This is a genomic window from Vagococcus vulneris (assembly GCF_003950515.1).
GTDB lineage: Bacteria > Bacillota > Bacilli > Lactobacillales > Vagococcaceae > Vagococcus > Vagococcus vulneris.
Map to the genome: position 1 here is coordinate 1 of NZ_NGJS01000008.1, position 57,671 is coordinate 57,671.

56 protein-coding genes and 1 tRNA gene (1 of these 57 running past the window's edge) are annotated in these 57,671 nt (G+C 34.9%); 38 read left to right on the forward strand and 19 right to left on the reverse strand.

Annotated features, from left to right (window positions below):
- Nucleotides 1-181: 181 nt before the first annotated feature.
- From fni to CBF37_RS06535, 6 genes are read right to left on the reverse strand one after another with little or no spacing between them, the layout of a single operon-like run.
- Nucleotides 182-1,225, reverse strand: a complete 1,044-nt coding sequence (fni, locus tag CBF37_RS06510; RefSeq protein WP_125983919.1) for a type 2 isopentenyl-diphosphate Delta-isomerase — start codon at nt 1,223-1,225, stop codon at nt 182-184.
- Nucleotides 1,222-2,340 (reverse strand): phosphomevalonate kinase, encoded by a 1,119-nt coding sequence (locus tag CBF37_RS06515; RefSeq protein ID WP_125983920.1) that lies wholly within the window; start codon nt 2,338-2,340, stop codon nt 1,222-1,224. Before CBF37_RS06515 ends, fni begins: the two co-directional genes overlap by 4 nt.
- Nucleotides 2,341-2,354: 14 nt before the next feature.
- Nucleotides 2,355-3,353: a diphosphomevalonate decarboxylase gene (gene mvaD / locus CBF37_RS06520; RefSeq protein WP_125983921.1), complete on the reverse strand. Its 999-nt coding sequence runs from the start codon at nt 3,351-3,353 to the stop codon at nt 2,355-2,357.
- Nucleotides 3,346-4,299 (reverse strand): mevalonate kinase, encoded by a 954-nt coding sequence (gene mvk, locus CBF37_RS06525; protein WP_125983922.1) that lies wholly within the window; start codon nt 4,297-4,299, stop codon nt 3,346-3,348. Before mvk ends, mvaD begins: the two co-directional genes overlap by 8 nt.
- Nucleotides 4,300-4,320: 21 nt before the next feature.
- Nucleotides 4,321-5,679: a tripartite tricarboxylate transporter permease gene (locus tag CBF37_RS06530; protein WP_125983923.1), complete on the reverse strand. Its 1,359-nt coding sequence runs from the start codon at nt 5,677-5,679 to the stop codon at nt 4,321-4,323.
- Nucleotides 5,672-5,920 carry a hypothetical protein gene (locus tag CBF37_RS06535; protein WP_125983924.1) on the reverse strand — a complete coding sequence of 83 codons (249 nt, stop codon included), beginning with the start codon at nt 5,918-5,920 and terminating at the stop codon, nt 5,672-5,674. The genes CBF37_RS06530 and CBF37_RS06535 overlap by 8 nt, the downstream gene beginning before the upstream one ends.
- Before the next feature lie 219 nt (nt 5,921-6,139).
- Here CBF37_RS06535 and CBF37_RS06540 point away from each other — a divergent pair, with 219 nt between their 5' ends.
- A complete protein-coding gene (locus tag CBF37_RS06540; RefSeq protein WP_125983925.1) occupies nt 6,140-7,162 on the forward strand; it encodes a branched-chain amino acid aminotransferase in 1,023 nt (340 codons plus the stop codon).
- 42 nt (nt 7,163-7,204) lie between these two features.
- Here the strand turns inward: CBF37_RS06540 and CBF37_RS06545 are convergent, their stop codons facing one another.
- On the reverse strand, nt 7,205-7,972 hold the full coding sequence (locus CBF37_RS06545; RefSeq protein WP_125983926.1) for a peptidylprolyl isomerase: 768 nt from the start codon (nt 7,970-7,972) through the stop codon (nt 7,205-7,207).
- Nucleotides 7,973-8,182: 210 nt separating this feature from the next.
- Here CBF37_RS06545 and obgE point away from each other — a divergent pair, with 210 nt between their 5' ends.
- From obgE to CBF37_RS06585, 8 genes are all read left to right on the forward strand, one after another.
- Nucleotides 8,183-9,496 (forward strand): GTPase ObgE, encoded by a 1,314-nt coding sequence (obgE, locus tag CBF37_RS06550; RefSeq protein WP_125983928.1) that lies wholly within the window; start codon nt 8,183-8,185, stop codon nt 9,494-9,496.
- A 158-nt stretch (nt 9,497-9,654) separates the two neighbouring features.
- Nucleotides 9,655-10,395 carry a metal ABC transporter ATP-binding protein gene (locus CBF37_RS06555; protein ID WP_125983929.1) on the forward strand — a complete coding sequence of 247 codons (741 nt, stop codon included), beginning with the start codon at nt 9,655-9,657 and terminating at the stop codon, nt 10,393-10,395.
- Complete coding sequence (locus tag CBF37_RS06560) at nt 10,392-11,249, forward strand: metal ABC transporter permease (RefSeq protein WP_125983931.1); 858 nt, start codon at nt 10,392-10,394, stop codon at nt 11,247-11,249. The genes CBF37_RS06555 and CBF37_RS06560 overlap by 4 nt, the downstream gene beginning before the upstream one ends.
- A complete protein-coding gene (efaA, locus tag CBF37_RS06565; protein WP_125984056.1) occupies nt 11,239-12,183 on the forward strand; it encodes an Mn/Fe ABC transporter substrate-binding lipoprotein EfaA in 945 nt (314 codons plus the stop codon). Before CBF37_RS06560 ends, efaA begins: the two co-directional genes overlap by 11 nt.
- A gap of 206 nt (nt 12,184-12,389) precedes the next feature.
- Nucleotides 12,390-13,319 carry a ribonuclease Z gene (gene rnz, locus CBF37_RS06570; protein WP_125983932.1) on the forward strand — a complete coding sequence of 310 codons (930 nt, stop codon included), beginning with the start codon at nt 12,390-12,392 and terminating at the stop codon, nt 13,317-13,319.
- 15 nt (nt 13,320-13,334) lie between these two features.
- A complete protein-coding gene (locus CBF37_RS06575; protein ID WP_125983934.1) occupies nt 13,335-14,138 on the forward strand; it encodes an SDR family NAD(P)-dependent oxidoreductase in 804 nt (267 codons plus the stop codon).
- Between the two features lie 12 nt (nt 14,139-14,150).
- The gene (locus tag CBF37_RS06580; protein ID WP_125983935.1) at nt 14,151-14,552 is read left to right on the forward strand and encodes a LapA family protein; all 402 of its coding nucleotides are present in this window, start codon (nt 14,151-14,153) and stop codon (nt 14,550-14,552) included.
- Between the two features lie 30 nt (nt 14,553-14,582).
- Nucleotides 14,583-15,770, forward strand: coding sequence for an FtsW/RodA/SpoVE family cell cycle protein (locus CBF37_RS06585; RefSeq protein ID WP_125983936.1), 1,188 nt, complete (start codon nt 14,583-14,585; stop codon nt 15,768-15,770).
- 35 nt (nt 15,771-15,805) lie between these two features.
- Here CBF37_RS06585 and CBF37_RS06590 read toward each other — a convergent pair whose 3' ends face one another.
- The 6 genes from CBF37_RS06590 to lexA form a co-directional block, all read right to left on the reverse strand.
- Nucleotides 15,806-17,089 carry a hydroxymethylglutaryl-CoA reductase, degradative gene (locus CBF37_RS06590; protein ID WP_125983938.1) on the reverse strand — a complete coding sequence of 428 codons (1,284 nt, stop codon included), beginning with the start codon at nt 17,087-17,089 and terminating at the stop codon, nt 15,806-15,808.
- Nucleotides 17,090-17,108: 19 nt separating this feature from the next.
- Nucleotides 17,109-18,272 (reverse strand): hydroxymethylglutaryl-CoA synthase, encoded by a 1,164-nt coding sequence (locus tag CBF37_RS06595; protein WP_125983939.1) that lies wholly within the window; start codon nt 18,270-18,272, stop codon nt 17,109-17,111.
- Between the two features lie 151 nt (nt 18,273-18,423).
- Nucleotides 18,424-19,047, reverse strand: coding sequence for a 50S ribosomal protein L25/general stress protein Ctc (locus CBF37_RS06600; protein ID WP_125983941.1), 624 nt, complete (start codon nt 19,045-19,047; stop codon nt 18,424-18,426).
- Between the two features lie 352 nt (nt 19,048-19,399).
- On the reverse strand, nt 19,400-20,437 hold the full coding sequence (locus tag CBF37_RS06605; protein ID WP_125983943.1) for a M42 family metallopeptidase: 1,038 nt from the start codon (nt 20,435-20,437) through the stop codon (nt 19,400-19,402).
- A 63-nt stretch (nt 20,438-20,500) separates the two neighbouring features.
- Nucleotides 20,501-20,677 (reverse strand): hypothetical protein, encoded by a 177-nt coding sequence (locus CBF37_RS11625; RefSeq protein WP_165866656.1) that lies wholly within the window; start codon nt 20,675-20,677, stop codon nt 20,501-20,503.
- A gap of 89 nt (nt 20,678-20,766) precedes the next feature.
- Nucleotides 20,767-21,387, reverse strand: coding sequence for a transcriptional repressor LexA (gene lexA / locus CBF37_RS06610; protein WP_125983944.1), 621 nt, complete (start codon nt 21,385-21,387; stop codon nt 20,767-20,769).
- 166 nt (nt 21,388-21,553) lie between these two features.
- Between lexA and CBF37_RS06615 the strand changes: the two genes are divergently transcribed.
- The 3 genes from CBF37_RS06615 to CBF37_RS06625 all read left to right on the forward strand — a co-directional run bounded on the left by CBF37_RS06615 (nt 21,554) and on the right by CBF37_RS06625 (nt 25,269).
- On the forward strand, nt 21,554-21,796 hold the full coding sequence (locus CBF37_RS06615) for a DUF896 family protein (RefSeq protein WP_125983945.1): 243 nt from the start codon (nt 21,554-21,556) through the stop codon (nt 21,794-21,796).
- Between the two features lie 85 nt (nt 21,797-21,881).
- On the forward strand, nt 21,882-23,876 hold the full coding sequence (gene tkt / locus CBF37_RS06620; RefSeq protein ID WP_125983947.1) for a transketolase: 1,995 nt from the start codon (nt 21,882-21,884) through the stop codon (nt 23,874-23,876).
- Nucleotides 23,877-24,054: 178 nt separating this feature from the next.
- The gene (locus CBF37_RS06625; protein ID WP_125983948.1) at nt 24,055-25,269 is read left to right on the forward strand and encodes a pyridoxal phosphate-dependent aminotransferase; all 1,215 of its coding nucleotides are present in this window, start codon (nt 24,055-24,057) and stop codon (nt 25,267-25,269) included.
- A 34-nt stretch (nt 25,270-25,303) separates the two neighbouring features.
- Here CBF37_RS06625 and CBF37_RS06630 read toward each other — a convergent pair whose 3' ends face one another.
- Nucleotides 25,304-25,483, reverse strand: a complete 180-nt coding sequence (locus CBF37_RS06630) for a DUF2187 domain-containing protein (protein ID WP_420824168.1) — start codon at nt 25,481-25,483, stop codon at nt 25,304-25,306.
- A 239-nt stretch (nt 25,484-25,722) separates the two neighbouring features.
- Here CBF37_RS06630 and nagA point away from each other — a divergent pair, with 239 nt between their 5' ends.
- The 5 genes from nagA to CBF37_RS11770 all read left to right on the forward strand — a co-directional run bounded on the left by nagA (nt 25,723) and on the right by CBF37_RS11770 (nt 31,674).
- Nucleotides 25,723-26,871, forward strand: a complete 1,149-nt coding sequence (gene nagA, locus CBF37_RS06635; RefSeq protein ID WP_125983951.1) for an N-acetylglucosamine-6-phosphate deacetylase — start codon at nt 25,723-25,725, stop codon at nt 26,869-26,871.
- A 63-nt stretch (nt 26,872-26,934) separates the two neighbouring features.
- Entirely contained in the window at nt 26,935-28,026 is a 1,092-nt protein-coding gene (locus CBF37_RS06640) for a M24 family metallopeptidase (RefSeq protein ID WP_125983953.1), read from the forward strand.
- A gap of 179 nt (nt 28,027-28,205) precedes the next feature.
- Nucleotides 28,206-28,907, forward strand: coding sequence for an ABC transporter ATP-binding protein (locus CBF37_RS06645; protein ID WP_125983955.1), 702 nt, complete (start codon nt 28,206-28,208; stop codon nt 28,905-28,907).
- A complete protein-coding gene (locus CBF37_RS06650) occupies nt 28,901-31,387 on the forward strand; it encodes an FtsX-like permease family protein (protein WP_240626676.1) in 2,487 nt (828 codons plus the stop codon). The genes CBF37_RS06645 and CBF37_RS06650 overlap by 7 nt, the downstream gene beginning before the upstream one ends.
- Nucleotides 31,388-31,419: 32 nt before the next feature.
- Nucleotides 31,420-31,674, forward strand: a complete 255-nt coding sequence (locus tag CBF37_RS11770; RefSeq protein ID WP_240626677.1) for an ABC transporter permease family protein — start codon at nt 31,420-31,422, stop codon at nt 31,672-31,674.
- A gap of 52 nt (nt 31,675-31,726) precedes the next feature.
- Here the strand turns inward: CBF37_RS11770 and CBF37_RS06655 are convergent, their stop codons facing one another.
- Entirely contained in the window at nt 31,727-32,326 is a 600-nt protein-coding gene (locus CBF37_RS06655) for an FUSC family protein (protein WP_125983957.1), read from the reverse strand.
- Between the two features lie 22 nt (nt 32,327-32,348).
- Nucleotides 32,349-32,978, reverse strand: a complete 630-nt coding sequence (locus tag CBF37_RS06660; RefSeq protein WP_125983958.1) for an LptM family lipoprotein — start codon at nt 32,976-32,978, stop codon at nt 32,349-32,351.
- A gap of 128 nt (nt 32,979-33,106) precedes the next feature.
- Between CBF37_RS06660 and CBF37_RS06665 the strand changes: the two genes are divergently transcribed.
- The 12 genes from CBF37_RS06665 (at nt 33,107) to CBF37_RS06720 (ending at nt 44,659) form a co-directional block, all read left to right on the forward strand.
- Nucleotides 33,107-34,072: an aromatic acid exporter family protein gene (locus CBF37_RS06665; protein ID WP_125983960.1), complete on the forward strand. Its 966-nt coding sequence runs from the start codon at nt 33,107-33,109 to the stop codon at nt 34,070-34,072.
- Nucleotides 34,073-34,166: 94 nt separating this feature from the next.
- A complete protein-coding gene (locus CBF37_RS06670) occupies nt 34,167-34,712 on the forward strand; it encodes a hypothetical protein (RefSeq protein WP_125983961.1) in 546 nt (181 codons plus the stop codon).
- Between the two features lie 14 nt (nt 34,713-34,726).
- Nucleotides 34,727-35,482 carry a M15 family metallopeptidase gene (locus CBF37_RS06675; protein ID WP_125983963.1) on the forward strand — a complete coding sequence of 252 codons (756 nt, stop codon included), beginning with the start codon at nt 34,727-34,729 and terminating at the stop codon, nt 35,480-35,482.
- Nucleotides 35,483-35,490: 8 nt separating this feature from the next.
- Nucleotides 35,491-36,111 carry a glycoside hydrolase family 73 protein gene (locus CBF37_RS06680; protein WP_125983965.1) on the forward strand — a complete coding sequence of 207 codons (621 nt, stop codon included), beginning with the start codon at nt 35,491-35,493 and terminating at the stop codon, nt 36,109-36,111.
- Nucleotides 36,112-36,181: 70 nt separating this feature from the next.
- Nucleotides 36,182-36,874: a beta/alpha barrel domain-containing protein gene (locus CBF37_RS06685; RefSeq protein ID WP_125983967.1), complete on the forward strand. Its 693-nt coding sequence runs from the start codon at nt 36,182-36,184 to the stop codon at nt 36,872-36,874.
- A gap of 78 nt (nt 36,875-36,952) precedes the next feature.
- Nucleotides 36,953-37,738 carry a hydroxymethylpyrimidine/phosphomethylpyrimidine kinase gene (locus CBF37_RS06690; protein ID WP_125983969.1) on the forward strand — a complete coding sequence of 262 codons (786 nt, stop codon included), beginning with the start codon at nt 36,953-36,955 and terminating at the stop codon, nt 37,736-37,738.
- 96 nt (nt 37,739-37,834) lie between these two features.
- On the forward strand, nt 37,835-38,218 hold the full coding sequence (locus CBF37_RS06695) for a DUF1149 family protein (protein ID WP_125983970.1): 384 nt from the start codon (nt 37,835-37,837) through the stop codon (nt 38,216-38,218).
- Between the two features lie 85 nt (nt 38,219-38,303).
- Complete coding sequence (locus CBF37_RS06700) at nt 38,304-40,523, forward strand: hypothetical protein (RefSeq protein WP_125983972.1); 2,220 nt, start codon at nt 38,304-38,306, stop codon at nt 40,521-40,523.
- Nucleotides 40,524-40,528: 5 nt separating this feature from the next.
- The gene (locus CBF37_RS06705; RefSeq protein WP_125983973.1) at nt 40,529-42,703 is read left to right on the forward strand and encodes a Tex family protein; all 2,175 of its coding nucleotides are present in this window, start codon (nt 40,529-40,531) and stop codon (nt 42,701-42,703) included.
- A gap of 22 nt (nt 42,704-42,725) precedes the next feature.
- Nucleotides 42,726-43,166 carry a SprT family protein gene (locus CBF37_RS06710; RefSeq protein WP_125984057.1) on the forward strand — a complete coding sequence of 147 codons (441 nt, stop codon included), beginning with the start codon at nt 42,726-42,728 and terminating at the stop codon, nt 43,164-43,166.
- Between the two features lie 6 nt (nt 43,167-43,172).
- Nucleotides 43,173-43,255, forward strand: a tRNA-Leu gene (locus CBF37_RS06715).
- 273 nt (nt 43,256-43,528) lie between these two features.
- Nucleotides 43,529-44,659 carry a serine hydrolase domain-containing protein gene (locus CBF37_RS06720; protein WP_125983975.1) on the forward strand — a complete coding sequence of 377 codons (1,131 nt, stop codon included), beginning with the start codon at nt 43,529-43,531 and terminating at the stop codon, nt 44,657-44,659.
- Nucleotides 44,660-44,712: 53 nt separating this feature from the next.
- Here CBF37_RS06720 and CBF37_RS06725 read toward each other — a convergent pair whose 3' ends face one another.
- Nucleotides 44,713-45,402 carry a YoaK family protein gene (locus tag CBF37_RS06725; RefSeq protein ID WP_125983977.1) on the reverse strand — a complete coding sequence of 230 codons (690 nt, stop codon included), beginning with the start codon at nt 45,400-45,402 and terminating at the stop codon, nt 44,713-44,715.
- 260 nt (nt 45,403-45,662) lie between these two features.
- On the opposite strand from CBF37_RS06725, the gene liaX reads away from it, so the two are divergent.
- The 9 genes from liaX (at nt 45,663) to CBF37_RS06770 (ending at nt 55,743) form a co-directional block, all read left to right on the forward strand.
- Complete coding sequence (gene liaX / locus CBF37_RS06730; RefSeq protein ID WP_125983979.1) at nt 45,663-47,150, forward strand: daptomycin-sensing surface protein LiaX; 1,488 nt, start codon at nt 45,663-45,665, stop codon at nt 47,148-47,150.
- A 33-nt stretch (nt 47,151-47,183) separates the two neighbouring features.
- Nucleotides 47,184-47,474 carry a PspC domain-containing protein gene (locus CBF37_RS06735; RefSeq protein ID WP_125983980.1) on the forward strand — a complete coding sequence of 97 codons (291 nt, stop codon included), beginning with the start codon at nt 47,184-47,186 and terminating at the stop codon, nt 47,472-47,474.
- Nucleotides 47,474-47,833 carry a phage holin family protein gene (locus tag CBF37_RS06740; protein WP_125983982.1) on the forward strand — a complete coding sequence of 120 codons (360 nt, stop codon included), beginning with the start codon at nt 47,474-47,476 and terminating at the stop codon, nt 47,831-47,833. Before CBF37_RS06735 ends, CBF37_RS06740 begins: the two co-directional genes overlap by 1 nt.
- Nucleotides 47,834-47,990: 157 nt before the next feature.
- Nucleotides 47,991-48,953, forward strand: coding sequence for an HPr(Ser) kinase/phosphatase (gene hprK / locus CBF37_RS06745; RefSeq protein WP_125983984.1), 963 nt, complete (start codon nt 47,991-47,993; stop codon nt 48,951-48,953).
- A 2-nt stretch (nt 48,954-48,955) separates the two neighbouring features.
- Nucleotides 48,956-49,768, forward strand: a complete 813-nt coding sequence (gene lgt / locus CBF37_RS06750) for a prolipoprotein diacylglyceryl transferase (protein ID WP_125983986.1) — start codon at nt 48,956-48,958, stop codon at nt 49,766-49,768.
- Between the two features lie 69 nt (nt 49,769-49,837).
- Nucleotides 49,838-50,869, forward strand: a complete 1,032-nt coding sequence (locus CBF37_RS06755) for an NAD(P)H-dependent glycerol-3-phosphate dehydrogenase (protein WP_125983988.1) — start codon at nt 49,838-49,840, stop codon at nt 50,867-50,869.
- Nucleotides 50,862-51,794 carry a UTP--glucose-1-phosphate uridylyltransferase GalU gene (galU, locus tag CBF37_RS06760; RefSeq protein ID WP_125983990.1) on the forward strand — a complete coding sequence of 311 codons (933 nt, stop codon included), beginning with the start codon at nt 50,862-50,864 and terminating at the stop codon, nt 51,792-51,794. The genes CBF37_RS06755 and galU overlap by 8 nt, the downstream gene beginning before the upstream one ends.
- A gap of 41 nt (nt 51,795-51,835) precedes the next feature.
- Entirely contained in the window at nt 51,836-52,828 is a 993-nt protein-coding gene (locus CBF37_RS06765; RefSeq protein ID WP_125983992.1) for a nucleoid-associated protein, read from the forward strand.
- Nucleotides 52,829-53,094: 266 nt separating this feature from the next.
- Entirely contained in the window at nt 53,095-55,743 is a 2,649-nt protein-coding gene (locus CBF37_RS06770; protein WP_125983994.1) for a cation-translocating P-type ATPase, read from the forward strand.
- Between the two features lie 481 nt (nt 55,744-56,224).
- Here CBF37_RS06770 and CBF37_RS06775 read toward each other — a convergent pair whose 3' ends face one another.
- Both CBF37_RS06775 and CBF37_RS06780 read right to left on the reverse strand, forming a co-directional pair.
- Nucleotides 56,225-57,019: a TPM domain-containing protein gene (locus tag CBF37_RS06775; protein WP_165866657.1), complete on the reverse strand. Its 795-nt coding sequence runs from the start codon at nt 57,017-57,019 to the stop codon at nt 56,225-56,227.
- 38 nt (nt 57,020-57,057) lie between these two features.
- Nucleotides 57,058-57,671: the 3' portion of a CpXC domain-containing protein gene (locus CBF37_RS06780; protein ID WP_125983998.1), read on the reverse strand. 436 nt of this gene lie beyond the right edge of the window; 614 of the gene's 1,050 nt are visible here — the last part of the coding sequence; the start codon falls outside the window, past its right edge; it ends in the stop codon at nt 57,058-57,060.

Genomic DNA, 57,671 nt, shown 5'->3' on the forward strand with positions numbered 1-57,671 from the left:
CTTCTTCTTTTACTTCTACTGGATAAGCAATCCTTTTAACCATAAAAAACACACCTCCGTTAAATTCATTTTACATGAATTCAACAGGGGTGTTTTTATATTTGTCTCATCTTTTGGGGTCAGTTCCACAGTTTAATAACTGATTTTATTGGGTTTTTATGTCATTGATTTGATAATTTTTTTAAATAAGAGAAATTGGAATATTTCGTTGTTGGCACCAACTTAGCAAATTTGGTGACAAAATAATTTCAGCTTTTCGAATATCGCTTAATCGCGAAACTTCTAATAAGGTTAGCAATCCCTTTAACTCTTGATTCCAACTATTAATTTTAGCCAATGATAAATCATTCGAATTTGTTAATACCATATGTAAAAACTCTCCTGAAATTCCAATAGCTGAAGCACCTAAACGAATGGCTTTAACCATATGCAAGGGATTCTTGATACCACCTGAAGCAATGAAATCTGCTTGGTGGGCAAAAGACGAGGCTTCTAATAAAGATTCTACTGTTGATTGTCCCCACTCGTAGAGATAGTTATACTCTTGGGCTTTGCGACGTTCATTTTCGATTTGAATAAAATTAGTACCACCGCGACCGCTGACATCGATGATTGTCACTCCGACATTTAGTAATTGCTGAATGGTTTTTTGTGACATTCCAAAACCTACTTCCTTAACAATTACGGGTACAGAAAGCTCTTTAGTTATTTTTTCAACATTTTTTAACCAGCCGCTAAAATCCCGATCTCCTTCCGGCATAACAATTTCTTGAGGAATATTCAGATGAATTTGTAGCGCATCAGCCTCTAACAGAGTAACAACTCTTTTCGCATTTTCTACGGAATGATGTGCTCCTAGATTTGCAAATATTAGCCCGTTAGGATTTGTCTGACGAACAATTTTAAAACTGTCTTCAAGTGTTGAATCAGCAATAGCAGCACTGACTGAACCGACTGCCATTGCTAAATCAGCATCTCTTGCTAAAATAGCTAAGTTCTGATTAATTTGTTTTGTTTTAGGGCTTCCGCCAGTCATAGCATTAATGAAAAAAGGCGATGACAAATGAAAAGGACCTAACTTCGTTGTTAAGTCCACATCAGCAACAGCCATATTCGAGAAAGAATGATGGACGAAACGAATGTCATTAAAATCGGCATGGCCTAAATCAGTACGCTGCATTTCAGCAAGGTGAACATGTTGGTCTTTACGATTCCATTGTGTCATTTTGATTCATCCTCCCAAATAATCGGTGGGTGATTATTATTTTCATTCCGATATACTTGCAGCGGTAAATTGATAATATCGTTATTTCGCCACTCGGCTATCATTGGCAATATCTCATCTTGTTGATTAAACAAAACAATTCCGCAGTCCCCCCCGCCAGCACCAGAAGATTTAGCAGCACCATTCACTTTTTCAGCACTACTGCATAAATTTGTGAGCGTTTCGGTTTCGATGTCGACACCGCTTGACGCAGCTAAAGATTGAAGTAAGCGACGATTTATACGAATGCAATCTTGAATCTTTTTAATATTGTTGTCCTTAAAAGCAGTAATTAATGCATTTACACACTCACGGCTGTCTGTTAAAAATTGACGATAAAAGCCATTCATTTCACTTTGTTCATCATTGATTTGATCAACTAGAAAAGTGGTAGAAGCGGGGGAACCTGTCCATCCGATTAACAGCCGTAAATCAGTTGGTGCTGATAATTGTTGAATCATCAGCTGCGGCCACTTTTCTTGCAGCATAGCAGAAATGGAAAAATCAGGATGAGTCATGTAATTCAATGCCCATTCACGATTAAAACAAGAATATGCCACCCAACCTTCATAAGAACTTGCAGCTAAATCACCAAATGACCCGTTACTATTCAATGAAAGATGTGTAATTGCTGCTAATTTATAAAGTAATTCCGCAGTATAGTTAATTTCATAAAAACTTAAAATAGCTTTTATCGTCGCAATTGTGACGGCACCGCTTGAACCTAATCCGTATTTCCGACCGTCTTTATTATCGAGTTCACTTTCGATAATTAAATCAAAATATTTTAAATCATAATCTAATTCTTGGAGATATTGTTCAACGATAGTTACAGATTTAGTAATATAAGTAAATGGGTTTTCACGTTCATCAATAAAGAACTTACCATTTTTTCTTGTCCAAGGTATGGAGATACCATTTGAATAACTAGAACAAATACTGCCTTGTTTTTTTGCTTCTTTTAATGTTACTGTGATAAATTGATCCAATGCCACAATCAATGCAGGATGTCCAGGCTCTAAGACAGCATATTCACCTGCAATATAGAGTTTCCCAGGAGCACTCGCTTGTATCAATTTGATTTCCTCCTTTAATTCGGCCACTCGGCTTCACTTAATTCAATAATTCCTGACCCGACTCTTGAGCTAATCAATTGTTCAGGTTTAAATTCGGTTAATAATAAATCTCTTATTTTTTCAATATATGTCTGACGGCACAATACTTTGACGTTTGGCCCAGCGTCCATTGTAACATAGCATGGAATGCCCATGTCACGAATGTCTTTAACTTTTTGAATAGCCTTAACACTGTCGGGTTCCCAATAAGAAATGGGAGGAACAGCGCCGAGCATTGTTCCGTGCATCTTCATCCCATTGGCTTCAGTAATTTCGCCCATTGCAATAAAATCTTTATCGGCAATTGCTTTCTTGATAGCTGTAAGATCATTCTTAGCACATTTGACCCAAGCAGGATAAAAAGGAGATGTATCAACTGTTTGCTGCATGCCGATTCGACTAGATAATTTTTTCTGTTGTTTATTGATGGCGATAACGAGCATGCCTATATTCCAATCTGCATTGTCTACTGGAATAGCAAAGCTTGAATCAGATACATCATTGTATCCCATTGTCCATTCAACAAGACCTCCGTAGATACTGCGTGTTGCACTGCCGCTACCCCTTCTTGCAAAGGTTGAAAGTGTCTGCTTATCTAAGTTTAAACCAGCTGCAATATTCATTGCACCAGCTAGTGCAGCAAAAGCTGAAGCTGATGAGGCTAATCCTGCAGCTGTCGGTACATGATTATAACTCTCAATTTTAGCTTTTGTCTTGATATTTGCTGCTTCTCGGAATAAATTTAAAAAATTCGTAATCTTTTCTGTTTCATTCGCATCTTGTTTAACATTGTCTAAATAGAAACTATCTTTATCATATGTATCACTTAAAGTAACTTTCGTATCTGTGTAAAAAGCGTCTAATGTTAATGAAAGGCTGCTGTTCATGGGCAGAAAGAGCTTATTGTTTCGTTTTCCCCAATATTTAATTAGCGCAATATTAGTATGAGCGCGTACGATTCCAATATTATTCATTTGTATCTCCATTCATTTGGTACAACCAGGTTTTTTTTGCTCCTTCTTGATGAAGTGCTTGAGCAATGGTTTCAGCCTGATATTTAGTCCTTGCTAATGCTATCATACAACCGCCACGACCGCCACCAGTTAATTTAGCACCGAGTGCCTGATGTTTAAGAGCTGTTGCCACAAGATGATCTAATTGATTATTTGAGACGTCTAATTCTCTTAAAAGTGAATGAACTGATGTCATCAACTTGCCTAGTAAAGATGCTTTATTAGTTTCTAGTGCTGTTCGTCCTTGCTCAGCAAGATGACCAAGCTCATCGATTTTCTGTTGGTACAGCGCCTGATTAGATGAATTAAGCTTCTCAGCAATACTTGCTACAGCTTCACGTGTTTGACCAGTGATACCTGTATCAGCCACAATAAGGAATGCATCTAGATTTAAATTAATCGGTTCAAATGGTTGCCCTTTAATAAAATAATAAGGTATCGAACTGCTAGTCATTAAGGCATCTAAACCACTTGGGTTGCCGTGGGCGATTTTCTCTGAAATATCAACAATTTCTAGTAAGTTTTCCTGAGTCAAGTCAGTTTGATAGAAGTGATAGAGAGCTCGAGTTGTTGCAACCGCAACCGCAGCACTTGACCCCATACCGCGTTCAGCCGGTATGTGACTGTCGATAGTAATTGATAGCTGGTTATCAGTTTTATTAAGGCGACTCAAGCATGTTTTAACAGTTGCTTTAAGACTTTCTAATAATTCTGGCATGTCATCAAGTAAACCATGATAGAAGTCACAATGAATAGTAGTAGGTTCTTTTTGATAAATCACGGTTACATGTATTTTTGCTGCTGGAAATGGAATGGCTATGGACGGTTTATTATATACAACTGAATGTTCCCCTAACAAAATAATTTTACCGTTAGCTTCACCAATTCCTCGATGGTTTTTTTCCATAGTTTGTAAACCCCTTTTTCGTTACTTGGTTAATAAAGTCATGATAAACGGTGCAGCATAAAGAGACATAAACTGTACGCCGTAGCCGACACCCAACCGATTAAGTGTACCACAAATGACCCCTATTAATAAAATACCAAATACGTTAATTAACCCAGCATCTATATAGCTTAATAAAATAACTAAAGAAATGAATAATGCTAACATAGCCTCATGTGGTATTTTTGTTAAGACAAAGAGTGTTAGCCGTTCGGCAAATGTCGTTGCTAATAAATAAACTAATCCAATAGCCAATAAACTACCAATAACGAAGGCTGTCATTAGCATAGGTGCTGAATACATGTCAGTAATCGTACTACCGATACTAAAGACAGGTGGCGATTCGAAAAAAGCTGCGCCAGGTCCAATTGCTGAAGGAGCAATCGGCACACCTAATGCGATGATTGAGATCATGATACCTGATAAATATGTTGCTTGTGCTAAAGAACTCATAACAGTAATTTTTAATTCAGCTTGTTTCAATTCGTCAGTTTCTTTTTTTGACATTGTTTCTCCGAATAAAACAATGAGACCCACAGGGCTTAATACAAATAAGAAGTTAGCTAAGAAGGCAGATAAGCTTGTACTGGCAAATTCTTTTTTTGTAAGTGCTTTAAATGGATTGTTCAATGACCAATTATTCTTTTGATCAAGTGGTATGTTCATCGTATTAAATGTTTGTGTCTCCATCTTTTTTCTTTCCTTTGTGTTTAACAATGAGAAAAGCGATAGTAAAAGCGGAGCTACAGTAATTCCTAGAAAAAATGATGTCGTAACTGTCTTATCAGCTGGAACAGCTCCGGTTTGCCAGTATAAGGCACGGAGACCTTGAAAGAGAATAGCAAATGGAATGATGCTGATGAGCGACAGCAGCTTAGCTTGGCTGATTAAAGAAAGGAAAATCGCGCCGGCAATAAATATCCAACTGGCATACTGACTAATATGGTCGGTAAAAGGTGAAATTAATTTAGCAATGAGTAGGCTGCTAACAAGAGCAATGACAACACCGATTAGACTGCCAACAGCAGCTTTTTTAAGCATGATCGATGTTCTGCCATGTTTTTTGACAATAAGAGACGCTTCAATCATAGGCGTTGATAATACACCTCCTGGCAGATTAGCGATTAAAGCCGGCATTAAATTCATCAAGCCTAATGTCACAAAAGCAGAAACAAAAAATGATAAGACAACAATCGGCTGAATTCCTCCCAAAATAAGGGCTAGAGATACCGGCATTAGCACACTGGTTTCATCGGTTCCTGGAATAAAGCCGATTAATGAATATAAAACAGTTGCAGATAAACTAGCAATTATCATCTGAAGCAGCAGGTGACTATCCATCAATTGACCCTCCTGCTCGATTAGTGACAGTGATTTTCCGTTTTGGTTTAATCATAATCGTATTAATAATAAAACCGATTACGGAGCCTCCAAGTCCGAAAAAAAGCTGCAGAGTCTGATTATCGTGCGGTGCGATGGAATAACCGCCCATTGTAAAAAGAATGCTTACACTTATAGACAGAATTAAATCTTTGAGACCAACAACATCTCCCCAAATAGATAAAAATAATTGCTTTTTCATAATTATCCTCCAATGATGTTTTTTATTCAGTTTTCCACACTATCATACGCAACTAATAATGAAATCAACATATGGTTTAAGTTGATTTAAACAAAATTTATAGTCTTTTCATTTTAAATGAACAAATGATTAAAAAACAATTAAAATAATAATGGAAATTTATGATGAATGTGTTAAAATAAACAAACTAAGAGGATTAATGAAGGGATGGAGAATTTTATGGTAAATATAGATTGGAAAAATTTAGGTTTTTCATATATTAAAACACCATATCGATATATTGCACGTTGGAAAGACGGGGAATGGTTAGATAGTGAGATGACAGAGGACAATACTCTTCATATCAGCGAAGGCTCACCTGCACTGCATTATGGTCAACAATGTTTTGAAGGATTAAAAGCATATCGCTGCAAAGATAATACCATTAACTTGTTTCGTATCGGTGATAATGCCAAACGATTTCAAACAAGTGCCCAACGTTTGATGATGCCTCTGATACCAGAAGAGATGTTCATTGATGCAGTTAAGCAAGTCGTTGATTGTAATGAAGCATATGTTCCTCCATACGGGACAGGAGCGACGTTATATATTAGACCATTGTTAATTGGTGTTGGTGACTCGATTGGTGTTAACCCGGCTCCTGAATATATTTTCACGGTATTTTGTATGCCAGTTGGCGCCTATTTTAAAGGTGGCTTAAAGCCTACTAATTTTATTGTGTCAGATTATGATCGCGCAGCTCCGGAGGGAACGGGAGCGGTTAAAGTTGGAGGCAATTATGCAGCAAGTTTGCTTCCTGGAAAAGAGGCAAAGTCTCGTAAATTTTCAGATTGTATTTATTTAGATCCAGCAACACATACTAAAATTGAAGAAGTTGGTGCAGCTAATTTCTTTGGAATCACTAAGGATAATAAGTTTATCACTCCCAAATCACCGTCAATTCTACCAAGTATTACAAAATATTCATTGTTAGAATTGGCAAAAGATCGGTTAGGTATGGAAGCGATAGAAGGCGACGTTTATCTAAAAGATTTAGATAAATTTACTGAGGCTGGTGCTTGTGGAACGGCGGCTGTTATCTCGCCTATTGGAGGGATTCAATTAAAAGATAAGTTTCAAGTATTTTATTCTGAAACAGAGGTCGGGCCTGTTACTAAGAGACTGTATGATGAGTTGACGGGTATTCAATTTGGTGACATAGAAGGCCCAGAAGGTTGGATAATGAAGCTAATCGTTGAATAAAAGAATAAGTCCATAAGACTAAGCAGTTTTATGGACTTATTCTTATTTGGCTTCTTGCAATACTTTAATTGTTTTGATTTTAATATCTTTTTTAGGTTTATCATTTTCACCAGTCTCGGTTGCGGCAATTTTATCAACAACATCTTGTCCTTCGATGACTTGTCCGAATACAGTGTACTGTTCATCAAGAGCCGGCGTTCCACCTTGTTTGTAGGTTTCAATAATTTTCTTTGGATATTTTGAAGACAAAAGACCATCCGATTGATCATCATGATTTGACACAATATAAAATTGGCTACCTTGTGTTTTTTCACTAACATCACCGTTTGTACGAGCAACTGCTAGAGCGCCGTTTATGTGATATAACTGATTAGATATATCAGGAGCAAATTCTTCTTTCCAAATACTTTCTCCACCCGTACCATCGCCTTTAGGATCACCACTTTGGATCATGAAATCCTTGATGACACGGTGAAATGATACATCATTATAATAACCTTCTTTAGAATGCGTCACAAAGTTTTCAACGGCTTTTGGAGCAATTTTAGGAAATAATTTAATTTTGATATTGCCATCAGTTGTTTCCATTTCGATTAAATCCTCATCGGTAGCAACTTCTTTACTTAGTTGAGGTAATTCTAGAGAATCTAAATCAACTTTTTTTTCTGCATTTTTTTTTGAACTGCTGGTTGCTGTTTGCTTACTGTTATTCTTCTTGCTGTCATCAGTATTTGTTGATCCGCAAGCGCTTAGCAGCAACATGGCTGAGGCAGCTGTTGTTAAAGCAATAAATAATTTCCGTTTTTTCATATAGTGATTTCCTCTTTTCTATGGTATCTTCCTGTTCAATACTAACAAATATCGAACAGAAAACCAATACGAAGTGATATAATTCAAGAAAAGATTAAAAATTCTTCATTTTTGCGTTATCTAATCAGTATAGACGTATCATTGATAGACAAAAGTGGAAGTAACGGCTACAATGAGTTGAAAAGAAACTTTTTATAAGGAGGACATCATATGTCCATGTTTTTAGATCAAGTAACCATCGACGTTCAGGCTGGTAAAGGTGGCGATGGAATGGTTGCATTCAGAAGAGAGAAATATGTTCCAGACGGCGGTCCTGCTGGCGGTGATGGCGGAAACGGTGGCAGCATAATTCTAATAGTTGATGAAGGCTTGCGTACGCTAATGGATTTTCGATATAATCGACGTTTTAAAGCAACACCAGGTGAAAATGGTATGAGTAAGGGAATGCATGGTCGCGGATCGGAAGATACATTTGTTAAAGTTCCACCAGGTACAACAGTAAAAGACCATGAAACTGGTCAAATTTTAGGTGATTTGATTATCAATGGGCAGACTTTAAAGGTGGCGCAAGGCGGTCGTGGCGGTCGTGGAAATTGTAGATTTGCAACACCGCGTAATCCTGCACCGGAAATAGCTGAAAATGGCGAACCCGGTCAAGAACGAACTTTAGACTTGGAATTAAAAGTTTTAGCAGATGTTGGTTTAGTAGGTTTTCCGTCTGTCGGGAAATCAACGTTATTATCAATTGTTTCTAAAGCTCGTCCAAAAATTGGTGCATATCATTTCACGACACTCGTACCGAATTTGGGAATGGTAACAACTAATGATGGTCGAAGCTTTGTTATGGCTGATCTTCCTGGATTAATTGAGGGTGCTTCTCAAGGAGTCGGACTAGGTACACAATTTTTACGTCACATTGAAAGAACCCGTGTCATTCTCCATGTAATAGATATGAGTAGTATGGAAGGTCGGGATCCTTTTGAAGATTATCTTTTGATCAACAAAGAGCTTGAATCTTATGATTTACGTTTGATGGAACGGCCACAGATTATCGTGGCTAACAAGATGGATATGCCAGATTCTGAAGAAAACCTAAAAATCTTTAAAGGAAAAATTGAGTCTTTAAAAGAAGATGAATTTGCGGATAGCATTCCAATTTTCCCTATTTCAGGGATTTCAAATCGCGGAATTGATCCGTTATTAAGTGCAACCGCTGATTTATTAGAAGAAACACCAGAATTTCCTATTTATGTGGAAGAAGAGGAAGAGGAAGTAGTTCATTATGGATTCCAGGATGATGAACCACCATTCTCAGTGTCTCGTGATGATGATGCGACATGGGTACTTTCCGGTGATAAACTTGAAAAATTATTTGTTATGACAAATTTTGATCGTGAAGAAAGTACAATGAAATTTGCTCGTCAACTTCGAGGTATGGGTGTTGATGAAACTCTACGTACGATGGGTGCGAAAGATGGCGATTTAGTTAGAATAAAAGAGTTTGTTTTTGAATTTGTTGATTAAAGGTTAATATAAATTAAAAAAAGCAATTTCCAATTATGGAAATTGCTTTTTTTTATTGTGAAAATCATTCTCATTTGTTATAATGAATTTACATTGTTTTAGGTAAACCTAAAAATATTATTTAATAAAACAAAATATTATAATAAGAAAGGTAAAAAATGATGATTAATATAAATAATTTAACAGTTTCATATCAAGATAAGCAGGCAATTAAAGAGGTTACTACAACAATCAAACATGGAAAAATTACAGGAATTATCGGACCTAATGGGGCAGGTAAATCAACGTTACTCAAAGGGATTATGGGATTGGTAAAACGAGAAACAGGGACGGTAATGATTGATGATCAGTCGATAAAAACAGTTCAGAAAAAAATTGCATACGTCGAACAGCGGAGTGCTATAGATTTATCTTTTCCTATTAAGGTATTAGATACGGTCCTTTTAGGAACGTATCCTAATTTAGGTCTATTTAAACGACCTGGGAAATTCGAAAAAAAAATTGCGCATGAAGCGTTGGAAAAGGTGAAAATGACAGATTTTTCTAATCGCCAAATTGGTAATCTATCTGGAGGTCAATTGCAGCGTGTGTTCATCGCTAGGGCGTTAGCACAAAAAGCTGATATTATTTTTTTAGATGAGCCTTTTGTAGGAATTGATATGATAAGTGAGAAGCTAATCGTGGCTTTATTAAAAGAATTACGAGATGAAGGTAAAACGATTGTCATTGTTCATCACGATCTTCATAGGACTAAAGAATATTTTGATAATTTGATCATACTAAATTGTCACTTGATTGCTTCTGGATCTGTGGAGGAAACATTTACAACATCGATTATTCGTCAGGCTTATGGTGAATCGATGGGAGATATAATCATTAAGGGGGTATCTGAGTCATGATTGGACATTTTATTAGTGGTTTGCAACAATATGATTTTTTACAAAATGCTTTGATAACATCAATGATGGTAGGTGCCGTTTCGGGTGTCATTGGTAGCTTTATTATTCTTAGGGGTATGTCATTAATGGGGGATGCTATTTCACATGCAGTCTTACCAGGAGTTGCTGTGTCCTATATAGTAGGTGCAAATTTTATTATAGGAGCATCAATCTTTGGCCTGCTAGCAGCAGGATTAATTGGTTTTGTTACACAAAAAAGTAAATTAAAAAATGATACTGCTATTGGAATAGTTTTTAGTTCATTTTTTGCATTAGGAATAATTCTAATCACGTTTGCTCAAAGTTCTACTGATTTATACCATATTTTATTTGGTAATGTCTTAGCAGTCAGACCAAGTGATATGTATACGACTCTGGCAGTTGCGATTGCCGTATTGCTGTTTATCTTGTTGTTTTATAAAGAATTACTAGTCAGTTCGTTTGACCCAGTAATGGCACAGGCATATGGATTGAAAGTTCAAGTCATTCATTATAGTTTAATGTTCTTTTTAACATTAGTCGCGGTAACTTCTTTGCAAACAGTTGGTACAGTATTAGTAGTTGCAATGTTGATCACACCGGCAGCAACAGCGTTCTTGTTGACGGATAATCTTAAAATTATGATAGGAATTGCCAGCTTTATTGGTGTTATCAGTGCTGTAATTGGTTTGTTTTTCAGTTATTCATATAATTTAGCATCTGGAGCAACCATTGTTTTAACAACAGCATTCTTTTTTATAGTCGCTTTTATTTTTTCACCAAAACAAGGAATAATTTTCAAAAGAAAAGAGGTTGTTATTGATGATGAAGTTTAAAAAAATATTAGGATTATTACTGCTAGCGAGCATGTTAGTTATTGTTGGTGCATGCGGTAAACCATCTAAAAATTCAAATTCTAAAAATGATAGCATGAAAATAAACGTTGTTGCAACTAATTCAATTATCGGAAATATGGCTGAGGAAGTCGGAAAAGAGCATATTTCGGTTCATAGTATTGTGCCACGAGGGACGGACCCTCATGAATATGAGCCTTTACCAGAGGATATTTCTAAGACAACAGATGCAGATATTATCTTTTATAATGGGTTAAACTTGGAAACAGGCGGTAATGGCTGGTTTAAGAAACTGATGGAGACATCAAAGAAAAAAGAGAATACTGATTATTTTGTTGTTAGTAAAAATGTTGACCCATTGTTCTTAACAAGTAAAGGGCAAGAGAGTCAACAAGATCCGCATGCTTGGTTAAATTTAGAAAATGGTATAGAATACGTAAATAATATACGCGATGTATTAATTGAAAAGGATCCAGAAAATCAAAACGATTATGAAAAAAACGCAAGAGAGTATACTGATAAATTAAGTGAGCTTCATGATAAGAGCGTGAAACTATTTGCTGATATACCAGATAATAAGAAATTATTAGTAACTAGTGAAGGTGCTTTTAAATATTTCTCAAAAGCTTATGATGTGCCAGCTGCTTATATCTGGGAAATTAATACAGAAGATCAAGGGACGCCAGAGCAGATGACAAAAATTATTGATAAAATAAAACAAACACAGATTACATCTCTATTTGTCGAACAAAGTGTGGATCCAAGAAGTATGGAATCTGTTTCGAGGGAAACTCAACTGCCTATATACGAAACTGTATTTACTGATTCATTGGCAAAGCCCGGTAAGGATGGAGATACGTACTTATCCATGATGGAGTGGAATTTAGATAAAATACATAGTGGTTTGAATAAATAAAAACTGAGAATTTTATAGAGCACCTCAAAAGTTAGATTTTTTAGTCTGACTTTTGAGGTGCTCTATATTACTCAGTTTTTTTGTATAAATTATAATGAAAAATTGATATAATATAAAAGTTAAGCTATAATTAAGGATTCAATGATTGATTACAGTAATGGAAAGAATGTATAATTAATATAAACTTAAAGAAAAGTAGGCACACTATGGAATTAGAATTTTTAGGGACAGGAGCTGGAGTTCCGTCAAAACAAAGAAATGTTACAAGTATTGCATTAAAAATGCTTGATGAACGTAATGAAGTGTGGTTGTTTGACTGTGGTGAGGGGACTCAGCAACAAATTTTAAATACAACCATTCGTCCACGAAAAATCGAAAAAATTTTTATTACGCATTTGCACGGTGATCATATTTTCGGTTTGCCTGGACTAATTAGCAGCCGTTCTTTTCAGGGCGGAGAAGACCCATTGGAAATATACGGACCTAAAGGGATTAAACAATTTGTATTAACAAGTTTAAAGGTGTCAGATTCACATTTAAAATATCCGATTAAATTTATTGAAATTGAAACAACTGGTTTAATCTTTAAAGATGAGAAGGTTAAAGTCTATTGTGAAGAACTAGACCATCGAATTAAATGTTATGGCTATCGTATTGTGGAAGCAGACTTTCAAGGCGAGCTGCAGGTTGAGAAATTAAAAGAACTGGCAATTCCATCTGGGCCTATTTATAAAAAAATTAAAGATGGTGAAATCGTTACTTTGGAAGACGGACGAGTAATCAATGGCGTAGATTTTATTGGCCAACCTAAAAAGGGACGGATTGTTACAATACTTGGTGATACACGTTTACATAAAAATTGTTTTGTATTAGCACAGAATGCTGATGTGCTAGTGCATGAGAGTACTTTTAATAAAAGCGAGGCTAAACTGGCGAAAAACTATTTTCATTCAACAACAGCTCAAGCCGCACAGGTTGCAAAAGAATCAAATTGTAAGCGGCTGTTGTTGACACATATTAGTTCACGATATTTGGGCAAAGCTTTATATGATTTGCAGGGTGAAGCGATGGAAATTTTTAAAAATAGTAAGGTAGTGAAAGATTTTGATATTATAGATATTCCGCTACCGCATTAAAGTGAGGATAGTATAATGAAAAAAAATTTCAATACACTATTAAATAAAACAGTCCTAATAACTGGTGCTTCAAGTGGATTAGGCGAGGCTATCGCGTATGAATCCGTGAAGAAAGGTGCTGACGTTATTCTTTGTGCCAGACGGCAATCTGAACTAGAACGCGTAACAACTAACTGTCGGCGTATCAGTCAAAGTCGGGTTGTATCGATTGTCTTGGATGTCAGTAGTTATGGTAGTTGTCAAAGTCTGTTTGCTGTATTAACTAGAGACAATTTAAGAGTTGATGTCTTGGTAAATTGTGCAGGTTTTGGTGTTTTTGAAAATTTTATTGATACACCAAGACACACAATCGATCAGATGTTCCAAGTCAATGTGCTTGGTCTTATTCATTTAACTCAGCAAATTGCTTTGTTGATGATAGAACAAGGCACTGGTCATATAATTAATATAGCATCACAGGCTGGTAAAATGGCAACACCAAAATCAAGTATATACTCAGCTACTAAATTTGCAATAATCGGCTTTTCAAATTCGTTGCGTTTAGAATTAAGAGATTTTGGTATTGCAGTAACGACCGTTAATCCTGGTCCAATAAAAACAAATTTCTTTAAGATTGCTGACCCTAAAGGTAATTATCTAGAAAAAGTAGGAGTCTTGGCTATTTCGCCAGAATCGCTTGCAAAAAAGATAGTTGATTCAATGGGCAGTTACCGTAGAGAAATTAATGTTCCCATGATTATGGAATTAGGCAGCAAGTGCTATCAACTATTCCCGGTTGTTGGGGATGCTCTTGCTCGAACGGTTTTTAATAAAAAATAGGAGGCGGTCAAAATGAGTCGAAAAACAAAGGTAGTTGTTTTTGTCTTATTTATTTTTTTATTGATATTGTTTTCAATTGTAAATGCACAAGAAGTAAGTATTAACTTATTCTTCACAACAATTCGTTTGCCAATTATTGTACTAATATTAGGCTGTTTTATTGTCAGTTTTCTTATTAGTATGCTTTTATTATTTAGTACTGTTATGAAAAGGAATCGCCAAATTAAGCGCCAAAATAAGATGATCAGTCAATTGGAATTCCAATCTAAATTGGATTATAGCGACGAGGCTCAAACGAAAATAAATCATTTGGAACAAGTCACTCAAGCACAGACTCGAGAAATTTCAGATTTGCGCCATAAACTAGCCTCTTATATTTTAGATGAAGCTGATGAAGAGAATAACAATGACTAGATAAATTAAGAAAGAAAAGAGAGAAGTCGATTGAGATCTACAAAAAATAATATAGATAAACAGATAGATTATGGTGTGTTACTTCCGGTATTTTTACTATCTATTGTTGGCATGGCCTCTTATTACGTAGCTTTAACGCATGATGTGAGACCTCAGAACATTAGTCAATTGATGATACAACAGGGAATCTGGTATGTTTTAGGAGGAATTGTCATTTTTTTAGTGATGCAATTTAGTCCTAAGATGGTATGGAAATTGACACCTATTGGATACGGTATTGGTATTGCGGTTATGACAGCATTATTATTTTACTATGATACATATCTAGCAGATAAAACAGGTTCAAAAAATTGGTTCCGTTTTGGTTCATTAACTTTCCAACCAGCAGAGTTAATGAAAATTGCTTTTATACTTATGCTGGCTTATATTGTAACTCAGCATAATATAACTTACCGTCAAAAAACAGAAAAAAGCGATTGGCTGTTGATAGGGAAAATGCTTTTAGTTACTTTACCAATAGCAGTTTTATTAAAATTACAAGATGATTTTGGAACCATGCTGGTCTTTATTGCTATTTTGGGCGGAGTCTTTATTATGTCAGGTATTTCTTGGCGAATTATTATTCCGACAGCTGCGGTTTTAATTGTGCTGAGTTTATTGATTTTATTTTTGGTCACGACGGATGGCGGACGGGAAATGTTATATAAAGTTGGGTTTAAGAGTTATCAATTTGCGCGTATTGATTCTTGGTTGGACCCATTTCATGATCCAACAGGAAACTCATATCAACAAGCACAAGCGTTAAAAGCGATTGGATCAGGGGGTCTATTTGGTAAAGGATATAATCAATCAGAAATTTTTGTTCCGGTTCGTGAATCAGATATGATTTTTTCAGTTATTGCAGAAAATTTTGGTTTTTTAGGTAGTATTTTTGTTATCGTTCTTTACTTCATTTTGATTTATCGCATGATTAGAATGTGCTTTGATACAAACAATGAATTCTTTACATATATTGCTACTGGAGTTATCATGATGATTCTATTTCATGTTTTTGAGAACATCGGTATGAATATTGGTCTACTACCGTTGACAGGTATTCCGTTACCGTTTGTTAGTCAAGGTGGATCCGCAATTTTAAGTAATATGATTGGAGTTGGCTTGATTATGCTGATGCGTTATCAATATAGCTCAGGTAAAGATTTACAGCCAATTTATTAAAAAAACGACTTTCTAGATAATAGAAAGTCGTTTTTTTATTTTATTTTCCGAATATCATTAAGAATTTTGATGGCTGTTTCGGAATTCATTTTTTTAAGCATCTGTAATCTTTGAGCAACACGTTCTATTTCATCATTTTTTGCGCCGATTTGAATAGCTAAAGATTTAGCGTGTAATGACATATGTCCTTTTTGGATACCCTCACTCACGAGTGCTTTAAGAGCAGCAAAATTTTGGGATAAGCCTACAGCACAAATGATTGCTGCTAACTCTTCTGATGATGGATTATTCATCATTTCTAAATTGGCCTTAGCTAAGGGCAGGACAGAAATAGCTCCTCCAACTGTACCGATAGAAAGCGGCAGAGTCATTTCACCTACCAAATAAATTTGGTCGCTGATACTCCAGGAAGATAACCCTTCATATCTGCCGTTTCTTGCAGCATACGCATGAACACCAGCTTCAACAGCCCGAGGGTCATTACCTGTTGCTATGACAACAGAGTCAATACCATTCATAATTCCTTTGTTATGCGTAGCAGCTCGGTATGGATCTATTTTAGCATATTCACTAGCAGCAACAATTCTGTTTGCCAATTCTTTTTGAGATAGATTTGAGCGATTTGGAATATCTGTGATTGGGACTTTGCATGTAGCAGTGACAAGCGATTCTGTATTGTAATTACTTAAAATTGCCATCAATCTTTGACCGCCGGTAATCTTAGTAATATATGGAGAAATGCCTTCTAAAATAGTATTGACAATATTTGCACCCATTGCATCTTTAACATCAATTGCACAATTTATTGTAAAAAAGTCTTTATTATCTTCTTGCATCCAATTTTGACAGGTAATCGTTTTAAGACCGCCACCTCGTTTAACGATTGATGGATGACTTTTCTCAGCCAATCCTTTGATAGTTGATAAATTCGAATTAATTAATACTGCAGCAGCAGAATAGTCGGGGACATCGGTTAAAATAATCTGTCCAATCATCAGGCTCTTAGACATGTGTGAAGAAAAACCAAACTGACTGAAAGTTTTTGCAGAGTGGTTACACGCTGCAACTACTGAAGGTTCCTCAACCACCATGGGAATAGTATATGTTTGGTTATCTAATTTAAAATCTCGAATAACCCCGACAGGTAAAGGGAACTGACTAATCTGATTTTCAATAAGCGAGTTGGCAATAGCATTGTCTAAATTCTTTTGTTGCAGATAAAGTTCTTTTGCTTCAGTTGAAATACAGTGCTCATCAAAGAGAATATTTAAACGTGCTTCACGTGATAAATTATAAAATTTTGTTGGTTTCTTATCCAATCAAAGCCCTCCTTAATGGTTATTTTTTCGTGTAGATTCTCTGATGGTCAGTGATTGCAGATAGGTAAATTGATGCAGTATCCAATTCCTGTTCAAATGTATATAAACCGTCTTCTTTTGGTAATTCTTGAGAAAATATTGTTTCATATTGCTCAATAGTTAAACTGGTTCTTTGGTTAAGCATTGTTTGGTGGTGTTGGGCAAGCAACTGGTCAGTATAATCTTTGACTAATGTAGCGGAAAACATTTCTGCCACCGCACCTGATCCATAGCTGAAAAATGCGATTCGATCGCCGCTGACTAAGGTAGATGACTGATCAAGTAGTGAAATTAGACTTAAGTAAAGCGAACCTGTATAAATATTACCGATTTGTCTTGAATAGGTAGTGCTCAATTCATATTGGCTTAATAAGGAGTCTCTAATTTCCGTTTTTGCCTCAGCTAATAAGGGAGATAAAGCTTTTTGGCCCATTTTAGTGTAGGGCATATGTAAACAAAAAGCATCGATATCTTCAAGTAATAGATTATTTTTATTAGAAAATTCTTGCCATAGCGTATTAAAAAATTCAATGTAAGCTTCATTTGAGAATTTGCCATCAACGAAGGCAACATCTGAATAATTTGGGCGCCAGAAATCAAAAATATTTTTGGTTAACGAGATAGAGGGTGTATCAAATTCTAAAATGCGAGGATTATTGCTAATTAACATAGCAACCGCACCAGCACCTTGTGTAACTTCTCCACCGCTATTTAACCCGTATCGTGCAATGTCAGAGCCTATAACGAGTGCTTTTCTATCAGGATTATTCTGAACGTAATCGATTGCAGACATGAGACCAGCAGTCGCTCCGTAGCATGCATGTTTTATTTCATAAGATTTTGCAAAAGGCTGAATGTTTAAAATATCGTGGATAAAAGAGGCACATGATTTTGATTGATCCACGCCGGACTCTGTACCGACAATGACCAAATCAATAAGTTCGCGATCCTCTTCTGATAAAATGCTCAATGCGGCATTTGCTCCCATAGAAACTGTATCTTGTGTGATTGTTGGTACAGCCATATTTGTCTGTCCAATACCAATTAAAAATTTATTTGGGTCTATACCACGATGAATAGCTAGTTTTTCTAAATTTACATATGTGTTTGGTGTAAAAAAGCTGATTTTATCGATACCTGCCAAGTAACTCACTCCTAAATAAATAATAATAGCTCAATCGATATTTTACCATAAATTGGTTATAAGAATAAAAATGGTAAAATATATTTACAAATACTTAATGATAAACATAAAAAAAGCCCCATTTAATGGGACTTTTTTTATATTTATCTGACTATTCTTCTTCTTGTTTACTATTGATAACTTCTGGTTCAGTAACTGTGCCAGTTCCCTCAATATCTTCTTCAGGTCTGTTAGGTTCAGCAACTGTACAAATTTGCTCTATTTCATCTGTGACAATCTCAAACTCAGGATGTTCAGGAATATCTTTAATAGATAGAGATTCACCAATTTCAAGGTGAGTTACATCAATTTCAACACGTTCAGGTAATTTATCCGGTGTAGCTGAAACAACAACAGAATATAGAGTTTGTTCCAAAATACCACCTTTTTTAACACCGTGTGGTGTACCAAGTAACGTAACATCAGCTTCAACTTCTTGTTTTTCATTCATATCAACAGCAAGAAATTCAGCATGAATCCAAGCTTTTGTGAAAGTATCTAATTCATAAGTATGTAATAGCGTACTAATTTTTTTACCATTTAAATCAAGTGTATAAACAGCGTTTAGTCCATTCTCCCGAATAGCTTTATCTAATTCTTTTGCGTTACAAGAGATGGATAGGTTTTGAATTCCATTACCATTAACGGCTGCAGGAACACGACCTTCTTTTCTTAATTGTTTGCGTAATGATCTTGGGCGAGTTGTTCTTTCTTCTACTTTTAATACTACTGACATAAATAATCTTCCTCCTTCAGAATAAAACCTTAATTTAGTTCGATATTTATTTCACTGTAGTCTAAATCGTTAGAATCAGTTCACGATTAGCTTACGATCTAAAAGATGATGTCGACATCTTTTAGGTTACGAACTATAAACAAATAATAATTAAGCGACTTTAACTGAAAGTAATCATCAATTAAAAAAGCAGTGTTAGAACTTAAGCAATCTGCAAATCGCTTGCTCATCATGGTTTTCACCACACTATATTATAAGCTTATGTAATAACCATACTCCGTTTAATGAAAAAGGTCAAGAAATTACAAAATAAAGATGTAACCTTTAAAAAATAAAAGTTACATCTTAATAATTATACCATTTGACTAAAAAGATAAGTATAAACTAAGTTTTTAGTGGCATTTATCGAATCAATATGTGTTCTTTCAAAAGCATGACTTGCATCAATTCCTGCTCCAATTAATCCATGTTTTATATCAGCACCAGCTTTCATGGCTGCTGAAGCATCACTTCCATAAAAAGGATAGATATCTAATTTGTAATTTATTTTATGTTGAGAGCACAAATTAACTAGGTGATTTCTTAGACCTAGGTGGTATGGACCACTTGCATCTTTTACACAAATAGAGACGCTGTATTCATCAGTTTGCTGATCGTCACCCATAGCCCCCATATCAACTGCTAAGTATTCTATAACACGATAATCAATGTTTGAATTTCCGCCATAACCGATTTCTTCATTATTTGAAAATAAAAAATGTGTTGTATACGGGAGTTTTTTACCTGATTTTTTTAAATCAATCAAAAAATTTATTAAAATTGCGGCACTGACTTTGTCATCCAAATGTCTAGATTTGATAAAATTATTTTTAGTAATAACAGTACGCGGGTCAAAGCTGATAAAATCTCCAATTTGAATACCTAATTTAAGGATGTCATCTGGCGTGGACACTCTTTCATCAAGTCGAATTTCGATATTACTCTGATTTCTCTCAGCTGTACCAGCATCTTGATAAACGTGGACACTTGTCTGATGCATTAAAATAGTTCCTGAAAAATTTCCAGAGTTTTGTGTATGAATGGTACAATATTCGCCTTCAATAGAGTTGTATTTAAACCCGCCGATTAAATCGATTTTTAGTCGACCGTCTGGTTTTATGCTCCGGACCATAGCACCTAAAGTATCAATGTGTGCTGTAATAAAACGATGTTCTGAATTATTTTCACCGTTAATTGTTGTTAACAAACTGCCTTTTCTATTGATAGAAGAATCAATACCGTTGTCAGTTAAAATATTTTTAATATATGTAATTATATTTTGGGTAAAACCTGTTGGTGAGGGTATAAGGGTTAATTCTTTTGTTAATTCGATTGTCGATTTATATTCCATTAATAATTTCTCCTAACGTATTTTTATAAAAGTGTACGCGAGAGAGAACAGAATTGCAATCATCTATCTGAATTTATGTTCTTTATATTTATAGTCATAACTCTTTTCATCCCATAACATTAACCAAATAAACAGCAGCGGTGTCAAAACCAACAGAGAGATTTTCCATCCAATTGTTCCTAGCAGCATCCCAATAATCAGTACAAACAATAATAATGCAAATCTTCTAATCATCATCATAAATAGTTCCTCCATTTTTTATTTAAAATACGAACCTATGTTCTTTTTTGCTGAAAAATATAAAGCATGACAACATGCTTTATATTTTGCTATATGTTGTTTCGATACAATCCGACAACTTTACCTAAAATAGTGATATTGTCAAAAATTAAGGGCTCCATTGAATCATTTTCAGGTTGTAATTTAATATAATCTTTTTCTTTAAAAAATCTTTTACATGTGGCTTCATTGTCTTCAGTCATTGCGATAACTATCTCACCATTTAATGCGGTATTCTGTTTGCGGATAATTACATGGTCTCCGTCGAAAATCCCAGCATTAATCATACTCTCACCACGGATAGTCAACATGAATAATGAATTTTCTTCATACTTTAAATCTGGCGGTACAGGGAAGAAATCAGCTGCATCTTCAACTGCTAAAATCGGTTCACCAGCTGTTACGACCCCCAACATTGGAATTGAAGTTGGTTGAACACCTATAAAAGATAGGCCGTCGTTGGTCAGTTCAATTGCTCTTGGTTTAGTAGGGTCGCGAAAAATTAATCCCTTTTTCTCTAAGCGAGATAAGTGTCCGTGTACGGTTGAAGTTGATGACAAATTAACTGCCTCACCTATTTCTCTAACTGTTGGTGGGTATCCACGGTCGGAAACTTGTTCAAATATAAAACGCAGAATTTCTTCTTGTCGATTTGCTTGTCGTTGTACCATCAGTAGCCCTCATTTTCTTGTTTTTTTTGAGTGTACCATATACTAAGAAAAATATCAAACGTTTGTTCGCGTTTTTGTTTGTTCTTGTTTATTGCTTCTAATTGTTTTTTTTATTGCGATAAGCTAATATAATATAGAAACTAACCGATAGAAAGGATGCGACAATATGTTATCAGAAGAGAAAATGCACCGAATAAATGAACTGGCTCGTAAGGCTAAAACCGAGGAAGGTCTTACATTATCAGAACAAAGCGAACAAAAAGAATTGAGAGAAGAATATCTTCACAGATTCAGAAAAGGTATGCGTCATCATATTGAAGGGATGAAAGTAGTAGATGAAGAAGGAACTGATGTAACACCTGATAAATTAAAGGATATTCAGAAGAAAAAGGGACTTCATGGGAGATAAATGATTGAAAGCCTTGCAAAAAATCAGTAAAACGGTTAAAATAGCAATAAAGGTAAAAAAAACCTAAAAACCAGGAGGCACATATATGTTTGATAAAATTGATCAATTAGGTGTTAATTCAATTCGTACGTTAAGTTTAGATATGATTCAAAAGGCAAATTCTGGTCATCCAGGATTACCTATGGGTGCAGCACCAATGGCATATACTTTATGGACAAAATACTTGAAGGTAAACCCTAAAACTAGTAGAAATTGGATTGACCGAGATCGCTTTATCTTGTCGGCAGGTCATGGTTCAGCTATGCTATATAGTTTATTGCATTTATCAGGCTATGACTTACCAATGACTGAATTAAAGCAATTCCGTCAATGGGGAAGCTTGACTCCTGGACATCCAGAAGTACACCATACAGATGGTGTGGAAGCAACGACTGGACCGCTTGGTCAAGGAATAGCTATGAGTGTCGGCTTTGCAATGGCTGAAGCACATCTAGCAGCTACGTATAATAGAGAGAATTTTAATATTATTGATCATTACACTTATGCTTTATGTGGTGATGGTGATTTGATGGAAGGTATCTCACAAGAAGCGATCAGTTTAGCAGGGCATTTAAAACTTAATAAATTAGTGGTTCTTTATGATTCAAATGATATCTCTCTAGATGGTCCGTTGGATAAATCATTTAGCGAAGATGTTAAGGGGCGTTTTGAAGCAGCTGGATGGTCTCATATATTAGTTAAAGATGGTAATAGTTTGGATGAAATATCTGCGGCTATCGAAAAGGCAAAAGGGGATACTGAGAAACCGACAATAATCGAAGTCAAAACTGTAATAGGGTTTGGCGCACCGCTAGCTGGAACAAATAAAGTTCATGGAGCTCCATTGGGTGCTGAAGGTGTCGCTGCCGCAAAACAGGCATATAACTGGGATTATCCAGAGTTTACAGTACCTGATGAAGCACAAGAACGATTCCATCAAAAGATGGTAGTGAATGGTGAAAAAGCTGAATCTGCATGGAATAATCTATTTGCTGAATACCAAAAAGCTTATCCAAAATTAGCTGATCAGTTAAAAGCAGCATTTGCAGGCAGCATTGATGCAGATTTAACGAAAGTATTACCGACTTATGAGGTTGGTGAAAGTGCAGCAAGTCGTGTGACTTCTAAAGAGGCCATTCAATCATTAGCTGCAGCAGTTCCTTTTATCTGGGGAGGTTCAGCTGATTTGTCATCATCTAATAATACGATGATTGCGGCAGATAAAGATTTTGAGCCCGGGCAATATGAAGGACGTAATATCTGGTTTGGTGTTCGTGAATTTGGTATGGCTGCAGCTATGAATGGTATTGCTTTACATGGTGGAACGAAAGTTTATGGTGCAACATTCTTCGTGTTTGTCGACTATTTAAGAGCAGCGGTAAGATTAGCAGCAATTCAAAAAGCACCGGTTACATATGTTTTAACGCATGATTCGGTTGCAGTTGGTGAAGATGGCCCAACACATGAGCCAATAGAACAATTATCAAGTCTTAGAGGCTTACCTAATGTTAACGTTATTCGTCCTGCAGATGGCAATGAGGTATCGGCAGCATGGAATTTAGCGGCAACATCAACCGAAACACCGACAGTTTTAGCTTTATCTCGTCAAAACTTACCAGTTCTACCTGGAACTCAAGATTTAGCAAAATCATTTGTAGAAAAAGGTGGTTATGTGTTATCTGCGCAAGCAGGTGAAATACCGGATGGAATTTTAATTGCCACTGGTTCAGAAGTGAATTTAGCAGTTAAAGCGCAAAAAGTTTTGAAGGAAGATGGTATTGACGTGTCAGTTGTTTCAATGCCGTGTACGATGTTATTTGATAAACAAGATGCTGCGTATAAAGAATCGGTTTTACCTAAATCAGTAAAAAAACGTGTATCTATCGAAATGGGAGCTACTTTTGGATGGGAACGTTACGTTGGTTTAGAAGGTAAAGCAATGGGGATTGATACTTTTGGAGCAAGTGCACCGGGTAATCAAGTGATTGAAGAGTTTGGATTTACTGTTGAAAATGTAGTTAAAATTTTTAAAACATTATAACGTGTAATAGAAAACAATAACTTAATGATGAAATAAAGCAGTTTGTAATTAGAATGCAGTTAGCAGGCTATTTTACAAGCTGTTTTTTTAGATATTTTTTATTTCTTGCAATTTGATGAGATTCATTATATTTTTATAATATTAATAACTAGTTTTTTAAAAGATGGGGGAACCAGATATGAAACACTTTAAAAAGTCATCAAAATTAGATTATGTAAGTTATGACGTACGAGGACCAGTATTAGAGGAAGCAGATCGAATGGAAAGTCAAGGAATTCATGTGTTGAAATTAAATACAGGTAATCCAGCTGCGTTTGGTTTGAAGGCACCTAATGATGTTATTCGTGATTTAATCTCTAATGCTAGATACTCTGAAGGCTATTCAGAATCAAAGGGAATTTTTTCAGCAAGAAAAGCGATTCAGCACTATTGTCAGTTAAAAGGTTTGCCTAATGTATCGTTAGATGATATATACACTGGAAATGGCGTCAGCGAATTAATTACTATGTCTATGCAAGGATTGATTAATGATGGCGATGAAATGCTGATCCCTATGCCTGATTATCCGCTGTGGACAGCCGCTGTGACACTTGCAGGAGGAAAAGCTGTTCACTATGTTTGCGATGAACAAGCCGAGTGGTTTCCAGATATTGATGATATTCGAAAGAAAATCACTCCAAGGACCAAGGGTATTGTATTAATAAACCCAAATAATCCGACGGGAGCTTTGTATTCTAAAGAATTATTAGAAAAAATAATTCAGGTTGCTCGAGAACATCAGCTGATTATTTTTTCAGATGAAATTTATGATCGTTTAGTAATGGATGATCTAGAACATATCTCAATAGGGAGTTTAGCGCCTGATTTATGTGTTGTCACTTTTAATGGATTATCTAAATCACATCGTGTTGCAGGCTTTCGTTGTGGTTGGATGGTTTTGAGTGGTGATAAAAGTTATGTTCAGGGGTATGTAGAGGGATTGAATATGTTAGCATCAATGCGTTTATGTTCGAATGTTTTATCTCAGCAAATTATTCAAACTGCTTTAGGTGGTCCACAAAAAACTGATGAATTATTATTACCAGGAGGACGTATTTATGAACAAAGGGAATTTATTACTAAAGCGTTGAATGATATACCTGGGATTAGTGCGGTTAAACCTAAAGCGGCATTTTATATTTTTCCTAAAATAGATACAAAAAAATTCAAGATAAAAAATGATGAGCAGTTTGTCTTAGATTTCCTCCATCATCAACATGTATTGATGGTTCATGGTAAAGGTTTTAATATGTCGACTCCTGACCATTTCCGTATAGTTTATTTACCGGAAGTAGAAGAATTGAAGCAAATGACTGATGGTTTGACAGATTTTTTACAAACATATCATCAATAATAAAAAGCGAAGCCTAAGCTTCGCTTTTTATTATTTATACTGTAATGACGAGACATTCCTTTTTACTGATAACAATTCGATTTAAATATTTATCACGTAATTCTTCATTCGGATTTGAAACACTAATTAAAAATGAGTTTTCATATTCTTTTTCGATTGTACCTTTAAACTCTTCATTTTGCCATTTGAAGACGGTTTTCATTTCTGTCATTATTGATACACTCCTTGAATAAATCACCGAGGTGATAAATAAAAAATTTAAAACACTCTGTTGTGTAAGTAGTATAACATAAATAAAAAAAATGTGCAGTAATAAATACACCTTTTTTGTAATACATTTTAAAATTTGAAAAAAACGTGATAAATGATAAATTGTCTAGTCCAATTGTTGACTTATAAAATTGATAGTGCTAATTTATAATTATAAAGACTGAATGAAAGAAGTTGGTTAAAATGAATACTTTTGTATATGCAGATAAATTTTTTATGAAATCAGGAACTGTCGGACCAGGTTATTTAGAAATAACAAACGGTGTTTTCGGTAAATTCAGTAAAGAACGACCAAATAATGCAACCGATATCTTGGATTATTCTGGTCAATGGATTGGTCCTGGTTTGGTGGATACGCACATTCACGGCTTTAAAAATCATGATGTAATGGATAATGATGCGGAAGGTTTAAAAAAGATGTCAGAAGCTTTGCTTAGTTGCGGAGTCACTTCTTTTTTGCCGACGACTTTAACCTCAAGTAGAGAGCGTTTAAAGGCAGTGGCAGAGACAATTGGGAGGACTGCGGATAAAGTGACTGGTGCTAAAATTCAGGGTATATATTTTGAAGGCCCTTTTTTTACTGAAAAATATAAAGGTGCGCAAAATCCTTCTTACTTTTCTGACCCTAATATTGATGTGTTTAATGAATGGCAAGAGGCATCAGGTGGATTAATTAAAAAAATTGCTTTAGCTCCAGAGCGTGATGGCGTATCTGAATTTGTCGAAGCAATTACAAAAGATGGTGTTGTGGTTGCTTTAGGCCATAGTGATGCTTCAATGGAAGATGCTCAAGAGGCTGTTATGTCAGGTGCCAGTGTCTTTGTGCATACGTATAACGCTATGCGTGGCTTAAATCATCGTGAACCCGGTATGGTAGGAGCGGCTATGACGCTGCATAATGTTTTTTGTGAGTTAATTTGTGATGGTCACCATGTTCATCCAGAAGCTGCAGGTTTATTAGTTAATCAGAAGGGTCATGACCATATTGCTTTAATCACTGACTGTATGATGGCCGGCGGGATGCCTGATGGAAATTATATGCTGGGAGAATTTCCTGTGGTGGTGGAAAATAACACAGCCCGATTAAAAGAGGGAAATTTAGCAGGTAGTATTTTAAAATTAAAAGAAGCAATAAAAAACGTTGTTGATTGGGAAATAGCGACACCAGAACAAGCGGTGATGATGGCTTCATTAGTACCTGCTATAAGTTGTAAAATTGATGATAAATGTGGTTCGTTAACTGAAGGTTATCCGGCAGATTTTATTGTTTTATCAAAAAAAATGAATTTAAAGGCAACATACCTAGACGGAATTTGCCGTTATGAAGTATAATAGATATGTTGAATGCGGTAGCATTTTACTGCCGCATCTTTTATTTAAAGGAGGAGAATTTTGATGGAACAAGAAAGAATGGCTCGTGTATTAGAACAAATGAAAGAACGCAACATGCCTCAACTATTAATTTCTGACCCTGCTACTATTTTCTATTTAACAGGTGTGTCTACAGAAGCTGGAGAGCGCTTACTAACATTAGTGTTAAAAGAAAATGGTAAACATGTGGCAGTTATTAACAAATTATTTCCTTTAACAAAAGAACAATTAGGTATGCCGGTAGTAAATGTTGACGATATTGATGAAGGATTTGGTATGGGAACTTTAGTTGAACAGCTAGATACATCTTTACCAATAGCTGTGGATAAAAATTGGGCAGCTCATTTTTTATTAGACTTAATGAAACGTGTTAACCAACCAGTTAGCCACTTCGATATTAGCTCAAAAATTACAGATGATATTCGAGCGATTAAATCAAGTGAAGAAATTCAAAAAATGCGCAATGCATCAAAAGATAATGATAAAGCAATTGGTGAGCTTGCTGCGCTAGTACCAGAAAAATTAACTGAAGAAGAAATGGGTAGTCGTCTATTAGATATCTATAAGAGTATGGGTAACTCAGGATTTTCATTTGATCCAATCGTAGCTTATGGAGCAAATGGTGCAGATCCACATCATATGAATGATGATTCTGTAGTTAAAGATGGCGATAGTATTATATTGGATATCGGTGGTGTAAAAGATGGCTATTGTTCTGATATGACACGGACATTTTTCTATAAATCTGTATCTGATAAAAGCAGAGATGTTTATGAAACAGTGCTAGAAGCTAACCTGCGCGGAATTGCAGCTGTCAAACCAGGAGCTACATTCGCAGAAATCGATGCTGCCTGTCGTGATTATATTACTGAAAAGGGCTATGGCGAATACTTTACTCATCGTACTGGCCATTTTATTGGTATTCAATGTCATGAAACTGGAGATGTGTCTAGTTCTAATCATACACAAGTTAAACCAGGTATGATTTTTTCAATAGAACCAGGGATTTATTTACCCGGTGAAGTTGGGGTGCGTATTGAAGATTTAGTGGTAGCAACTGAAGACGGTTGTGAAATACTTAACAATTATCCAAAAGACTTAACAATTTTAGGTTAGAAAATAATAATAAGTCACATAATTAAGGCTTTAAATAATACAGTTGTTTGTGCTGTATTGTTTAAAGTCTTTTTTTTATGTATTAAATTTAGAATTCGTTAGTAAACAATAGAAATAAAAAGGGAGTTTGATATAATAAAATAGAGGATATCTTATGTGATGAGAGGAAGTGTGAGTGATTGAGTTATGTAGAGGTAAAAAGTGTGTATAAACGCTATCATATGGGTGATAGCATAATTGTTGCAAATAATGGAGTGTCATTTTCTATAGATAAGGGAGAGTTCGTTGTTATTTTGGGACCAAGTGGTGCTGGTAAATCAACAGTACTGAATATGCTGGGTGGAATGGATAGTTGTGATGAGGGAGAAATATTAGTTGATGGAACAGATATTGCCAAGTATTCACCAAAAGAATTAACCGGATATCGCAGAGTTGATGTTGGATTTGTCTTTCAATTTTATAATTTAGTTCCTAATTTAACTGCAAGAGAAAATGTTGAGTTAGCATCACAAGTAGCACCTAATGCACTTGATGTGGATGACGTTTTGAGACGAGTAAATTTAGAAAAAAGAAAACAAAATTTTCCTGCACAATTATCTGGCGGAGAACAACAACGTGTTGCAATTGCTCGTGCACTTGCAAAAAACCCAAAATTATTATTATGCGATGAACCGACAGGTGCATTGGATTATGAGACGGGTAAACAAATTTTAGGTATTCTAGAAGACACTTGTCGAACTTTTGATACCACGGTAATTGTTATTACACATAACTCTGAGATTGCTAAGATGGCTGATAAAGTCATTCGCATTAATGATGCAATAGTAAGAAGTGTTGAAATAAACAGCCAACCTTTGCCAGTTGAAAAAATTGAATGGTAGGAGGTAATGATACACGTGAAAAAAAAGCATTATATAAATCTGTTTTACGCGAGATATTTCAATCAAAAGCGAGATTCTTATCTATATTGTTGATTATTTTTTTAGGTGTTTGTTTTTATGCCGGAATAAAAGCAACTGGTCCTGACATGATGAATACAGCAGATCATTATTATAAAAAACAGAAATTAATGCAAACTGAAATAACGTCACCTTTAGGTTTTGAGTCAGAAGATATTCACTTATTGTCCCAAGACAAACGAGTTGCTCAAGTAGAAGGCAGCTATCTTCTTGATGTTAATCAGAAAGAGGCAAACCAAGTTATTCGTTTAATGTCATACAGTTTACATAATAAGGATCAGCTGAATCAACCAGTTATTGTCAGCGGTCGTCTGCCCGAAAATGATGGTGAAGTGGTGGCGGATAATCGTGCCTTTGAAACAGAAAAATTAAAATTGGGCGACACATTAAAAATTGAAGATAATGCGGTTAAAAACCAACTTCATCAATCGACATTTAAGGTAGTTGGGTTTGTAAACTCACCGTTATATGTTGACCGAGTATCACGTGGAAGTACAATTGTTGGCAAAGGTTCTGTTGATTATTTTATTTTATTACCAGAAGAAAATTTTAAAAATAATTTATATACTCATTTATATGTGACTTATAAAGATTTAAATCAACTACCTAGTTATTCGGATAAGTATAATAAAAAATATGAGCAAGATCAAAAGTCTATTGAATATTTATTAAAAGATCGTTCGGATAAAAGAAAAACGGCTAAAATTAATGAAACTACAAAAAAAATTAATAATGGTGAAACACAGATAGCGACTGGTTATGAGCGTTTAGAAATTGCACAAAAACAGTTGAATCAGGAAAGTGAAAATTTATCTACGAAGAAGAGTCAATTAAAGCAAGCAAAGGCATCTGGTTTATCAGAAACATCCGTTCAAGAAGATGAAATTAGGAAAGCTGAAAAACAATTAGCTGACCAAAAAACAAAATTGAAAGAGACAGAGACGGATTTAATTCAAGGAAAAAAAAATTTAGTAAATCAACGAAATGATGCTAAGCAGTTAGATAAAGTAGATTATCGTTATGTTGGCCGTGAAGATAACGTGGCATATTCTGAATATAAAGATAATGCAAATCGTATTTCATCAATTGCAACGGTCTTCCCAGTATTTTTCTTTATGATCGCAGCACTAATTTGTTTAACAACTATGACACGAATGGTAGATGAAAAACGCGGCGAAATCGGAACGCTGAAAGCGTTAGGCTACACTAACTGGGAAATCGCTCAAAAGTATGTGGTCTATGCATCAGCGGCTAGTTTAATCGGCAGTTTGCTAGGATTGATAGCTGGATATCATGTGTTTCCTTTGGTTATTTATAATGCATACGGCAGTTTATATAATCTGCCGCCGGTAATCATTACATATTATTCATCATATGCAATACAATCGATTTTTGTCGCTTTATTATGTACATTGATTTCTGCATTAGTTGTTTTAAGAGTTGATTTGTTAAGTACTCCAGCACAACTCATGCGACCAAAAGCACCCAAACCTGGTAAACGTATCTTGTTAGAACGAATTTCTTGGTTGTGGCGCAAATTTAACTTTAATCAAAAAGTAACTGCTAGAAACTTGTTTAGGTATAAACAACGAATGTTAATGACCATTTTAGGTATTGCTGGATGTATGGCGATGATTATCACTGGTTTTGGAATTAAAGATTCTATTGGTGACATCGTAGGCATACAGTTTTCAAAAATCTGGCATTATGATGCAACAGTTGTCTATAATGGAGATGCAAGTCAAGATGAAACAACGTCTTATGAAAAAGTCAGAGATAAATTGCCGTATTACGAGCAAAACTTACTGCTTTCACAAAAGACTATTGAAGTTAAAAAACCAAGTTTTAAAAAACATGAAGTGACTTTAGACACGCCTAAAAATGTCAGTCATTTATCTCAGTTTATTACATTTAAGGATAGAGTATCAGGAGAGAAATATCAGTTAACTGATAATGGCGTAATAATTAATGAAAAATTAGCTGATTTGTTTGATATTCAGGCGGGGGACTCAATCGAAATCGATGTGGGTGAAGGGGAATTATATAAAGTCAAAGTGGATCATATAGTTGAGAATTATGCGCTTCACTTTATTTATATGACACCGACTTATTATGAGAAAGTTTTTGATAAAAAACCTGTTTACAACGTTGATTTGCTGAAATTTAAACAGCCGTTAACTAAGAAACAAGAAAATAACTTTGCGGAAAAACTAATGGATGAGAAAAACGTTGTTAATGTCAGTTACACAAGTCAAATTGGTGAAGCAATGAGTGACACAATGGGTAGTCTGACAATTGTAGTCTGGGTACTAATTATTTCAGCAGCACTGCTTGCATTTATTGTCTTGTATAATCTAACAAATATTAATATTTCGGAGCGTATACGTAGCTATCAACGATAAAGGTTTTAGGTTTCTATGATCGAGAAGTCACGATGTATGTTTATCGAGAAAATAATATTTTAACTGTTATTGGCATATTAGCTGGCTGTATTTTAGGAAAACTACTGCATGGATTTGTGCTTAAGACTGCAGAAGTTGATATAATGATGTTCCCGCCAAATATTCATTGGCAGAGTTATCTTTACTCAGCTTTATTGACGGTTGGATTCTCACTTGTTGTAATGCTTTTTATGCATCGGAAATTAAAACATGTTGATATGATTGAAGCATTAAAATCAACAGAGTAAGAAAACTGATGAAGCAAAATTTGCTTCATCAGTTTTTGAATTATAGAGCCCATTAATTATCAGCACTGTTTTTATTATGTTGAAGTTCTTTAATTTCTTGTTCTAGTTTATTGATTTCATTGCGTTTATTTATTATTTTAATTTTCTTTTCTCTAATCGTTTCAAGTCTATCTTCTAAAGGAGATTTAATCAAAAGATTTAAACCAATGGCGAAAAACGTCCCAATAAAGGTGTCGATGACACGATGAAACGCATATAAAAAAGACTCTTCTTTGGGAATTGAGAAGGTAATAAATAAAAGTGTCGCTACACCGCCGATAATACCGGCTTCATTTTTTAAACTAATTGAAATAATAATAGTTAGAGCAACAAATAATGGAACTAGTAATGTTTCAGCAACTATCTTGTTTGATAATTCTTGATGCAAGAGATAGTAGAAAAAGGCATTAATACCGCCAATTGTATTACCAATAATTCGAGATTTACCAAAGGTGACTGTTGAAGGTAAATCCTCTCTTAGTGCGAAAACAGCACTTAAGGTAGCAACCATGGGAGATCCTCTATTTGTTAAGTAGAAGAAAATGATACAGCCCATAACTGCAAGTGATGTTTTTAGGGTCCTAAGACCAAAATGAAATCGACCATAATGCATGATATCCCTCCCCGATTATCACTTATTGTTTGGTCACAGATGCTTCTTTTTGGAAGTTGTTGATTAGTTCTAAACTGTAATCGATATTTCCAAGTGTTTCATCACTGTTTAGTAAAATTGAACCATTAGTGCGATCAATCATAGATCGCTCAGTTTGCAGATTATTAACTGGTAATGATGAATATAATTTGTCTTCTATTGTAGTGACAGAGTCAAGATTTAAAAGAAATGCTTCGTAGTTGTTAATGATAATATTAATGCTGTTGGCAATCAAAGTTAGTTTCTGATTATCCACATCTACCGCCTCTTTTTTAGCAATATTGGTTAGATTTTTTTGTGCTTTCTTTAAATTTTTCTGACTTTCGGTTAATTGATCGATTAGTTCAAGTCGCTTTTGTACATTTGTGTAAAGTTTTCCTTCATTTGTTTGATAAAGTCCGCTTTCAGGATGCTCCTTCAAATCATCATCAAATGCATTTTTGGATTGTCTGGTTAGGTCGATAAGACGATTTATTTGTTTTTTTTCAGTTGCTAATTCTTTCTTTAAATCGTTTGTTGCACTTAAAGAAGCGTCTAACTCTTGAGTAATACCGCAACCCGCCAAAACTAAAATAAAAAAGGCTGATAAAATAAAAGATGTTATTCGTTTCAAGGAAATTCCTCCTTCACCTATAAATACTATCATATACGATAATTGTTTATTCGGCTAGTATTTGACGTAATCATAAAACTCCTTTTTAATAGATATAAATATATTTTTAAGGATAAGAGGGTGATTATTTGAAAATTGGATTAAGAACAATAAAAACGGTTATTGCTTCTGTAGTTTCTATTTTACTAGCTGATTATCTAGGGTTACAGTTTGCTTCTACAGCAGGTATTATTGCAATTTTAAGTGTGACTACTACAAAGAAATCATCATTTAAAGTTGGAATTGGCAGAATCTTAGCTTTGATGGCGGCAACAATAATTGCTTATGTATGCTATTATTTGGTTGGATATAATGCATTTTCGTTTGGTCTTTTTTTATTAGTTTATATCCCAATAGCAGCTAAATTTAAAGTGGTTGAAGCAATCCCAGTTAATTCTGTGTTAGTTACGCATTTTTTAAATGCTGGAGAGATGACAATGGGATTAGTCGCGAATGCTTTCGGTTTACTAATCATTGGTGTTGGATCAGCTTTGTTGGCTAATTTATATATGCCAAATGTTGAAAAAGAAATTCAAAAAAATAAAAAGATTATTGATGATACGATTAAATTAATTCTTTTAAAATTATCTAATACGCTGATTAGTCGATCAAACTATTTAGAGTGCGAATTATTAATTGAAGGATTATCAAAAAGTATCAAGCAAGGAAAAACATATGCGCAAAATCATTATGATAATCAATTAATTGCCAGTGATGGCTATCATATTGAGTATTTTCAAATGCGTCGAATGCAGCTCTCTGTTTTGGAAGCTATGCTTCATTTGATTCGTAATATTCACGTGAGTTCTGATGTTGCAGAAGATACAGCTACATTACTGCAAAATATTTCAGAGAGTTATCGTGAAGATAATGATGGTCAAGCATTAATCAGGCAAATTAATCGTGTATATCAAATGTATGAGAAAAAACCTTTACCAGTAAGTCGCGAAGAGTTTGAAAATCGTGCAAAGTTATTTCAATTATTAAATGAAATTCAGGTCTTCATCGATATAAAGGTTAATTTCAGTCAGCCGGATGATACAGGAATTGTTTAAAGAATAATTTACTTACTATCATGATAGATGCTTTTTAAGCATAAAAAGAGTAAAATGAACTATAACAGTTAAATTATGGAAGGGATGGTTTTCTATGCATCAAGCTATTGTAAATATTATGCTAGATAGAATTAAAGATCAATTTTTTAATGAACAATTGTTTTGTGAACAGTTTTTAAAAGTACCTATGTCTGATTGGGAAAACTGGAAAACAGGTAAAATGAACTTACCCACAGAATATATGCAAAAAATGAAAAGTCTTTTTTCAGATTATGAATGGATGCTGATTCAAAAAATAGCACGTCAGGCTATCCTGTTTCCTGAAAAAAGAAATTATGTTGTAACTGAATATAAGCGGCTAAAAGCTGTTATTGCTAAAAATTGGCTTCGTGCAGGTTTAGCAAAAGTAGAATTGATTACAAATCAGGGATCAGTGGATGTTTATGGACCAAATCAAAAAGATCATGTGACTTTGCGGGTCATATCTAACTATCAAGAGTGGGGATATGATGATATATTAGAGTTTTTCCTACCTGGTATCGTGCAAGAACAGATTGCAGAAGCAAAAGTAGATTTATTGGATTGGGTTGACGAAAATTTAAGTGATACTTACATTATTCAAGTAGATGAGGAAGATTAGGAGTTTTATAAAGTATGGCCAAAAAATTAGTTGTCGCACTAATCGGATTAGTGCTTGTTCTATTGCTTATTTTTATGCATCCAACAAGTCGTAAAGCACAAGCAATTAAGAATAAATCAAGTGAGATAACAACAGAGAAAAATACAAAGACTTCTGTCCAAAAAGTAGAAAAGCCGAAATTCCCTGGAACAGAAGACGATTGGGAACTAGAATTAGTCAATAATTCACACAAAGTCAGGGCAGAACCAACAGATTTAGCCGAGGTAGGTGATGGCAAAAAAGTTGACAGAAGAATAGAGGGTTCTTTTATGGAACTAAGAAATGGCGCTAAAGCTGCAGGCATTGAATTAACAGTGGTCTCAGGTTATCGTTCCGTAGCAGAACAGACGGCAATTGTTAATCAGAGTATTAACAATTATCTCAGTCAAGGTCTTTCTGAAGATGAGGCAAAAAAGAAAACATTTCAATACATGACTGAACCTGGTCACAGTGAACATCATACTGGTTTAGCCGTTGATGTCGTCGATACGGATTGGGATACAACGTCAAATGGATTAGAAGCAGATTTTTATAATACTAAAGGCGGAAAATGGTTAGACGAACATGTGATTGATTACGGCTTCGTTATACGGTATCCCAAAGGCAAAGAAGCAGTTACTGAAATTAATTATGAACCTTGGCACCTAAGGTATGTGGGCAAAGAAAATGCAAAGTATATGAAAGAGCATGATCTGACTTTAGAGGAGTATACTGATCAACTGAAAGAGTAGGTATATGAATGGGTAAAAGGAATTATGGTTCAAGAAAGAGAAATAAGTTTCCACTTTTTTTGGCGGGACTGATACTAACTGCAACACTTCTCGTATTTTTTGTTGCTATTAGAGGCTTATCAGATCATACACCGCAAGTTGTAAATCAGCAGGATGAAGCAGATAAACAAAATGAACAATTTATCCAATCTTTGCTGCCTGTCGCAAAAGAAATTCAAAATCAGTATGGTCTTTTGCCTAGCATTAGCATCGGACAAGCAATTTTAGAGTCTGATTGGGGAACCAGCGAGTTAAGCGCTAAGTACAATAATTTGTTTGGTATTAAATCGTACAGTCCAGAAGATGATTTTGTTAAATTAAAAACTAAAGAGTATAAAGATGGTAAGTGGATTGAAATTACTGCTAATTTTAAAGTCTATAAAAATTGGGAAGATTGCATGAGAGATCATGCAAAACTTTTTGTTCATGGAGTTGATTGGGATCCCTATCTATATAATGGTGTATTACTTGCTGATAATTATGAAACGGCAGCTTCTGCTCTGCAAGTCGCGGGGTATGCAACCGACCCAACGTATGCTAAAAAAATAATTGACGTTATCGAAAGTTATCAATTGTATAAATATGATTAGTTTCGTGAATTATAGGAGATGATTCAAACTTAGAAAACTAACTTTTACGATTATATAAGGGGGAAAAGTTTTGAAAAATGAAAAATTTATTCCTGAAATTAATTCAGAGTTAAAAAAGGATAATTTGAAAGTACCCTCAATCATCAGGGAATGCTCAGGGATTAGGATATTTGGAAAGAGAATTAAATCTATTTGTTATTCAACGGACATTGCAATTATAAAAAATATTGATGCGGATGCGATTATCGCAGTTTATCCATTTACACCGCATCCGTCAATAACTAAGAGTATTGTCGAAGTGGCCGATGTTCCAGTTTTTTCAGGTGTGGGTGGTGGATTGACTCAAGGACACCGTTGTGTCAGTATGAGTATGTTTGCCGAAGCAAATGGTTCGATAGGTGTTGTTGTTAACACACCGACAACAAAAGAGACAATTGAAGAAATTGCACAGATGGTTGATATTCCAATCATTGGGACTGTGACATCAGAGTTTACTGATATCGATGAAAAAATTGAAGCAGGTGTTGAAATTCTTAATGTTAGTGGTGGCAAGCAGACGGCAAGAATTGTTCGAATGATTCGGGAAAAATACCCAACGTTTCCTATCATAGCAACAGGAGGTCCGACTGAAGAGTTAATTTTAGAAACAATACAAGCTGGAGCCAACGCAATTACGTATACACCGCCGACAAATGGATCATTGTTTAGTAAAAAAATGGTAGCTTATCGGGAAAAAGAAGAGAAAAATTTTGAGGAAAACTAATTTTTATTATATTTATTGATAAAAAAAGAGTCTGGCTGGTCCAAACTCTTTTTTTGTCACCAAGAGGGGTAGACAGACATGGTTTCTAAAACAGGGTTAATTATAGCGGGATCAGATACATTAAGCGGTGGTGGTTTACAAACGGATATTCGGACGTTTGAGACAAAACGATTGAATAGCTGTAATATTTTAACATGTATTGCAACAGTTAATCAAAGTAACGAGACAATTGCTATTCATGATTTGAGTCCGGAACTAATAAAGAAACAGTGGGATGACATCAAGCGATTACCTATTGATGTACTGAAAATAGGTATGTTAGCCAATCTAGAGATAGCAGTAAAAGTAAAAAAGATTATGGAAAGCTGTTCAGGGATACCGATTGTAATAGACCCTGTTTTAGCTTTAAAAGAATCTGGATATGGGATGTCAGATGAAATTGTTGCGTTTTTTTACCGTGAATTGCTTCCAATAGCGTTTGTGACCACGCCAAACTTAAAGGAAGCTGAAATGTTGGCGAGGATGAGTATCAATAATAAAAAAGATATGGAACAGGCAGCGATAGTTATAAAAGCATCTAGTGTAGAATACGTAGTAATTAAGGGGGGGCACCGTTTACCCGGAACTGAAGCTACTGACTTAATTTATAATGGCAAAACGTTTAACTATTTGACCACGCCAAAATTACAGACAACACAAACAAATGGAGCTGGTTGTACGTTTGCTTCTGCAATTGCTGCTAATATTGCAAATGAATTGCCAGTGATTGTGGCAGTTACGGAAGCTAAACAATTTGTGTATCAAGCAATCAAAAATGGGTTTCCGTTATTATCCGATTTAGGAAATGTCTGGGTTAAGCTATAGAAAACGTAATAAATACAATAATTCCATTTATTTTATTTGAACAATCATGTAGAATAATTAGTGTAGATTAAATTTAATAGAAAGAGGACAGTAAGAATGAAATTGGAAAGACAAGAAGAATTTGTACAGGAATTTTCATATACAGCACTGCCCACTGAACATTCAGAGGAAACAGCAATTAATGTTAGCTTAAATCCATTTGAAATTACAGAGGAAATGGAGATTGACCCAGATAAAAATTCGATTTTAGGTGTACGTATTGAATTTAAAATAGTTCTAGAAAAGGCCTTAATTAGTGGTGAGGTTGCACAATTTGTTCAATTAATTGATCGTAAAGTTGATAAAATTGAGGATCTATCTCGCGAAGAAGTTGAAGAATTAGCACACCCCTTATTTTTAATTATAGAACGAATGACATATGAAGTGACAGAAATAGCTTTAGATCAACCTGGTATTGAATTAAATTTTGCACAAGAATAAGCAACGGAGAGTATTGTGTGAGACGCAATACTCTTTCTTATTAATTAATGTAAATCAAACTGGTTAGGGAAGGAGGAAAATGGCTATGCAAGCATTAAATTTTAATATTTCTGCTCAAATTAATGATAAAAGTAAACGAAAATTCGACAAGCAATGCGATATCGTTTTTTCTAAAAAACCAAATGATGATCCACGTTATCAATTGGAGATTGTTTGGGATAATTATACGTTTTTACCAAAATCTTTTGTACTCATTGTCTGTCGTGTTGTGTCAAAAGAGTGGAAGCGTGTATTTAAAAAATACCCGTTATATGGTTCGTTCATTGAATATCATTCGGAAGGAGAAAATCGTGCATACTTCAGCTTTACAAATCGTTATGAAATAGCTGATGATGTCTGGCGTAATTTCGAAGAAAGTATTGAGTCAGTTTACGAAGAATGTTTAAACCGTGTTGTTGAAAGACAGCAAGATCTTGATCAAAATGGTATACAGAATGAGGTGGGAGAACCATCTGAAACAAATGACTATAAACTGAATCAGGAAAATATTTCGGATGATTATCAAAAATTAGCTGTGAAAATTGAAAATCAAGAAGGTTATTTAGATTTATTAATGAGTCAGGTAGACAAAGGTGATTTATATGAACAAGATAGTCGTGAAAGACAACTGTTGCAGCGCATATACGGTCAAATTGAAAAACAACGGGTTCAATTAACTAATTTAAATGCCTTATATCAAGAAATTGAGAGAAATCACAATAAAAATAGTCAAGAGGAAATGGAACGGGTTCAAAATCTATCCAACAGTTACCAATTAGCCTATGCGAAGGAACGACATAAAACAAAGAAATTAACTGAAAAGTTTGATGAGTTGACTGATAGATTGAAGAAAAGTGAAGATGCAAATTACCAACTCGATCAAGCTAATTTGCAACTGACAGCAATTGTTAAAGAACATCGTTTAGATACTGAAGAATACACTAAGTTAAAACAAATTAGGCACGATATGATGCAAGTCAAAGAGGAAAGCGAACTCTATAGACAAAAAGCGGTAAAATATGAAAAACAGGTACATCAACTAGAATTGACCATTGAGAATTTAGAAAAAGCGCGTGAACAATTGCGCATGGACGCACAAACGGACGTTCATCAAATGGAGGAAAGTCTATCGGATATGGAAGTTCAATTAATCAATGAATTGAACGAAAAACGCCGTCTTCTTGTTGAATTAAAGGAAGCCAAAAAGAAAATTGAAGAGTTAGAAATACACACGGCTGAATATGAGAATAATATTCTTATGGAAAAGAAATATTATGAAAAAATGGAAGTTGAAAAGTCGCAGTTAAAAGATATTATTGGTAAATTAAAAGAGCAAAACACTTTATTAGGTATTAAAATACAGCAACAAGATGAAGAACTTGTAAAACGTAACCGTGACGCTAGTCACTTGACCGAACAAGTGAGTATTCTAGATGAGGCAGTACTTCCTAAGATGAAACAGCTAGTTGATACCTATCGTACGATTTCACTAAAATCAGATATCCCTCAAAAAATAATTGATTGGATAGAAGAATATGTGGTACAGTTTGATAAGGATTTAAAACAGGTGATCAATCAAGCTGTAGTTGAAGACGAAATGAATCCGACGAAAGTCGAAATAAGTGGCGAAGAGCTTGAAGCAGATGCTGATGAACAGATACAATCGACTTTAGAAATAAATGATAGCTCTGAAAGTCAGACAATAGCAGAATCGAAAAGAAACGTAACTGAAATAAGCTGGGAACAAACACCGACTGGTCCAGTACAAGCAACCGAAGATTATGAAGAATTTGAGGACAGCTACGAAGTTGATCCATATGTTAATCAAGTAGCAGCAAAAGAATTGTTAAAATCGGTTAGTGCAGATCAATCACGTGCAGAGGCGGAAATTAAGCGTCTTTTTATGTCACTCGACAGCCAGCCTGACCGCGTGAGAAAGATTCTTAAGTCAGAGTATGATAACTATCTGTATGAAATAGATAGATTGATTTCACGATGGAACGATGTGCGTAAGGTTGACAATATTGATAAAAACACAAAATTTTTAGAGTTTTGTTTAGTTTATATGGACTATTTTCATGAATTTAACTTTTTATTGGATTCAGCAGTGAAGGAACCTTTTTTTGATAAACGTTATGTGTTGATTGATGCCACCATGTTAGTAGAATTGAGAGCGTATAGTTTATTGTCTGCATATTTAGAAACTTATTATTTAGAAGTTTCTAAATATGCTGAACAGTACTATACGAACAAGGAGAATGAGTAATCATTATGCAAGATACTGAGGTAATTAATTTATTAAAGCAAGAATTAAATCATATTAAAGCGGACCATTTAATAGCAGTTTTAAAATTATTGGATGAAGGAAACACAGTTCCATTTATTGCTAGATATCGGAAAGAGATGACTGGTAGTCTGGATGAAGTAGCTATTCGAGAAATAGAAGAGCGCCACAATTACATTCAGGGTTTGATTAAGCGCAAGGCTGAAGTGCTACGCTTAATTGATGAACAAGGTAAGCTAACAAAAGAACTATCCGATAAAATTAAGCAAGCTGAAAAAATGCAGCAGTTGGAGGATTTATACCGTCCCTATAAGAAAAAACGTCGGACTAAAGCAACAATTGCCAAAGAAAATGGGTTGGAGCCATTTGCTTTATGGTTACTGCAGTTTCCTATGGGTGCAGTTGATGATAAAGCAGCTGAATTTATTAATCCTGAGAACAATATAAAAACAATTGCTGATGTAAAAGATGGCGCTCATGAAATTATTGCTGAAATGGTTGGTGATGAGTCGGAATACCGCAAATGGATTCGTGAACGTACTTGGAATACAGGATATTTTGTAACAAGAGATAAAGATCGCTCTTTGGATGAAACTAGTGTATTTGAAATGTATTATGATTTTGAAGAACCGATTAAAAAATTAGTACCTCATAGAGTTCTTGCTGCTAATCGCGGTGAAAAGGAAGGCGTATTGAAAGCTGAGATTGTTGTTGAAGAACAAGCAATTCATGGCTACTTGGAAAAGCAGATAATAAAAGATAATGATAGTTCTGCGGCTGAACTTGTTCGAGCAGCTTATCAAGATGCATATAAACGCTTTATCGGCCCATCTATTGAGCGTGAAATACGTAAAGAATTAACAGATGAAGCCGATGAACAGGCAATTTCAATTTTTGGAGAAAACTTACGTAATTTATTATTGCAGTCGCCATTAAAGGGAAAAGTTGTTTTAGGTTTTGATCCGGCTTATCGTACAGGCTGTAAATTGTCAGTTGTCGATGAGACTGGTAAAGCCTTAGCAATTAAGGTGATTTATCCGCATAAACCTGCCGCAGCAGCCCGAAGAGAAGCTGCGGGACAAGAATTTATTGATTTTGTTGAAGAATATCAAGTTGATATGGTAGCTATCGGAAACGGGACAGCCAGTCGCGAGTCTGAACTGTTTGTAGCAAAACAATTAAAAAAAATAAATCGTGATATTTTCTTTATTATTGTGAATGAGGCTGGGGCATCTGTCTATTCTGCAAGTGATGTTGCTCGAAAAGAATTTCCTGATTTGCAGGTAGAAGAACGAAGTGCAGTTAGCATTGCGAGACGTTTACAAGATCCGTTAGCAGAGCTTGTGAAAATTGATCCTAAAGCGGTTGGAGTAGGTCAGTATCAACATGATGTTTCACAAAAACGATTAACAGAACAATTAGATTTTGTTGTAGAAACAGTTGTTAATCAAGTGGGCGTTGATGTAAATACAGCTAGCCGAGAACTGTTGCAGCGTATAGCGGGATTGAATAAAACGACAGCAAATAATATAGTTGATTATCGTGAAGAAACTGGCTTGTTTACAAACCGTAAACAACTAAAAAAAGTTCCACGATTAGGACCAAAAGCATATGAACAAGCTATTGGATTTTTGCGAATACCAGGTGGTGATATGATTCTTGATAATACAGGTATTCATCCTGAAAGTTATGAATTAGTGAACCAATTGTTGGATCATTTAACAATTGCTTTAAATACACTGAATACAGCAGATGCAAATGATAAATTGTCAGCAGGCTCGATTGATGTATTAAGTCAACAATTGGCTGTTGGTAAAGAGACGTTACAAGACATTATCGATAGTTTATTGCAACCAGGACGTGATATGCGTGAAGATACGCTAGCACCTTTATTGAGACAAGACATTTTGACGATGGAAGATTTAAAACCAGGTATGGAGCTACAAGGCACAGTCAGAAATGTAGTTGACTTTGGTGCCTTTGTTGATATTGGTGTTAAACAAGATGGTATGGTACATATTTCAAAATTGAGTTCAAAATTTATTAAACATCCAACTGATGTTGTAGCAGTTGGTGATATAGTAACGGTTTGGGTGGAGAATGCTGACTTAGCAAAACAGCGTATTTCATTAACAATGATTGAACCAGCACAAAAGAATTAGAGAGGTAAGAACAGTGAAAAAATTGTCCGGAGAAGAATTGCAAACATTGGTAGAAACATTGTCGATGGATTATTTTGGTCTGCCGTTCACTCATCAAGCTGTTTTTAATTCTCGTTTAAGAACAACTGGCGGTCGGTATCATTTAACCGACCACCATTTGGACTTTAATCCAAAAGTTTATGAATTATATGGATTATCGGAATTAACTGGTGTCATCAAGCATGAATTATGCCATTATCATTTACATTTAGCTGGTAAAGGGTATCAGCATCGTGATGCTGATTTTCGTATGTTGTTAAAAGAAACAAACAGTCCGCGATTTGTTAAAAATCTAACTACTAATAAAAGTCAAAAAAAATATCGTTATCAATGTCAAAAATGTGAACAATTGATTGTTCGACAGCGTCGTATTAATCTGATGAGATTTGGTTGTTGTTGTGGCGGTCAATTAGTAGAATTATAAATTTAAGCGGTCATGGCGGAATGGCAGACGCGCTAGCTTGAGGGGCTAGTGAGAGAAATCTCGTGGAAGTTCAAATCTTCTTGGCCGCATAATAATAAGAAATAAATGTTGAAGAAAGAATATTTTAATATTCTTTTTTATTATTACACAAAAACTTAATATAATGAACAAAAAAAAGAAGTAAATATGACTTAATTTATATGTAGAATAAACTGTATATTAATTGAATGATAATTGTTTTATTTATTAGGTAAAAAGTCAGTATTTTCATTGAAACCGTAAACTTTTAGAGGTAGAATGTTTACATAAAACATTGTCGCTCAGTAGATTATTTATAAAATATCTAGTTAGGGGGAAAGATTATGAAAAAAATAAAGAAAAGTCATAATCGTTTTAAACAGACAAGTCTAGATCGTATAAAAGAATTACTAAATATGAAAATAATTGGTGTATTGTTTCTTGTTCTATCTTTAATTGTCATGTTTGTTTTAAAAACCGGACAAAAAAAAGATTACTCTGTTTCAGCTAACAATTCTGTTGATACAGAAGAAATATCTCGATTAATTGAAGAAACAGGTTTTATTGGAGCAGTTGCTCTGGTGAAAAATGAAAAAATTGTTTATAGTGAAGGATTTGGTTATGCGGAAAAAGATGATGGAATTAAAAATACATCAGACACTATTTTTCCAATGGCTTCTTTTCAAAAAAGAATAACATCTGTTCTAATAGGGCAGCTAGTATCTGAAGGAAAATTATCTTATACGGATAAGCTATCAAAATTTTATCCAAATATTCTTAATTCAGAGGATGTTACTATTCGCGAGTTATTAGACCATCGTTCTGGTTATTATTTACCTGAGCTTCCTGCAGATAAAGTGTTAACTAGTGAAGAGGAACAGATTGATTACGCCGTTAGTGAAACAACGTATGACAGCAGTCACGACTATGCCTATTCAAATGGAAATTATGTCTTTTTAGCAGCAATTATAAGGAAGGTTGATGGAGGTTCGTATGCAAATAGTCTCCAAAAACGTATTTTAAATCCTGTTGGTATGAAACATACATATACTTGGGATAAAGTACCTGATAATGAAATTATTGCCGAAGAATATATGGCAGTTGATGGTAATTACAGTAAAGAAGAACGTGTTTATTCGGATGAATTAATGAGCACTCTGTTAGGTGCGGGAAGTCTTTATACAACGGTGGATGATTTAGCTAAGTTTGAGATTGCTTTAAGTAAGAATACTTTATTGACTAAAGAGGAACAGGATACTTTATTTTACCGTGATAAAACTAAAGATTTAGGTATGCAGATGAAACAAATTTCGGGGAATATTTCGTCAGACGCTATGGGTGTCGGCGGATACAACAGCTTTATGTACGGAGATCAAGCAAATAATGGGTTGGTTATTACATTATATAATCAATTACCATCTGTGGGTAAATCAGATTTTGCAGAAACTATTTATGATGAAATTATGAGTGAATAAAGGAAAAGCGGATGCCCATCAATAGGCGTCCGCTTATGTGTTTTGATGACAGGTCATTTTGACCATTTTTCTAAACGATAAAACTTAATAACCAGGTATGTTTCAGAAAGTGCTAGGACTAAACATGCACCTGCAGCAAGTAACACGGCTTTTTCCTCCAGTCCAACAGCTTTATATAAAAATATTGACATAAAAGCACCTAATATAAAAGCAATAACAACAAAAAGATAGTGGAAACAACGTTGTAAATCTGCCGGTGCTTTAGAATACATATAATCATAAGAAGATGTCATCAAACCTTTTAAATTACCTGTTGTAAAAAGATTAGTATAAGCACGTCCTTCAATTTTATCAAAAGTAATCCATTGAATAGCAGCTGTAAACGAAATAATAATCGTTACAACAGCGGGATGGTTATTGATGGATGTTAAACTAACAATGAAAAAAATTATAGCTTCAAAGTATAAAATGTATAAACGCCAAATCACGATTTCTTTTTTTCGGAAAAAATCAATCATAAATTTAGCTAATAATAGGCCTACACAGAAGAATAGAGTGGATAGGAGTTTTTTTCCAACGCCAGCCCAATTACCATCAATCATTTGGCTTAAAGCTAAAATGATATTTCCTGTTTGTGCTGAGGCAAAAGCATTGTAGTGTATGTAAGTATAACCGTCAAGCGCACCGCCAATAAATGTTAACAAGAGTCCGACTAGGCGATCTTCATGAAATGAGAGTTTCATCTTAAATCATCTTCCTTTAAAAATTATGTTACTATTTTAACATATTACTCTGAAGAAAATCATGTGTAATTTTCAATTTAAGCTGAATAAATATATGGTTTGTATAAAAAGAATTGTAAGACTTAAAACTAGTAAATAAATCCAACTCAAGTCCTATGACAGAAATGATTAATTTGGGCATAATATAAGTATAAACAAGATATGTTGTTGGTGAGTCAACGAATAGATGCTGTAATGAATTTTATAGGAGGCTTTTAATTATGCAAGAACGTGAAAGAATTTTAGAATTAGTTAAACAAGGTGTTATTTCAACAGAGGAAGCTGTCGTATTATTAGAAAATATTGCAGTTGAAAAGGATGAAAAATCAATTAATAAGGATGCTGCTTATGTTAAGTCTAGTATTAAAAAAGAAACAAAGACAGAACAGCGTGAGACTTTGAGTGAGGAGCAATACGAATCATTGGTAGAGGAAGTAAATCTGCTTTCTGTACAACTGGACTACAATGCTGAAGAAAGTCAACGAGTTCAGCGAGAACTTCGTGAAAAAGAAGATGGTATTATGGTAATTAATACTATGGAGGAACTAGATGAATTAACTGACGAACGAGCAGCAAAACGGTTATCATTGGAAGCAAGTGTGAATGAACTAAAACGAGAAGCAGCAGAATTAGAAGAAGAAAAAGCATTGCTTTTGGAAGCTTTGGATCGTTTAAAACGTCAAGAAAAGACGATGAAAAAGGAAGACTTTATGTCTCAATTTGATATTCCAGAAGATTGGAAGCAGCAAACCAACGATGCAATCAATCAAGTGACTGACAAGATGGGTACAGCCGGTGTCCAAATCAGCAAATTTATTAAAAGTACGCTACGGTCCGTTAATGACAATATTGATTGGAAAGATGTTAACGTAAAAGTGCCAGGTTTAGTATCGCAAAGCTTTACCCATGAATTTATTTACCCAAATAACTTAGCTACAATTTTTTCGGTAAAAGCAGCTAACGGTAAAGTGTCAGTTAAATCATGGGATAAATCTGATGTGAAAATTGAAGCTGACATTAAACTTTATGGACGTATGGAGGGTGATTCACCTTTAGAATCATTTTTAGAACGCAGTCATATCGATGTTTCAGATGAAAAAATTGATTTTCAAATACCGAATAAGCGAATCAAAGCAAATCTAACAATTTATTTGCCAAAACGTACATATGATTATGTATCTATTAAGATGTTGAACGGGAATATCAGCTTAGAAAATATGTCAATGACAGATGTTTACTTAAAAACGACTAATGGTGATATGAAAGTAAACGGTGTATCTGCAACAATGCTTGAAGTAGAAGGTGTTAATGGCGAGTTTATTGTTGATGATGTAGTGATTGATGCGTTAGTTGGTAATTTAATGAATGGTGACATTATCACAAAGGGGTATATTCCTAATTTAGATTTATCATTGGTTAATGGAGATGTAAAAGTAACTAATACAGCAAAAGATTTAAACAATGTCGACATTAGTTTAGTCACAGGTACAATAAAGTTGGCCGTTGCCAAAGAAGTCGGTTTAGATGCATCGGTTAAAACAAACTTAGGCAGTGTGAAGAATAGATTGGCAGATACAGAAATTGTGCGTGAAAATAAAGATCGTGCTAGTCAAAAACTTCAATTCAGACGTCAAAATGAAAACAAGATGGCTTCACTGACATTATCTACAACAACTGGTACAATTTATTTAAAAGATGCAGAACACTAATCTGTGTGACTGATTTTTAGGAGGAATAATATTATGAAGAAACGATTAACAAAATCTAGCGACAATGTCGTTATTTCAGGAGTCTTGGGTGGCATTGCTGACTATTTAAAAGTGGATCCAACGATTGTCAGGATTATTTATGTTATCCTAACTTTTTCGACAGCATTTGCAGGTATACCGATGTATATCATCATGGCATTAGTGATGCCGTCTGGGCGTAAAAATACGTATCAGGGGTCCTCTAAACAGTATCAGGGAGGAAAGGGACAGCCAAAACGAAAAGAAGCACAGAAAATTGATGACGATGATTGGAGTGACTTCTAATGACGTATTTGCAACGATTGATTGTAAATACTCTAGCATTTGTGTCACTATCAATATTGTTTCCAACAAAGTTTTATGTCGGCGGTTTTATGATAGCTATTGTAGCGAGTGTGGTCCTGTCGCTATTAAACATGTTTATCCGGCCGATTCTTCACTTCCTTTCTTTTCCAATAACAATTTTAACATTTGGATTGTTTAGTTTTGTTATTAATGCGGCAATGTTAAGTATGACATCAGCTATTATTGGTGAGTCAAATTTCGCTTTTTCTAGTTTTTGGTCAACCCTATTAATTGCAGTTATTTTGACAATCATCAATGGAGTCGTCAATGATTATTTTGCTGATAAATATATAAATTAAATTGGTTAAACAGTCTTGCTACGAAAGCTACTTTCGTTACAAGGCTGTTTTTGGCTGTGCAATCGTTTTAGAAAACTAGTATCAATCAGTAGAAAATGATAGAATAGATTAGGTTCTATTAGATGATAAATTAAATTAGATAAGGGCGTGAATAGCCATGACAGTTGTTACTATACAAGACATTGTTAATCAACTTCAATTAAAAGTTTTTTCTGGAGAGGATTATTTAATAAATACAGTTGCATCAAGTGAGATTTCAAGACCAGGTTTAGAACTGACGGGTTATTTCAATTATTACCCACATGATCGTATTCAGTTATTGGGTCGTAAAGAAATAACGTTTATTCAAAAGATGACACTTGAAGAAAAAAGTATGATCTTCCGAGGTCTGTGTAAGGAGGATACACCTTGCTTTGTCGTTGCCCGAGGGTATGAGCCACCGAAAGAATTAGTGGAAATAGCAACGGATAAAAAGATTCCAATTTTGGAGTCAACAATCTCAACATCGCGTTTATCTGGTATGATATCAAATTTCTTAGAGGATCAATTAGCGGTGAGGACATCAATTCATGGTGTACTAGTTGAAGTCTATGGATTAGGTGTTTTAATCCAAGGGTCCAGCGGAATCGGGAAAAGTGAAACAGGACTTGAATTAATTAAAAAAGGACATCGATTAATTGCAGATGACCGTGTGGATATTTATCAGCAAGATGATCAAACAGTAGTAGGTGAAGCACCTAAGATATTAGAGCATTTAATGGAAATTCGCGGTGTTGGTATTATTGATGTGATGAATCTATTTGGCGTTAGCTCTGTGCGTCACCATTCGCAAATTTCTCTAGTTGTAAACTTAAAAGAATGGACTCAAGATAATACTTTTGATCGATTAGGTAGCGCACCGGAAACGACGATGTTAGCAAACGTTCCTGTACCTAAAATAAATATACCTGTTTCTACAGGTCGGAATGTTGCTATTATTATTGAGGTTGCAGCAATGAATTTTAGAGCTCGGACACTTGGCTATGATGCAACCAAAAAGTTTGAAAATAACTTGGCACAATTAATAGAATCAAACGCTGATAAGAATGAGGATGCAGTGACAAAGGAGGATAATGAATAAGGATGCTGGCACAAATAAATTCAACAGCTTTTCAAATATTCGGCATAGGTATTCAATGGTACGCCATAATTATTGTCTCAGGTATTATAATTGCTGGCTGGCTTGCAAGTAAGGAAGCTGTCAAAGTGGGACTGACTTCAGATGATATTGTGGATTTAATGCTTTGGGCGCTGCCGATATCTATTATAGGGGCTAGAGCATATTATGTAATATTCGAATGGGATTATTATTCACAAAATCCAGGACAAATTCTAGCGACACGTAGTGGCGGACTGGCAATTTATGGTGGATTGATTGCTGGAGGTTTAGTAGTTTATTTTTTTACGAGACATCGGTTTATTTCAACATGGAAATTTCTAGATGTTGCAACTCCTAGTGTAATATTAGCACAGGCTATCGGTAGGTGGGGTAATTTCATGAATCACGAAGCTTTTGGTGGAGTGACGACTGAGGCTTTTCTGCAAAAATTACATTTGCCTAGATTCATTATTGATAATATGTATATTGATGGTGCTTATCGTCAACCTACATTTTTGTATGAAAGCACCTGGAATTTATTAGGGTTTATTGTTATTATTTTATTAAGGAGAAAGAAAGGGCTTTTCCGTGAAGGTGAGATAACATTAACTTATGTTCTCTGGTATTCGTTTGGACGATTCTTTATTGAACAGATGCGTACGGATAGTTTGATTGCTTTTGGGAACTTTAGAGTATCAGCGGTACTCTCAGCGATTTTATTTATAGTAGCACTTGTTTTGCTAATTTACCGCCGTCTAAAAGTCAAACCTCCTTACTATACACGGGAACAAGCTTAGCCTACTAGGTATTATATTTTATGGTACACTAACTGTATGAATTGATTGATTAAGGAGAGCGTTAAATATATGAAACAGAAAGTTGCTGTTTTAGGAGCTGGTTCATGGGGAACGGCATTAGCGATGGTGCTGGTTCAAAATGGACATGATGTCAAAATTTGGGGTCATCACTTAGAGCAGATTGAAGAAATTAATACAAAACATACTAATAAAAGGTACTTGCCTAAAATTTTATTACCAACGGAGCTAAAGGCAGTACCATCCATTGAAGAATGTGTGTCGGAGGCAGATGCTGTCTTATTTGTTGTGCCAACAAAAGCTATTCGTTCCGTAGCCAAGCAGTTTGTTACGGTTTGTCGAAACAAACCAGTTATTATTCATGCAAGCAAGGGCTTGGAACAAGAGACTCATAAGCGGATTTCAGATATTTTAGCTGAAGAAATTCCGAAAGAAAAGAGAAAAGATATCGTGGTTTTATCTGGTCCAAGTCACGCTGAAGAAGTGGCAGTTGGCGATGTCACAACAATCACTGCAGCTTGTACTAATTTACAGAGTGCAGAATATGTTCAAATGCTCTTCTCAAATAGTTATTTTAGAATTTATACAAACCAAGATGTGATTGGTGTCGAGATGGGAGCAGCGCTTAAAAATATTATTGCATTAGGTTCTGGTGCATTACATGGATTAGGTTATGGTGACAATGCGCGAGCAGCTATTATGACTCGTGGATTAGCAGAAATTAGCCGTCTAGGTGTTGCAATGGGAGCTAATCCTCTAACTTTTATCGGTTTAAGTGGTGTTGGTGATTTAGCAGTAACGTGTTCGAGTATCCATTCAAGAAATTTTAGAGCAGGCTCGCTGTTAGGCCAAGGACACAATTTAGAACAAGTACTTGATGAGATGGGGATGATTGTTGAAGGTGTGTATACTACTAAAGCAGCTTATGAATTAGCACAAGAACGTGGAATTGATATGCCGATTACAGAAACCATTTACAATGTTCTTTACAATTATGCAACAGTTGATAATGCAATTAATGATATTATGTTAAGAGATTATAAATCAGAGCAAGAATTTGAGGAGGATGTATCAAATGACTAGAAAAGTGCGTAAGGCAGTGATACCGGCCGCCGGTTTAGGAACACGATTTTTACCTGCTACAAAAGCAATGGCAAAAGAAATGCTGCCGATTGTTGATAAACCGACCATTCAATTTATTGTAGAAGAAGCACGTGCTTCAGGAATAGAAGATATTTTAATTGTTACAGGTAAAGCAAAACGTCCGATTGAAGATCATTTTGATTCTAATTTAGAATTGGAATTGAACTTAAAAGAAAAAGGTAAAACGGATTTATTAAAACTAGTTGAAGAAACAACTGGTTTAAACTTACATTTTATTCGTCAATCACATCCTTTAGGTTTAGGACATGCCGTATTGCAAGCGAAGTCATTCATAGGCAATGAGCCGTTTGTCGTGATGTTAGGCGATGATTTAATGAACGATGATGTTCCTTTAACAAAACAATTGATTAATGATTATGAAAAAACGCATGCATCAACGATTGCAGTTATGGAAGTTCCTCAAGAAGATGTGAATAAATACGGCATCATTAATCCAGGTCGAGAAGTAGAACCAGATTTATTTAATGTGATTAATTTTGTTGAAAAACCTGATATGGATAAAGCACCAAGCAATATGGCGATTATTGGTCGCTACTTATTGACACCAGAAATATTTGATATTTTAGAAAATCAAAAACCTGGTGCTGGAAATGAAATTCAGTTGACAGATGCAATTGATACATTAAATAAAACACAGCGAGTGTTTGCCCAAAACTATAAAGGCGTTCGTTATGATGTTGGGGATAAGTTTGGATTTATGAAAACAAGTATTGAATATGGACTAAAGCATCCTCAAATAAAAGATGATCTGCGTCAATTAATCTTAGACTTAAGTGATAACATTCGAAATGAAGATACGGTAAAAAATGCAACTTCTTCGCAACCTAAAAAAGATAAAAAATAAAAGAAGGTAGTTCCTTCTTTTTTTTATGGAGAGAAAATTAAATGGAAATAAAAAAAGCAATACTGCATATTTTAGATAGAGACGCTGGAACATTAATTTGTTCACAGTCTGTTCTTGATTTAAATGAATATGCAGTGAAAAATTATTTGGACAGTGTACAGAAACGGTTGGAAAAAGCTGAATTTAAGCAAGGCGTATTAGCCAATAGTTCTGAATTGACTGGGCAGTTAATCAATTTGAAAACAGATTTCATTGAGACGACTGCTTCCATTGCACAATCCTTATTTGATAGTTTGGCTATTAGTGAAGATGCTCCGAGTGGTGACTTGCTGTTTTTTGAAGCGCAAGATTTAATGGATAATCGATTTTTTGGAATGGTTAAATTCAACTATAAACCTAGTTTTACCCATCACGTAACGTATTTAGATGACGTAATGCAGAATAATATTATTTTAAATAAAACAATTTTTCCATCTCCGAGTCAGCGATTAGAAGAGTGTTTACTTATTAAATTAGCTGATTTGACGACAAAGGTAGTTGAAAAAAAATATAGTTTTGAAGGTCAAAAACGTTTTTTTTTCACTGAAAGATGGCTGCAAATTGATCCCGCTCCCACAGTTACAGAGAATTTAAAAATTGTCAAAAAAGCAGTTAAAGATATTTCCGAGAAATTTAATGAAGAAGAATACGTTGCACTTACTCAAGCACAACAAGCAGTATTTGAAAGTATTGAAGAAGATGGGAAAATCGATAATCAAAAAATAGCAGATACTGTATTTGAGCATAATGCAACTGCAAAAGAAGAGTATTTGGAAACAGTTAAAAATACTAGATTTTCAGAAGATATTCCGAGCAATGTACCAAAATATGAAAAAAAATACAGCAAACAAAAGTTTAAATTAACAAATGGTATTGAACTAGTTGTTCCAGTAGATGTGTTTAAAGATAAAGAGCTGATTGAATTTATTAATAATTCAGATGGAACAATTTCAGTTATGATAAAAAATGTTGAAGAAGTTATTAATAAATTCTAATTGCAATTTTCATAGATTTGAGTAAATTTATTGCTATGTTTCAAAAAGTTGGGTATACTGACTCTATGATAATTCCTTTTAATTAGGGGAGTAACCGGCAACGGCAAGTTGTTATGATATCAACAGTAAGTTAACCGGCGACGGTTTTCTGGTATCATATGAAATGGTGAGACCTAAGACAAGCAAATCACTTGTCTTCGGTCTCCTTTTTTTTTTGGTACCGGAAAATGAAAGGTAAGTTCAAAAAAAATTAGGAGGTATATACATTGAAGAAAGAGATATATCAGTACTCTCTTGAAGAAGTTATGAAACAGACAGGTACATCGGATTCTGGTTTGACATCACAACAAGCAAAAGAAAAATTAGAAAAAGACGGGTACAATCAATTAAAAGAAGCACCCAAGAAATCGAGTTTTCAGTTGTTTCTTGAAACGTTTAAAGATGCGATGGTAATTGTCTTACTTGTGGTAGCTATTGTTCAAATGTTTATGGGATCTTATATTGAATCTATTGTCATCTTTGCTGTATTAATGTTAAATGCAGTAGTTAGCATGATTCAAACTAAAAAAGCTGAAGGGTCGCTTGAAGCGCTTAAAAACCTTTCAGCTCCTGACGCTAATATTGTTCGAGACGGTAAGGAGCAAAGTATTCCAGCGAAGGAATTAGTCATTGGTGATATTGTTATTCTTGAAGCGGGCGATTATGTTCCAGCCGATGGACGTCTAATCGATGCCGGATCATTAAAGATAGATGAAGGGATGCTGACTGGTGAGTCTGTTCCTGTAGAAAAAAAAGTGTCTGATATTGAAGAGGAAGTCCCAATAGGTGATCGCCATAATATGGTATTCAGTGGGACAATTGTTACTTACGGACGTGGACAATTTGTTGTTACAGAAACAGGTAATCACACTCAGATTGGTCAAGTAGCAAGTTTGTTGGAAAATACAGATGAACAAAAAACACCGTTGCAAAAGAGTTTGGACATTTTTAGTAAAAAACTAAGTATTGCTATTTTAATCTTATCGTTGATTATTTTAGGTGTTCAATTAGTACGTTTATTTACTGGGAATCACTCTGGAGATATGACTACAGATATTGTTAATGCGTTTATGTTTGCTGTCGCAGTAGCAGTGGCTGCAATTCCTGAAGCACTTCAGTCTATTGTGACGATTGTTTTATCCATCGGAACGAAAAAAATGGCTTCACGTCATGCTATCATACGTAAATTGCCGGCCGTGGAAACATTAGGGTCAACAAGTATTATTTGTACAGATAAAACAGGAACATTGACTCAAAATAAAATGACGGTATTAGATTACTATTTACCCAATAAACAGACGGGGACGTTTAATGACGATCCAACAAGCTGGTCGTTTGATGAACGTCGCTTAATTGAGGTAGCTGTTTTAGCGAATGATGCTAAAACAACTGAGGAAGGTGCTAAACTCGGTGATCCGACAGAGATTGCCTTGATTGATTTTAGTGATGCTAATAATCAGCCTTTCCGAGAGATACAAAATCTATCGCCTCGAATCAGCGAGCTGCCATTTGACTCTGATCGTAAATTAATGTCAACATTGAATACGATTGACGGTGAATTGTTGATGATGACAAAAGGTGGCCCTGATATTGTTTTTAATCGCTGTACATCAGCTTTAATTAACGGTGAAGTTGTACCAATGACTGATGATATTATTAAAGATTTACAACGTCAAAATGAAGCTTTCTCAAATCGTGCTTTGCGTGTACTAGCTTTTGCATACAAACCGATGTCGCAGAATGAATTAGTTATTGATGATGAAAATGATTTGATATTTGCTGGTTTACTGGCAATGATTGATCCTCCTCGCGCTGAAGTTGTCGAAGCAGTATCTGATGCCAAATCGGCGGGGATTAAAACTGTTATGATTACTGGTGACCACAAAACTACAGCTGTGGCTATTGCTCGTGAAATTGGCATTTTTTCCGATGGAGATATGGCATTGACTGGAGCAGAGTTAGATGCTTTATCAGAAGAAGAATTAATGACGTCTTTAGAAAAAGTTTCTGTATATGCACGTGTGTCTCCTGAAAATAAAATACGGATTGTCCGTGCATGGCAAAATAACGGTAATATTTCAGCTATGACGGGTGATGGTGTCAATGATGCGCCTGCATTAAAACAAGCTGATATTGGTATTGCAATGGGAACGGGGACAGATGTTGCCAAAGATGCGGCAGCAATGGTGCTAACGGATGATAACTTTGCATCAATTGTTAGTGCAATCAGTGTTGGACGTAGTGTTTACGATAATATAAAGAAAGCCATCGCCTATCTGTTTTCTGGTAATTTAGGTGCGATTATTGCGATAATTTTTGCTCTGATTATGGGATGGAGTAATCCATTTACAGCGTTGCAACTATTATTTATTAACTTAGTGAATGATTCTATTCCAGCTATTGCTTTAGGGATGGAAAAAGCAGAACCGTCAATTATGAAGTACCCACCACGTAATTCTAAAGAAGGAATTTTTACAGGTACTACATTAAGTTCAGTTTGTTATCGTGGTATTTTAATTGCTACTGTAGTTATTATTGCTCAATGGATGGGTATGCAAGAATCAGCTGAAATGGGAGTAGCAATGGCATTTTCTACTTTAATTTGGAGCCGCACGCTTCAAACTTTACCTGCCCGCTCAAATACACAAACAGCATTAGGTGCTGGATTATTTACAAATAAAGCAGCTATTGGAGCTATCGCTTTTTGTTCAGCATTATATTGTATTACCTTAATTCCTCAATTTAAACCAATTTTTTCACTTCCAGTTGGTTTTGATGCTGGTCATGTCTTTACGACAATAGGATTAGCATTAATAGCTATTATCTTAATGGAAGTAACTAAGATAATTATCAATAAAGTTCAAAAGAATAAATAGGAATATCCTTTGAGATCGTTAATTACAAACTATGGTCTCAAATTGAAGACAAACTGATTGCTCATTAAGAGTGATTAGTTTGTTTTTTTGTATTTTATTGTCAAAATATTTTTAAAGATCAAGTGAATAATGGATAGCTGGTATCTTGGATTCACAACTAATGTAATTTTAAAATATCATAAAATATTTTCTCAAAATTATCGACCTACGGTATCTTCTAGAGTAAATTTGATGAAAGTTTGAAAATGAAAAGCAAAAAAATAGCTTATATAGCTAAATCTGAAAATTATAAATAAGTTATCTTAACCTCAATAATTTTGAATGTTACCTTTAAGCTAAATACTCTAGATAATAAAAACTAAATTGCTCATATTTTTTCAACATTAAAATTAACTCATTTTCTTTATTTTACTAAGCAAAAAGACAAAGTATCATTTTTTGATACTTTGTCTACAATAAGAAATGTATTATTAAAATATTTTTAAAAGCTACCACCGCCACCGCCGTGGCTTGTACCACTAGAGCCGACGTGAGTCGAAGAACCGCCGCCAAAACCGCCACCAGAATTATTATTTTGTGGAATATGGCGAGTAGTTACTAAATCAGATGTTTTAATATCTTGTTGGCTGGTTAGAGTGACAGTACCTAAATCGTAAAAGGGATAGTCATAGACACTTCCTTTAAGTTGATAGCGTCTTGAAACAACTAGATAGATAGAAACAGCTACTGCAGACCCTAAAATTAAAGCAATAATAATTTTTAGAGGTGATAGGTAGGGAACACGAATGACTTTTCCAGTATCAGCGTTATATTCATAACCCTTAGGGATTCCTTTTTTTACATATTTGTTTACATCATTAAGGATGTTAGTGATTGCAGCAGTGTAATCACTTTTTTTCATGTCATTTTTAGCGCTGTTGATAATTGATTTAATTCTAGAATCAGATAGAAACGCTGTCATTTCACCAGTTGTAGAGATATAGTAATTGCGGCTTTGCATATCGATTAACAAAAGCATTCCATCTTTGGTTTTATTTGTTCCGAACCCGCCCTCATCGTAAAAATCATCCGCATACGCAATATAATTCTTGCCTTGTGTATCGTCAGTGGTAACAACAACGATATCCATCTTTGTCTGTTCCTTAGTATAATTAATTTGTTCTGTAATTTGTTGTTTCTGATTATTATTAAGCAAATTGGCTTGGTCGAATAGTCGCTGGTTAGAAACAGGTTCTTTTGCTTCGACTATTTTAGAAAAACAGACGAATGAAATCAAAATCAAGCTCCAGGCTAAAATAATAGGTCTATATTTATTTAAAATAGGAAATACCCCCCTACCATCAATAACCCGCCGATTACGCTGCCTGCAAGAATCGCGGTACTATATAACTTGGTTTTATTAATTGGTAAAATACCACCAACTTTCCCAGTAGCACCGTTCATGGCATAGTAATAGGGCTCCTTTTTTTTATCGTCTTGATAAGTAATAACCCAGAGAGGTAAGAGCAGGTATTTATTGGATTGGCTTAATATTGTTGCTTGTCGCTGTTTAGGAGTAACACTAGTATACCCTGTGACATTATTGAGCAGTAGTGATTCTGAGTAGTTTGTTAATTCTTCATCAACATCATGCTGAATTGATTGAAATTCAATATCGCGTTTTTCGGCTTGAAATCCAGAAAGGAATTGTGTGTGGAAATCTTTAACATCGTCGACAGGGAAGGGTTGAACAGATTCAATCATTTTTTGTCTTGTGTTCTTTGACAAGGCATTTTTTAATAGAGCTTTAAAAGATAATTTACCGTTTCGTTTGATGTCGTATAGTCGCGTACGAGTATATTCGGTTTCTCCAACACGCCAAATATCGATTTTCGTTCCTTTGGCTGTTACAGAACCATTTAGCTCAGCATCGATATTCCAATAAGGGA

Coding starts and splice junctions, on each gene's coding strand:
- fni (WP_125983919.1), bottom strand. CDS start 1,225: ATGACACAATGGAATCGTAAAGACCAACATGTTCACCTTGCTGAAATG.
- mvaD (WP_125983921.1), bottom strand. CDS start 3,353: ATGAATAATATTGGAATCGTACGCGCTCATACTAATATTGCGCTAATT.
- mvk (WP_125983922.1), bottom strand. CDS start 4,299: ATGGAAAAAAACCATCGAGGAATTGGTGAAGCTAACGGTAAAATTATT.
- CBF37_RS06530 (WP_125983923.1), bottom strand. CDS start 5,679: ATGGATAGTCACCTGCTGCTTCAGATGATAATTGCTAGTTTATCTGCA.
- CBF37_RS06535 (WP_125983924.1), bottom strand. CDS start 5,920: ATGAAAAAGCAATTATTTTTATCTATTTGGGGAGATGTTGTTGGTCTC.
- CBF37_RS06540 (WP_125983925.1), top strand. CDS start 6,140: ATGGTAAATATAGATTGGAAAAATTTAGGTTTTTCATATATTAAAACA.
- CBF37_RS06545 (WP_125983926.1), bottom strand. CDS start 7,972: ATGAAAAAACGGAAATTATTTATTGCTTTAACAACAGCTGCCTCAGCC.
- obgE (WP_125983928.1), top strand. CDS start 8,183: ATGTCCATGTTTTTAGATCAAGTAACCATCGACGTTCAGGCTGGTAAA.
- CBF37_RS06555 (WP_125983929.1), top strand. CDS start 9,655: ATGATGATTAATATAAATAATTTAACAGTTTCATATCAAGATAAGCAG.
- CBF37_RS06560 (WP_125983931.1), top strand. CDS start 10,392: ATGATTGGACATTTTATTAGTGGTTTGCAACAATATGATTTTTTACAA.
- efaA (WP_125984056.1), top strand. CDS start 11,239: ATGAAGTTTAAAAAAATATTAGGATTATTACTGCTAGCGAGCATGTTA.
- rnz (WP_125983932.1), top strand. CDS start 12,390: ATGGAATTAGAATTTTTAGGGACAGGAGCTGGAGTTCCGTCAAAACAA.
- CBF37_RS06575 (WP_125983934.1), top strand. CDS start 13,335: ATGAAAAAAAATTTCAATACACTATTAAATAAAACAGTCCTAATAACT.
- CBF37_RS06580 (WP_125983935.1), top strand. CDS start 14,151: ATGAGTCGAAAAACAAAGGTAGTTGTTTTTGTCTTATTTATTTTTTTA.
- CBF37_RS06600 (WP_125983941.1), bottom strand. CDS start 19,047: ATGTCAGTAGTATTAAAAGTAGAAGAAAGAACAACTCGCCCAAGATCA.
- CBF37_RS06605 (WP_125983943.1), bottom strand. CDS start 20,437: ATGGAATATAAATCGACAATCGAATTAACAAAAGAATTAACCCTTATA.
- CBF37_RS11625 (WP_165866656.1), bottom strand. CDS start 20,677: ATGATGATGATTAGAAGATTTGCATTATTATTGTTTGTACTGATTATT.
- lexA (WP_125983944.1), bottom strand. CDS start 21,387: ATGGTACAACGACAAGCAAATCGACAAGAAGAAATTCTGCGTTTTATA.
- CBF37_RS06615 (WP_125983945.1), top strand. CDS start 21,554: ATGTTATCAGAAGAGAAAATGCACCGAATAAATGAACTGGCTCGTAAG.
- tkt (WP_125983947.1), top strand. CDS start 21,882: ATGTTTGATAAAATTGATCAATTAGGTGTTAATTCAATTCGTACGTTA.
- CBF37_RS06625 (WP_125983948.1), top strand. CDS start 24,055: ATGAAACACTTTAAAAAGTCATCAAAATTAGATTATGTAAGTTATGAC.
- nagA (WP_125983951.1), top strand. CDS start 25,723: ATGAATACTTTTGTATATGCAGATAAATTTTTTATGAAATCAGGAACT.
- CBF37_RS06640 (WP_125983953.1), top strand. CDS start 26,935: ATGGAACAAGAAAGAATGGCTCGTGTATTAGAACAAATGAAAGAACGC.
- CBF37_RS06650 (WP_240626676.1), top strand. CDS start 28,901: ATGGTAGGAGGTAATGATACACGTGAAAAAAAAGCATTATATAAATCT.
- CBF37_RS11770 (WP_240626677.1), top strand. CDS start 31,420: ATGTATGTTTATCGAGAAAATAATATTTTAACTGTTATTGGCATATTA.
- CBF37_RS06655 (WP_125983957.1), bottom strand. CDS start 32,326: ATGCATTATGGTCGATTTCATTTTGGTCTTAGGACCCTAAAAACATCA.
- CBF37_RS06670 (WP_125983961.1), top strand. CDS start 34,167: ATGCATCAAGCTATTGTAAATATTATGCTAGATAGAATTAAAGATCAA.
- CBF37_RS06675 (WP_125983963.1), top strand. CDS start 34,727: ATGGCCAAAAAATTAGTTGTCGCACTAATCGGATTAGTGCTTGTTCTA.
- CBF37_RS06680 (WP_125983965.1), top strand. CDS start 35,491: ATGGGTAAAAGGAATTATGGTTCAAGAAAGAGAAATAAGTTTCCACTT.
- CBF37_RS06690 (WP_125983969.1), top strand. CDS start 36,953: ATGGTTTCTAAAACAGGGTTAATTATAGCGGGATCAGATACATTAAGC.
- CBF37_RS06695 (WP_125983970.1), top strand. CDS start 37,835: ATGAAATTGGAAAGACAAGAAGAATTTGTACAGGAATTTTCATATACA.
- CBF37_RS06700 (WP_125983972.1), top strand. CDS start 38,304: ATGCAAGCATTAAATTTTAATATTTCTGCTCAAATTAATGATAAAAGT.
- CBF37_RS06705 (WP_125983973.1), top strand. CDS start 40,529: ATGCAAGATACTGAGGTAATTAATTTATTAAAGCAAGAATTAAATCAT.
- CBF37_RS06720 (WP_125983975.1), top strand. CDS start 43,529: ATGAAAAAAATAAAGAAAAGTCATAATCGTTTTAAACAGACAAGTCTA.
- CBF37_RS06725 (WP_125983977.1), bottom strand. CDS start 45,402: ATGAAACTCTCATTTCATGAAGATCGCCTAGTCGGACTCTTGTTAACA.
- liaX (WP_125983979.1), top strand. CDS start 45,663: ATGCAAGAACGTGAAAGAATTTTAGAATTAGTTAAACAAGGTGTTATT.
- CBF37_RS06735 (WP_125983980.1), top strand. CDS start 47,184: ATGAAGAAACGATTAACAAAATCTAGCGACAATGTCGTTATTTCAGGA.
- CBF37_RS06740 (WP_125983982.1), top strand. CDS start 47,474: ATGACGTATTTGCAACGATTGATTGTAAATACTCTAGCATTTGTGTCA.
- hprK (WP_125983984.1), top strand. CDS start 47,991: ATGACAGTTGTTACTATACAAGACATTGTTAATCAACTTCAATTAAAA.
- lgt (WP_125983986.1), top strand. CDS start 48,956: ATGCTGGCACAAATAAATTCAACAGCTTTTCAAATATTCGGCATAGGT.
- CBF37_RS06755 (WP_125983988.1), top strand. CDS start 49,838: ATGAAACAGAAAGTTGCTGTTTTAGGAGCTGGTTCATGGGGAACGGCA.
- galU (WP_125983990.1), top strand. CDS start 50,862: ATGACTAGAAAAGTGCGTAAGGCAGTGATACCGGCCGCCGGTTTAGGA.
- CBF37_RS06765 (WP_125983992.1), top strand. CDS start 51,836: ATGGAAATAAAAAAAGCAATACTGCATATTTTAGATAGAGACGCTGGA.